The 57,399-nt window shown below is 60.7% G+C and carries 50 protein-coding genes and 1 tRNA gene (2 of these 51 running past the window's edge); 28 read left to right on the top strand and 23 right to left on the bottom strand.

Annotated features, from left to right (window positions below):
* Positions 1–570 carry the 3' portion of a RimK family alpha-L-glutamate ligase gene (locus KUV41_RS17390; RefSeq protein ID WP_222486893.1) on the top strand. It extends 372 nt beyond the left edge of the window, so only the last 570 of its 942 coding nucleotides appear in the window; its start codon lies off the left edge, out of view; it ends in the stop codon at positions 568–570.
* Positions 571–591: 21 nt separating this feature from the next.
* Here KUV41_RS17390 and hpaI read toward each other — a convergent pair whose 3' ends face one another.
* From hpaI to KUV41_RS17375, 3 genes are all read right to left on the bottom strand, one after another.
* Entirely contained in the window at positions 592–1,416 is an 825-nt protein-coding gene (hpaI, locus tag KUV41_RS17385) for a 4-hydroxy-2-oxoheptanedioate aldolase (RefSeq protein ID WP_222486892.1), read from the bottom strand.
* Positions 1,417–1,540: 124 nt separating this feature from the next.
* The gene (locus tag KUV41_RS17380; RefSeq protein ID WP_222486891.1) at positions 1,541–2,815 is read right to left on the bottom strand and encodes an alpha/beta fold hydrolase; all 1,275 of its coding nucleotides are present in this window, start codon (positions 2,813–2,815) and stop codon (positions 1,541–1,543) included.
* A gap of 107 nt (positions 2,816–2,922) precedes the next feature.
* Positions 2,923–4,389, bottom strand: coding sequence for a peptide MFS transporter (locus KUV41_RS17375; RefSeq protein WP_206942002.1), 1,467 nt, complete (start codon positions 4,387–4,389; stop codon positions 2,923–2,925).
* A 278-nt stretch (positions 4,390–4,667) separates the two neighbouring features.
* Between KUV41_RS17375 and KUV41_RS17370 the strand changes: the two genes are divergently transcribed.
* Positions 4,668–5,183 (top strand): TetR/AcrR family transcriptional regulator, encoded by a 516-nt coding sequence (locus KUV41_RS17370; protein ID WP_222162301.1) that lies wholly within the window; start codon positions 4,668–4,670, stop codon positions 5,181–5,183.
* A complete protein-coding gene (locus KUV41_RS17365; protein WP_222162302.1) occupies positions 5,183–6,244 on the top strand; it encodes an alcohol dehydrogenase family protein in 1,062 nt (353 codons plus the stop codon). The genes KUV41_RS17370 and KUV41_RS17365 overlap by 1 nt, the downstream gene beginning before the upstream one ends.
* Before the next feature lie 133 nt (positions 6,245–6,377).
* Here the strand turns inward: KUV41_RS17365 and KUV41_RS17360 are convergent, their stop codons facing one another.
* The 5 genes from KUV41_RS17360 to KUV41_RS17340 all read right to left on the bottom strand — a co-directional run bounded on the left by KUV41_RS17360 (position 6,378) and on the right by KUV41_RS17340 (position 13,207).
* Positions 6,378–7,583, bottom strand: a complete 1,206-nt coding sequence (locus KUV41_RS17360) for a pyridoxal phosphate-dependent aminotransferase (RefSeq protein WP_222486890.1) — start codon at positions 7,581–7,583, stop codon at positions 6,378–6,380.
* Positions 7,584–7,701: 118 nt separating this feature from the next.
* The gene (locus KUV41_RS17355; protein ID WP_222486889.1) at positions 7,702–8,814 is read right to left on the bottom strand and encodes a succinylglutamate desuccinylase/aspartoacylase family protein; all 1,113 of its coding nucleotides are present in this window, start codon (positions 8,812–8,814) and stop codon (positions 7,702–7,704) included.
* Positions 8,807–9,910 (bottom strand): CobW family GTP-binding protein, encoded by a 1,104-nt coding sequence (locus KUV41_RS17350; protein ID WP_222484177.1) that lies wholly within the window; start codon positions 9,908–9,910, stop codon positions 8,807–8,809. Before KUV41_RS17350 ends, KUV41_RS17355 begins: the two co-directional genes overlap by 8 nt.
* A gap of 46 nt (positions 9,911–9,956) precedes the next feature.
* Positions 9,957–11,690 (bottom strand): amidohydrolase, encoded by a 1,734-nt coding sequence (locus KUV41_RS17345; protein WP_222486888.1) that lies wholly within the window; start codon positions 11,688–11,690, stop codon positions 9,957–9,959.
* A gap of 125 nt (positions 11,691–11,815) precedes the next feature.
* A complete protein-coding gene (locus KUV41_RS17340; RefSeq protein WP_222486887.1) occupies positions 11,816–13,207 on the bottom strand; it encodes a YjiH family protein in 1,392 nt (463 codons plus the stop codon).
* Between the two features lie 107 nt (positions 13,208–13,314).
* Between KUV41_RS17340 and KUV41_RS17335 the strand changes: the two genes are divergently transcribed.
* Positions 13,315–14,223, top strand: coding sequence for a LysR substrate-binding domain-containing protein (locus tag KUV41_RS17335; protein WP_222237876.1), 909 nt, complete (start codon positions 13,315–13,317; stop codon positions 14,221–14,223).
* 17 nt (positions 14,224–14,240) lie between these two features.
* Here the strand turns inward: KUV41_RS17335 and KUV41_RS17330 are convergent, their stop codons facing one another.
* Positions 14,241–15,860, bottom strand: coding sequence for a 5-guanidino-2-oxopentanoate decarboxylase (locus KUV41_RS17330; protein ID WP_206941987.1), 1,620 nt, complete (start codon positions 15,858–15,860; stop codon positions 14,241–14,243).
* Between the two features lie 291 nt (positions 15,861–16,151).
* On the opposite strand from KUV41_RS17330, the gene KUV41_RS17325 reads away from it, so the two are divergent.
* The 5 genes from KUV41_RS17325 (at position 16,152) to KUV41_RS17305 (ending at position 20,911) form a co-directional block, all read left to right on the top strand.
* Positions 16,152–17,054 (top strand): allantoinase PuuE, encoded by a 903-nt coding sequence (locus KUV41_RS17325; RefSeq protein WP_222162310.1) that lies wholly within the window; start codon positions 16,152–16,154, stop codon positions 17,052–17,054.
* A gap of 163 nt (positions 17,055–17,217) precedes the next feature.
* On the top strand, positions 17,218–18,024 hold the full coding sequence (locus tag KUV41_RS17320) for a transporter substrate-binding domain-containing protein (RefSeq protein ID WP_206941983.1): 807 nt from the start codon (positions 17,218–17,220) through the stop codon (positions 18,022–18,024).
* A 62-nt stretch (positions 18,025–18,086) separates the two neighbouring features.
* Positions 18,087–18,758 (top strand): amino acid ABC transporter permease, encoded by a 672-nt coding sequence (locus KUV41_RS17315; protein WP_222162311.1) that lies wholly within the window; start codon positions 18,087–18,089, stop codon positions 18,756–18,758.
* Positions 18,759–18,769: 11 nt separating this feature from the next.
* Positions 18,770–19,573: an amino acid ABC transporter ATP-binding protein gene (locus tag KUV41_RS17310; protein WP_222486886.1), complete on the top strand. Its 804-nt coding sequence runs from the start codon at positions 18,770–18,772 to the stop codon at positions 19,571–19,573.
* A gap of 93 nt (positions 19,574–19,666) precedes the next feature.
* Positions 19,667–20,911, top strand: coding sequence for a cysteine desulfurase-like protein (locus KUV41_RS17305; RefSeq protein ID WP_222486885.1), 1,245 nt, complete (start codon positions 19,667–19,669; stop codon positions 20,909–20,911).
* Between the two features lie 94 nt (positions 20,912–21,005).
* On the opposite strand, the gene KUV41_RS17300 is transcribed toward KUV41_RS17305, so the two are convergent.
* From KUV41_RS17300 to KUV41_RS19745, 4 genes are all read right to left on the bottom strand, one after another.
* Positions 21,006–21,722 (bottom strand): GntR family transcriptional regulator, encoded by a 717-nt coding sequence (locus KUV41_RS17300; RefSeq protein ID WP_222237872.1) that lies wholly within the window; start codon positions 21,720–21,722, stop codon positions 21,006–21,008.
* 243 nt (positions 21,723–21,965) lie between these two features.
* Complete coding sequence (locus KUV41_RS17295) at positions 21,966–22,916, bottom strand: D-2-hydroxyacid dehydrogenase family protein (protein ID WP_222486884.1); 951 nt, start codon at positions 22,914–22,916, stop codon at positions 21,966–21,968.
* A gap of 181 nt (positions 22,917–23,097) precedes the next feature.
* Positions 23,098–24,114, bottom strand: a complete 1,017-nt coding sequence (locus KUV41_RS17290; protein WP_222486883.1) for a helix-turn-helix transcriptional regulator — start codon at positions 24,112–24,114, stop codon at positions 23,098–23,100.
* A 61-nt stretch (positions 24,115–24,175) separates the two neighbouring features.
* Complete coding sequence (locus KUV41_RS19745) at positions 24,176–24,850, bottom strand: DUF2201 family putative metallopeptidase (RefSeq protein WP_222486882.1); 675 nt, start codon at positions 24,848–24,850, stop codon at positions 24,176–24,178.
* 361 nt (positions 24,851–25,211) lie between these two features.
* On the opposite strand from KUV41_RS19745, the gene KUV41_RS17280 reads away from it, so the two are divergent.
* Genes KUV41_RS17280 through KUV41_RS17270 form a run of 3 tightly spaced genes read left to right on the top strand, consistent with a single transcriptional unit; the run spans position 25,212 to position 28,561 of the window.
* Positions 25,212–26,909, top strand: coding sequence for a hypothetical protein (locus tag KUV41_RS17280; protein ID WP_222486881.1), 1,698 nt, complete (start codon positions 25,212–25,214; stop codon positions 26,907–26,909).
* Between the two features lie 32 nt (positions 26,910–26,941).
* A complete protein-coding gene (locus KUV41_RS17275; RefSeq protein ID WP_222486880.1) occupies positions 26,942–27,523 on the top strand; it encodes a hypothetical protein in 582 nt (193 codons plus the stop codon).
* A 9-nt stretch (positions 27,524–27,532) separates the two neighbouring features.
* Positions 27,533–28,561 (top strand): hypothetical protein, encoded by a 1,029-nt coding sequence (locus KUV41_RS17270; protein WP_222486879.1) that lies wholly within the window; start codon positions 27,533–27,535, stop codon positions 28,559–28,561.
* 1,278 nt (positions 28,562–29,839) lie between these two features.
* Here the strand turns inward: KUV41_RS17270 and KUV41_RS19740 are convergent.
* A complete protein-coding gene (locus KUV41_RS19740; RefSeq protein WP_409995814.1) occupies positions 29,840–30,121 on the bottom strand; it encodes a hypothetical protein in 282 nt (93 codons plus the stop codon).
* A 462-nt stretch (positions 30,122–30,583) separates the two neighbouring features.
* The gene (locus tag KUV41_RS17260) at positions 30,584–31,447 is read right to left on the bottom strand and encodes a YicC/YloC family endoribonuclease (protein ID WP_222486877.1); all 864 of its coding nucleotides are present in this window, start codon (positions 31,445–31,447) and stop codon (positions 30,584–30,586) included.
* A 240-nt stretch (positions 31,448–31,687) separates the two neighbouring features.
* On the opposite strand from KUV41_RS17260, the gene rph reads away from it, so the two are divergent.
* Positions 31,688–32,425: a ribonuclease PH gene (gene rph / locus KUV41_RS17255; RefSeq protein ID WP_222486876.1), complete on the top strand. Its 738-nt coding sequence runs from the start codon at positions 31,688–31,690 to the stop codon at positions 32,423–32,425.
* Positions 32,426–32,543: 118 nt separating this feature from the next.
* On the opposite strand, the gene KUV41_RS17250 is transcribed toward rph, so the two are convergent.
* Positions 32,544–33,311 carry an exodeoxyribonuclease III gene (locus tag KUV41_RS17250; protein WP_206941952.1) on the bottom strand — a complete coding sequence of 256 codons (768 nt, stop codon included), beginning with the start codon at positions 33,309–33,311 and terminating at the stop codon, positions 32,544–32,546.
* Between the two features lie 109 nt (positions 33,312–33,420).
* On the opposite strand from KUV41_RS17250, the gene pyrE reads away from it, so the two are divergent.
* The 3 genes from pyrE (at position 33,421) to rep (ending at position 36,814) form a co-directional block, all read left to right on the top strand.
* On the top strand, positions 33,421–34,119 hold the full coding sequence (pyrE, locus tag KUV41_RS17245; protein WP_206941950.1) for an orotate phosphoribosyltransferase: 699 nt from the start codon (positions 33,421–33,423) through the stop codon (positions 34,117–34,119).
* A gap of 95 nt (positions 34,120–34,214) precedes the next feature.
* Entirely contained in the window at positions 34,215–34,751 is a 537-nt protein-coding gene (gene trmL, locus KUV41_RS17240; RefSeq protein WP_222484152.1) for a tRNA (uridine(34)/cytosine(34)/5-carboxymethylaminomethyluridine(34)-2'-O)-methyltransferase TrmL, read from the top strand.
* Positions 34,748–36,814, top strand: coding sequence for a DNA helicase Rep (gene rep, locus KUV41_RS17235; RefSeq protein WP_222486875.1), 2,067 nt, complete (start codon positions 34,748–34,750; stop codon positions 36,812–36,814). The genes trmL and rep overlap by 4 nt, the downstream gene beginning before the upstream one ends.
* A gap of 149 nt (positions 36,815–36,963) precedes the next feature.
* On the opposite strand, the gene KUV41_RS17230 is transcribed toward rep, so the two are convergent.
* Positions 36,964–37,839: a c-type cytochrome gene (locus tag KUV41_RS17230; protein ID WP_315900607.1), complete on the bottom strand. Its 876-nt coding sequence runs from the start codon at positions 37,837–37,839 to the stop codon at positions 36,964–36,966.
* A gap of 243 nt (positions 37,840–38,082) precedes the next feature.
* On the opposite strand from KUV41_RS17230, the gene KUV41_RS17225 reads away from it, so the two are divergent.
* Positions 38,083–38,159 (top strand) — tRNA-Arg (locus tag KUV41_RS17225).
* A 209-nt stretch (positions 38,160–38,368) separates the two neighbouring features.
* Here the strand turns inward: KUV41_RS17225 and KUV41_RS17220 are convergent.
* Positions 38,369–40,351, bottom strand: a complete 1,983-nt coding sequence (locus tag KUV41_RS17220; protein WP_222486874.1) for a nitrate- and nitrite sensing domain-containing protein — start codon at positions 40,349–40,351, stop codon at positions 38,369–38,371.
* 436 nt (positions 40,352–40,787) lie between these two features.
* On the opposite strand from KUV41_RS17220, the gene KUV41_RS17215 reads away from it, so the two are divergent.
* The 5 genes from KUV41_RS17215 to KUV41_RS17195 all read left to right on the top strand — a co-directional run bounded on the left by KUV41_RS17215 (position 40,788) and on the right by KUV41_RS17195 (position 46,047).
* Positions 40,788–41,765 carry a DctP family TRAP transporter solute-binding subunit gene (locus tag KUV41_RS17215; RefSeq protein ID WP_206941943.1) on the top strand — a complete coding sequence of 326 codons (978 nt, stop codon included), beginning with the start codon at positions 40,788–40,790 and terminating at the stop codon, positions 41,763–41,765.
* A 5-nt stretch (positions 41,766–41,770) separates the two neighbouring features.
* Positions 41,771–42,259: a TRAP transporter small permease gene (locus KUV41_RS17210; protein ID WP_206941941.1), complete on the top strand. Its 489-nt coding sequence runs from the start codon at positions 41,771–41,773 to the stop codon at positions 42,257–42,259.
* Positions 42,256–43,539, top strand: coding sequence for a TRAP transporter large permease (locus KUV41_RS17205; protein WP_222486873.1), 1,284 nt, complete (start codon positions 42,256–42,258; stop codon positions 43,537–43,539). Before KUV41_RS17210 ends, KUV41_RS17205 begins: the two co-directional genes overlap by 4 nt.
* A 5-nt stretch (positions 43,540–43,544) precedes the next feature.
* Complete coding sequence (locus KUV41_RS17200; protein WP_222486872.1) at positions 43,545–44,288, top strand: HpcH/HpaI aldolase/citrate lyase family protein; 744 nt, start codon at positions 43,545–43,547, stop codon at positions 44,286–44,288.
* A 64-nt stretch (positions 44,289–44,352) separates the two neighbouring features.
* A complete protein-coding gene (locus KUV41_RS17195) occupies positions 44,353–46,047 on the top strand; it encodes a thiamine pyrophosphate-binding protein (RefSeq protein WP_315900606.1) in 1,695 nt (564 codons plus the stop codon).
* A 36-nt stretch (positions 46,048–46,083) separates the two neighbouring features.
* On the opposite strand, the gene KUV41_RS17190 is transcribed toward KUV41_RS17195, so the two are convergent.
* The gene (locus tag KUV41_RS17190; protein WP_222486870.1) at positions 46,084–47,091 is read right to left on the bottom strand and encodes a LysR family transcriptional regulator; all 1,008 of its coding nucleotides are present in this window, start codon (positions 47,089–47,091) and stop codon (positions 46,084–46,086) included.
* 388 nt (positions 47,092–47,479) lie between these two features.
* On the opposite strand from KUV41_RS17190, the gene dctP reads away from it, so the two are divergent.
* From dctP to KUV41_RS17170, 4 genes are all read left to right on the top strand, one after another.
* Entirely contained in the window at positions 47,480–48,493 is a 1,014-nt protein-coding gene (gene dctP / locus KUV41_RS17185) for a TRAP transporter substrate-binding protein DctP (RefSeq protein ID WP_206941931.1), read from the top strand.
* 13 nt (positions 48,494–48,506) lie between these two features.
* A complete protein-coding gene (locus KUV41_RS17180) occupies positions 48,507–49,034 on the top strand; it encodes a TRAP transporter small permease (RefSeq protein ID WP_206941929.1) in 528 nt (175 codons plus the stop codon).
* Between the two features lie 3 nt (positions 49,035–49,037).
* Positions 49,038–50,342, top strand: coding sequence for a TRAP transporter large permease subunit (locus tag KUV41_RS17175; RefSeq protein WP_206942559.1), 1,305 nt, complete (start codon positions 49,038–49,040; stop codon positions 50,340–50,342).
* Positions 50,343–50,436: 94 nt separating this feature from the next.
* Entirely contained in the window at positions 50,437–51,099 is a 663-nt protein-coding gene (locus KUV41_RS17170; protein WP_222486869.1) for an RraA family protein, read from the top strand.
* Positions 51,100–51,305: 206 nt separating this feature from the next.
* Here KUV41_RS17170 and KUV41_RS17165 read toward each other — a convergent pair whose 3' ends face one another.
* The 4 genes from KUV41_RS17165 to KUV41_RS17150 all read right to left on the bottom strand — a co-directional run bounded on the left by KUV41_RS17165 (position 51,306) and on the right by KUV41_RS17150 (position 55,620).
* Positions 51,306–52,370, bottom strand: a complete 1,065-nt coding sequence (locus KUV41_RS17165) for a DctP family TRAP transporter solute-binding subunit (protein WP_222484141.1) — start codon at positions 52,368–52,370, stop codon at positions 51,306–51,308.
* A 120-nt stretch (positions 52,371–52,490) separates the two neighbouring features.
* Positions 52,491–53,777 (bottom strand): TRAP transporter large permease, encoded by a 1,287-nt coding sequence (locus tag KUV41_RS17160; RefSeq protein ID WP_222162325.1) that lies wholly within the window; start codon positions 53,775–53,777, stop codon positions 52,491–52,493.
* Between the two features lie 15 nt (positions 53,778–53,792).
* Positions 53,793–54,305, bottom strand: coding sequence for a TRAP transporter small permease (locus tag KUV41_RS17155; protein WP_222162326.1), 513 nt, complete (start codon positions 54,303–54,305; stop codon positions 53,793–53,795).
* Positions 54,306–54,651: 346 nt separating this feature from the next.
* Positions 54,652–55,620, bottom strand: coding sequence for a MurR/RpiR family transcriptional regulator (locus tag KUV41_RS17150; RefSeq protein WP_222486868.1), 969 nt, complete (start codon positions 55,618–55,620; stop codon positions 54,652–54,654).
* 309 nt (positions 55,621–55,929) lie between these two features.
* Between KUV41_RS17150 and KUV41_RS17145 the strand changes: the two genes are divergently transcribed.
* Both KUV41_RS17145 and KUV41_RS17140 read left to right on the top strand, forming a co-directional pair.
* Positions 55,930–57,171 carry a diaminopropionate ammonia-lyase gene (locus KUV41_RS17145; RefSeq protein WP_222484138.1) on the top strand — a complete coding sequence of 414 codons (1,242 nt, stop codon included), beginning with the start codon at positions 55,930–55,932 and terminating at the stop codon, positions 57,169–57,171.
* Positions 57,161–57,399, top strand: the 5' end (the start) of a protein-coding gene (locus tag KUV41_RS17140) for a Zn-dependent hydrolase (RefSeq protein ID WP_222486867.1). Its footprint extends 997 nt past the window's final position; the window shows 239 of its 1,236 coding nt (coding positions 1–239); it begins with the start codon at positions 57,161–57,163; its stop codon lies off the right edge, out of view. Before KUV41_RS17145 ends, KUV41_RS17140 begins: the two co-directional genes overlap by 11 nt.

Here is a 57,399-nt window from a genome sequence, read left to right as displayed (position 1 = left end):
CAACATCGACTGGCCCACCGGCTGGGGCTGGAGATACCCGATACCCTGATTACCAACCGTCCGGAGGCCGCCGCGGAATTTGTCGGCCGACACCTGGAGGGTGGCGTGGTGCGCAAGGCCTTTCGCAATATCGTCGAGGCCCCGCGAGAGACCTTGAAGGTCGGTGAGGCCGAGATCGCCCAGCTCGATGCTGTGCGCCTGGCCCCGGTGATCTTCCAGGAATATATCCCGCTGGCGCTGGATATTCGGGTCACCGCCGTGGCCGGCGAGATGTTCGCCACCGCCTTTGAAAGCGAACCTCAGTATGAGGTCGACTACCGCAGCGGGGTGGGCAGCGCCAGGGTGTTTGCCTATACCCTGCCCGCTGAGGTGGAGACAGGCCTCAGGGCACTGATGAAGGCCTTCGGCCTGGCCTACGGCGCCATCGACCTAAGGGTCACACCCGAGGGACGTCACGTCTTTCTCGAGGTCAACCCTGCCGGCGAGTACCTGTTCGCCAGCGAGCGCACCGGCCAGCCCATTCCCCAGGCCATCGCTGCCGCCCTGGAGCGTGGCGGCGGCGAGTGGTAGCCGTCAGGACTCCTGCGAACGTCAGTAGGGACCATCGGCGGAAGAGGGGGAAGCGGGGCCGAGCGAAAAATCAGCCGCCCGCTGTCGTACCGCTTGCATCAGCAGGCTGACGTCCAGCCCGACCGCTACAAACTGGGCACCAAGGGCCAGGTAGTGCCTGGCCTGATCCGGGTCACCGGTCAGCACACCGGCAGCTTTGCCGCTGTGCTTGACCCGCGTGATGGCGGTGTCGATGGCTGCTTGCACCTCGGGGTGGGACGCATTGCCGAGATGCCCCATGGAGGCAGCCAGATCAGCGGGACCGATGAATACGCCATCGACACCATCCACGGCACAGATGGCTTCGAGGTTATCCAGCGCTGTTACGCTTTCCGCCTGAACCAGCAGGCAAACCTCGTCATTGGCGTGCTGAAGATAGTCCGTACGGGCGCCCCAGCGGGATGCGCGAACGATGGGTGAGGCTTCTCCGCGGATGCCCTGTGGAGGGTAGCGGGTGGCCGCCACGATGGCGCGGGCTTGCTCCGCCGTGTCGACCATGGGCACCAGCAAGGTCTGTGCACCGATATCCAGTACTTGCTTGATCAATGCCGTTTTGCCCTGCACCACTCTTACCACTGGGTGGCCACCGGCGGCCGTCACCGCCTGCAGTTGGAAAAGCAGTGAACGCAGGTCATTGGGGCCGTGCTCGCCATCTACCAGCAGCCAGTCAAAGCCTGCACTGGCGCACATTTCAGCGCAATACGGGTCGCCCAGCGATAGCCACAGGCCGATGCGATGATGACCCTCGGCCATCGCGACCTTGAAGGGATTACCCGCCGAGGGGGCGTGCCGTGGAGTCGTTGTCATTGTCGGTGTCCTTTCGAGCGTGTGAGCAGCGCTGACGCGATGGCCATTTATCTGTCTCTGTGTGCCGATACTCTTACGCGAATTGCCACGTCATCGCCAGCACACGGTCTAGCGAAGTCATCCCTCATCCCTCAGCCATCGACATCAGGCGGCGCAGCACCGTCGGATCCTGGCGCAGGCCATCGTGTTCGTACTCGTTGGTGATCCAGTAGCGCAGGTGGGGAATGGCCTCGGCGGTGGCCAACGACAGTTCGGCGTCCACGTACATGTCGTCGAAGTAAATCAATGCCATCACCGGGACCTGGTTGGCGGCCAGTTGGTGGCGATCGTAGAAGGGTTGGGACAGGCGGCGCTGTGCCAACCGGTGTACGGCGTCGCGAAACGGCCTAAGGGCCTGGATGTCGTCGAACATCCAGGGGTAGATCATCTCGCCGGTCAAGCTGAGCGGACGCCGCGTTTCGTCGAAGATATCGCCGCGCTGGCGTTCGGCGGACCAGTTGCAGGTGCCCTCGGGGCGGGCGTAGATATTCTCGTGAATGGCGGCAAACAGCGGGTTCTCGTCAAACCCGGTCAGCGTCATCACCTCCACCAGGAAGTGGTGATTGAGGTGGCGACGGTCATCATCGCTGAAGGCTTCTTCCAGCAACCAGTGCAGGCGCTCGGCACCGTCACCCATGCCGAGCATCAGGCCCAGGCTCTGCAAGCGGCGGACGCTGAACGGATCACCATTGGGCAGGCACACATCGTGGTCGAGCAGGTGATCGGCGATGGCATCGAGCTGGTCCTTGTCAGCCGGAAAGCGCGCCAGATAAGCGTCCAGCTTGGCCGCCACCCGCCGATGGGTACGTCGATAGACCTCGTCGGGGTCGGCTTCGATGGCAGGGAGCCCGCCGGTGATATAGCACCTCTCGAGTCCCTGAGGCGCATAGGACAGGTAGGTCAGTGTAAGGAAACCGCCGTAGCTCTGGCCCAGGGTCGCCCAGCGCGCCCCTTGATAGCGAGTCTTGCGCAGGTGCTCGAGATCCGCCACGACCGCGTGGGCATCGAAGCAGGCCAGATAGTCCGCAGCGGTTTCGGCATCGTGGAAGGCGGCCATGATGTCGCCGGTGATACGCGAGCTACGCCCCGTACCCCGCTGATCCGGCAGGATCACCCGGTAGTGCTTCAGCGCCTCGTGCAGCCAGCCAGGCCCATGGGCTGAGGGGCGGGGAGACTTGCCCCCCGGCCCCCCCTGGAGAAACACCAGCAGTGGCAGATCCTCATCCTGACGCTGTGCGGCAGAGACCTCGCGATAGAACAGGCTGAGGGTGTCGCCGTTGTCCGGATGGGACCAGTCAAGGGGCACGGTCAGTCTATGGTCGGTGATATGCAGGCCCTGGATGGCGTGGTCGGTCGGCATGTTGGTTTCCTGCGTCCTTAATCGATGCAACAACCAGGCGGCGATGGCCGCCTGGCACGTCGTGTGCGGAGTGTGTCCCCTGTGGCAGGGGCGGGGCGAGGGCAGACTCAGTCGGCGCCGCGCATCGCCCGGCGGATGAAGGGCAGGCAAAGAGCCAGCAGCAGGGCGCTACCCCCGCCAATCGCCGCCATGGCGATAAAGTAGCCGACTTCGCTGTCCTCGGTATAGAAAGCGCCCAGCTTGCCGCCGGCAGCGAAGCCAAGTGACAACGACAGGAAGAACAGCGCCATCATCTGAGTCTGGAAGGAGCGCGGCGCCAGTTTCGTGGTCACTGACAGGCCAATGGGGGACAGGCACAGTTCAGAGGCGGTGAAGCCCAGCAGTAACAGCACCAGCATGATCAGGGGCATGCTTGAACCGTCCTCACCGAGAAACGGCAGGTACCCCAGGAAGGTCGCACCGATGATGGCCATGGCAATGACGAACTTGCCGGCAGACGAGGGTTGGCGTTTGCCCAGCGTCGTCCACAGCCAGGCAAAGACACCGGAGAACAGAATGATGGTCAGCGCCTGTACCGATACCAGCCAGCCAACGGGAATCTCCCAACCGAACACGACGCGATCCACGCGCTGGTCGAAGAAGGCAGTGATCACGGTATAGGACTGGCTGTAGAGCGCCCAGTAGGCGGCACTGGTCAGAAACAGCGGGATAAAGGCCAAGACTCGGCTGCGCTCTTCGCGGGTGACCTGTGACGAGCGCAGGATGGTGGCGAAGTAGGCGACAGTGGCGACGGCAATGATGGCCAGCATCACTTCGGACAGATTGTTGGCGCGTACCAGCCCGCCCAGGGTGGCTACGACCAGAACGGTGATCGCGATCACCGCCATGACCAGATAGCGTTTGAGGGTCGTGGGCGCGACAGGGTTCGGGGCGACCTTCTGGTCATCCGGCAGGCCCTTGCGACCCGCGGTGTACTGGGCCAGGCCGATGGCCATACCGACCGCTGCGATACCGAAGCCGACATGAAAACCGGCCTTTTGCTGTAGCAGCCCGGTCAGCAGAGGGCCGACGAAGCCACCGATATTGATGCCCAGATAGAAGATCGAGAACCCTGCGTCTCGCTTGGGACTGCCCGCTTCGTAGAGCGCGCCCACCAGCGCCGAGCAGGTGGCCTTGACCCCACCGCTGCCCAAAGCGACTAGCATCAGGCCTGCTGTCACGCCGTAGACCCCTGGCAGGATCGCCAGGGCAATATGGCCGAGCATGACCACGATGCCGGAGTAGAACAGGGTGCGCTCAGCCCCAAAGACCCGGTCGGCTAACCAGCCACCAAGAATGGTCGCCAGATACACCGAGCTTCCGTAAGCGCCGACGATGCCGATGGCCACCGATTGATCCATCGCCAGGCCACCACGGCTGGCCTCGTAGTACAGGTAGATCAGCAGGATCGCCTGCATGCCATAGAAAGAGAAGCGCTCCCACACCTCCATGCCGAACAGGGTGGCCAGTGGCCAGGGATGGCCGAAAAAACGGCGCTCTTTGCCGGAATTCCCGGCAGGGTTGGAGGTTTCCATGGAGTAACTCCCGATGGTTAGCAATATCGAACGGATAATGCGCAATGACGTGGTGAAAACCCTAAGGTTTGTCACGCGTCAGCGCAAAGTTCGTGTCCCTAGACGGCAAAGCTTCGCCGCAAGGTCGCAAATGCTGCCGACGCCGCAACACCGCTGGACGTCAGGCGCTAACGCGATGGGTTGCCTTGGGTAGAAAGAATGTTCTACTCTTCGTGGTAGAACATTCTTTCTACCACGAAGAGTAGGTAGCGCCGCTACCACCTTCTCCAGGACAGTGCATGAATCGAGAACAGATTGCCGAAGGGCTGGAAACCGCCTTTAGTCAGCGTGGCTTCGCCGAGCCCAGCGTGCCGGAGCTCAAGATTGCCTCGGGCGTCAGCTTGAGGACCTTGTATCGGCACTTCCCTTCCAAGGAGGCCATGGTCATCGGCGCGCTGGATCACCGACACGCGCGGTATCTGGCGCTGCTGTCACAGTCGCTGCCCGCTCCGGGGGCGGAAGCAGTCTGTGTGCTGTTTGATCGGCTAGGGAGGTGGATGGCCGACAATGCTCCCCACGGCTGTATGTCGATGAGTGCCTTTGCGGCGTTTCCCGGCAACGTCCACATCACCGACTCGGTCATGCGCCACAAGCGAGAGGTGCGTGAACTGATGGGCAGTGCCAGCGGCAGGCCTGACCTGGCGGCAGAACTGTTTTTGCTCCACGAAGGTGCCTCCAGTGCCTGGCCCACTCAGGGTGATGCTGCCATCCACGCGGCCCAGCGAGCCGCTCGACGACTGTTGGGAGATGTCTGATGAACGATGTCCCATGCCACATGATGAAAGGCGTTCAGCTGCTGGGCCATGGCGGCCCTGAGATGCTGGTATACCGTGAAGACCTTCAGGTGCCTCAGCCTGGCCCTGGAGAGGTGCTGATCAAGGTAGCGGCTGCCGGGGTCAACAACACCGATATTAATACGCGCCTTGCCTGGTACTCCAAGGGTGACGGTGACAGCGAAGATGCCAGCTGGTCTGGTCAGCCTCTGCGGTTCCCGCGTATTCAGGGCGCTGATGTGTGTGGCCGGATCGTCGCGGTAGGTCGTGGTGTCGACGACTCGCGGGTGGGCGAGAGAGTGTTGATTGAACCTTGTGTCCGCGAGAGTGCTGGACAGGAACTGGCGGCTCCTTGGTACTTCGGTTCGGAATGTGATGGCGGTTTTGCAGAGTTCACCAAGGTGGCGTCTCGACATGCCTACCGTATCGAGAGTGCGCTCTCCGACGTTGAGCTGGCGTCCTTCCCTTGTTCCTACTCCACCGCGGAAAACATGTTGACCCGGGCCCAGGTAGTGGAAGGCGACAAGGTCCTGGTGACAGGGGCTTCCGGAGGTGTGGGGTCTGCAGTGGTCCAGCTGGCCAAGGCCCGAGGAGCTGATGTAATCGCCATGACCGGGAAGGGCAAGGCGCAGATCCTGCGTGAGCTGGGTGCCAACCAGATCGTGCTGAGGGATCAGCCGTTGTCTGAGCATGTCGCTGCGAATAGCGTCGACGTAGTGATCGATCTGGTAGCGGGTGAGCAATGGCCTGAGTATTTGAACGTGCTGCGCCCGGGGGGACGTTACGCTGTTGCGGGCGCCATCGCGGGCCCTCTAGTGGAGCTGGACGTTCGCACGCTCTACCTCAAGGACCTCAGCCTGTTGGGCTGTACCGTGTTGGCTGAGGAGGTCTTCGGCAACCTGGTCGAGCGTATCGAGCAGGGGCAGGTTGCCCCCCTGGTGGCAGCAACCTTTGCGCTTGATGATATCGCTTCGGCGCAGCAGCGCTTTCAGGAAAAGCATCACGTGGGGAAGCTGGTGCTGGACGTCGGCAGCCAGCGTTGATGGGGTGATTCCGCGCTAGCGAGGGAGTCCAGAGAAAACCATGAAGGTCTCTGGAGGCCGCCGTCGAGATCATGCTGATCCTGCAATGGCCTCCAGAGCTTGTCGTCATGCCGGAAAGGCAGGTAATGCGACGCTACAGCTGCATTGCGTTAGCTTGGTTTGCGCTCGTCGGCAGTCCATCAACGAAGCGTGCGATGCGCTGGCAGGCGTCTTCAAGCTGCGCCTCGGACACGGCGAAGGATAGCCGCACGAAGCCTTTGGCGCTGCTGCCGAAGGCTTCCGCATCCAGTACCGAGACTCCAGTGCTGCGGAACAGCTGCCAGGCGAAGTCGATGCTCGAAAGCCCCGTCTCGCGGATGTCCACCAGCATGAACATACCCGCCTCGGGCGCCTTGATGCCAAGCCGCGAGCACTGTCCCAGACCCTCCATCACAATCGCCCGGCGGCGCCGGTAGACCTCGCGCGCCTGGTCGACAACGTCGTCGTCCAGCTCGAGCGCGCGCAGAGTGGCCTGCTGAACGAAACCTGGCAGGCCATACAGCATGCTCAGCAGCAGGTTATCCAGATGCCCGATCAGCGCCTTCGGTCCCACCACCCAGCCGGTACGCCAACCGGTCATGGCATGGGATTTCGACAGGCTGTTGATGACAATCGTCCGCTCCTGCATACCCGGCAGGCTGGCAATGCTTTGATGATCGCGGTCGTAGGTCAGCTGACCGTAGACCTCGTCGGAGATCACCCACAGGTCATGGCGCCGCGCGACCTCGGCGATTGCCTCGAGCTCTTCCGGGCGGTAGACGTTGCCGGTGGGATTGTTGGGCGTGGCAAAGGCGATGCCGCGGGTGTTGGGCGTCAGCGCCGCTTCTATCGCCTCTCGGGTCAGCCGGAAGTCGTCATCGGCATGCTGGGCGATGGGCACCATGCGTGCCCCGGACGCCTGCAGGCTGGCGGCATAGGTCAGGTACATGGGTTCGGGGACGAGCACGTCGTCGCCGTGTTCAAACAGACACAGGGCGGTGGCGAACAGCCCATTTTGTGCCCCCGCCACCAGCGTCACCTCATCGGCGGAGACCGGCGTGCCCTGGAGGCGGCGCTGTTTGGCGGCGATGGCATGGCGCACCTCTTCACGCCCGGTCACTGGGGTGTAGTGGGTATCGCCAGCCGCCAGCGCATCCACGGCAGCTTCAATGATGCGGGGGTCGGTGGTGAAGTCGGGGTCGCCGATACTCAGCACAATGACGTCTTCACCCCGTTCGGCGGCGTCACAGGCCGCGAAGTGGATGTCCCAGGCGGTAACGGTCTCGCCGGCGATACGGCCCACCAATGAGGAATATTTCATGCAAAGCTCCTGAGCTATTGAGCCAGGCTTTGGCGAGTGCCTGGCGTAGACGATCTGGTGTCAATGGTCTGGCGTAAATGCTGTGAGGTCATGGGACCCATCGGGTGTCCTGAGCGCGTCAGGCGGATACCTGCCCCCCCTGGTCCAGCGGGGTTTTTCCGGCGATCTTGCACAGTTCTGCTCCGGGGGGCAGATAGCGACAGGATGTGCGCATGTAGACGACGCCCTGACTGGCGCTGACCACCGGCGTCACCTCCGCCGTGAGTGGGTCGACCAGATCCGCCAGCCGCTGGCCGACGTCAACGCGATCCCCGGGGGCCACATGAAAGGCCACCACTCCCGCCACCGGTGCCTTGATGGTCAGGGCGCCCTGGAACGGGGTGGGCTCGGCCTTCAAGGCGGGCGCCGGGGGAATCTCGTCAGCGATGAAGCCTTGCTGGACCAGGTAGCGATACAGGGCAATGGCATCGGCCCGTGCGGTGTCGTGGTCTACGTCCTGCTCTCCGCGCAGTTCCACGGTGGCGGTAACGCAGGCCGCGGGAACCGGGAAGCGATCCTCAAAGTGGTCGGCCAGCCGCCACCAGGGCTGGCCGCAGGCCTCGTCGAAGGAAAAGGATCCGGTGCCTGTCCCCAGCAGCATGGCCTCAGCGCCCAGGTAGCGGGCCAACGGCTCGAGCTGTGGCCAGTAGGGGGCTTCCAGATACAGATGAACAATCGCCTGGGCATCGCAGTGCAGGTCCAGCACCAGGTCGGCGTCATGGGCCAGACGCAGTTGGGCCTGCTTGAGTGACCGGATATCGCTGTCACAGGGCAGCCTGTCGATGGCCCCCGCCAGGGCCTGGCGGATGATCCGGCGGTTGTCCTGGGGGGAAGGGCCGAGTTGCCCTTCCAGCGCCGCCATCAGGGGGGGGGCCAGATCCGGATAGTCACGATTGAAGTTGAGGCCGGTGGTGAAGTCGAAGCGGCCCATGGCATCGTGCATCAGGCGTTGGCCCAGGGCGATGGGGTTGGCCACCGGGACCAGGACGATCTCCCCGCGCAGCAGGTGGCTGTCTTCGGCCTTGGCGATCAACTGGCGCAGGTGGTGGAGCACCAGCATGCCGGGAATTTCATCGCCATGCAGGCTGGCCTGCAGGTAGGCCTTGCGAGCCCCTTCACCAAAGTGAAGGCTGGTCAGGGTTCGTTCCACTCCATGCACCGCTGGCAGCAGCGGGCAGCGCTGTTCACGCATACTCGGTATTCCCGTCCTGATGGGTCGTTGGTGGGGCCATGTCCTGTGTCACGGACGCTTGTGGACGCGCATCGTGGTGGGCCTTTTCTATGTCGGTTGGCCACACCACGCAAGCATCCAGCGTTTCCTGCAGCGTCAGCGGGTCGATGCCTCCTAGCGGGGCGATCATGATCAGGCGGCTGCAGGCGTCTGCCATGGAGGTATCTGCCAAACCACTGTCTCCAAGGGGCGCTATATCGATACGGCTGCCGACCAGGTGCACCGCTACCGCGCGACCGTTCATCTCTTCTGGGTAGCAGATCCCCTTGGCCCGGTAGATGGAAGTAGGCAGTGCGCGCAGCGCTTCTCGCAGCGCCTGCAGCCGGACGGGATAACGGCTGGTCCAGTGGGTGCTGGTGAAACGGGCGGCATGGTCCTCGCCGGCGCCCTGGCGTGGAGCGACCAGGCCACCGGGGGATGATGGCATCGCCCGCAGCGATATGGGGCGCTGACCCACATCGACGCCCAGTACCATCGAGAGCGGCACCTGTCCCCGCTGGGTCTTGTATAGACGAACTCCCGGGTAGAGCCAACGGCGCTCGAAGGCGTCGATCTGCGCATCGCTGGCCAGATCGGTCTTGTTCAGTATCACCATATCGGCCACATCCAGCTGCTCCGTGGCCAGTCTCGCCATATCGCCGTCCAGGCGATCGAACTGTTCGGCGTCGACCACCGTGAGAATACTGTCGATGATGACCCTGTCTCGAAAGATCGGGTAGCGCAGCGTACTGGCGATCTTGGTCGGATTGGAGACACCGCTGGCCTCGATCACGATGTGCTCCGGGCGGCCTGCCTGCATGTTCAGCAGTCCCGTCAGCTGATCGATAAGATCGCCCTCCACCGTGCAGCAGATGCAGCCGTTGGCCAGGCTGACGGTGGTCTGGGTTTCGCTGATGATCAAGTCCTTGTCGATATTGATGGCGCCAAAGTCATTGACCATCACCGCGACGCGCCGACCGCTGGTGGCATGCAGCAGGTGGTTGAGCAGGGTCGTCTTTCCCGCCCCGAGAAACCCGGTGATCAAGGTGACGGGAACGACAGGGAGTGAAGATGCCATGGGCCGTCTCCTGGGCGTTAGGCTTTAGTCATCGCAGCGTGTTGTCTCAGAACGCCGGCGGCGGCTGAGTCCACACGGCTTCGAGCTCGCTCTGCTGGAAGTCACCTGCGGCGTCCCAGGTCGGGCGGCCTTCCAGCAGTGTCCACTCCACCTGGGTGGCATGAATGCCGCCACGGGCGGGCACCTCGAACAGGTTGCGGTCCAGCACGATCAGGTCGGCGGACTTGCCAACCTCGATGGAGCCGGCCTGGTGCTCCATGCCCATGGCGTAGGCGCCATTGAGGGTCGCCACGCGGATGGCCTGCTCCAGGCTGATGGGGGTGCCGTGGAAGGTCTCGTCGTCCTGTGACCAGGGATTGGCGCGAGTGACCATGGCTTCCAGCCCGATCCACGGGTCCGGGTTCGAGACCGGCCAATCGGTGCCCATCACCGCGACACCGCCTGCCTGCAACACGCCGGCAAAGTTGTAGGCGCGCTGCATGCGCTGCTCACCGAACACGGCACGTGCGTAGGCGAACGATGAGGGGAACCAGCCCACCGGCGAGAATTCGGCAATCGCATCCAGCTCGGCGAAGCGCGGCAGATTGGCGTCGAGCAGGGTGGTGCTGTGGGCGCACTGGTGGCGCATGCGCAGGCCGCCATTACGACGCTTGGCCTCGGCGATGGCATTGAGAAAAATGTCCGAGGCGCCATCGCCGGTGCAGTGGGCGATGACTCGAATGCCTCGGCGATCCATGTCGGCGATCATGTCGCAGACGTGCTCGGGGGTCAGGTTCAGATGCCCTTGCCAGTCCTTCTCGCCGGGCCATGGGCTCGACAGATAGGACGAACGGGATTCATGGGTGCCGTCGAAGTGAAACTTGACCGCGTTGGCGTTGAGTCGGGCGCTGCGATAGAAGTGACGCTCACCGGCCAGCAGCTCCCAGCGACGCTTGACCGGGAAGATGTCATCCTGCCAGCTGATGGCGGCTTCGACCCGTGCGGTCAGGCGGCCTTCCTGATCCAGACGCTTGAGTGCATCCAGCCGATGCTCGCAGACGTGCACGTACTTGGTGCCGACCACCCCGCGTGAGCTTTGGAAATGCACCCCATCGCGGTAGGCGCGGTAGAGCGCCTGGGCCGGTGTCGGCGGCATGGCGGCATGGATCATGGCGTAGGCGCCGTCGACCAGAATACCGGTGGGTTCTCCGCTGATGCTGTCGCGCTCGATGTAGCCATGGCGGGGGTCGCTGGTGTCCGCCGTGATGCCCGCCAGTTCCAGCGCCTTGGAGTTGGCCAGCATGCAACCCCATGAGCGATCGAGAATGGCCACCGGCCTGTCGGCAATAACACTGTCGAGCCAGTGGCGGTCCGCCGTCAGCCCGGCCTGCTTGAAGGTGTAGCGGACGAAATAGGCGCCGTAGATCCAGCCTTCGGGCGTCTGCTCGGCATAGTCGAGGATCGCCTGCCGGACCTGGGCGGGCGTCGGGTCCTCGATGCCCACATCCAGATAGCCGGCATAGTCAGGGGCCAGCGCAAGATCCGGATGGGTATGCATGTCATACAGGCCAGGCATGGCAAAGCGACCCTTCAGGTCCACCACCCGGGTGTGGGGGCCAATCGTTGCGGCAACGTCGGTGTCATCACCCACCACGAGGAAGCGCCCATTGGCAATGGCGACTGCCTGGGCCCAGGGCTGGGCCTCATTGACGGTATAGATACGGCCGTTGGTAAGGACCAGGTCAGCCTGTGGAAGCTCGCTGCCCATGTGAGGGGCGGAAAGTGGTGTGGCATTCGCCATGACATCGATTTCCTGAAGGTAATCATCGACAAGGGGCCGTGAGGCCCCTGACGTTCACAAGTACCGACGCGTGCAGTGACAGCGTGGAGATGGGCACGGTGCTGGGGGCCACCGTGCCGTTTTCGTCAACCGAGCAGCAGGTGGCCGAGCAGTGACAGCACCGGCAAGGACACCAGCACTCGCAGCAGGTAGATCCACACCAGGTCCAGAAGGCTCAGGCCGATGTTGGCTCTGACGAGCACGATGGCCACTTCGGTGAAGAACACGATCTGATTGACGGCGACACCGGCCAGGACAAAGCGGGTGACTTCACTTTCGATGCCAGCGCCCAGCAGTGATGGCATGATGCTGTCGATCAGGCCCGCCAGCAGCGCGGGCGCTGCCTGTTCAGCTTCCGGCAGCGCCAGCAGGTCGAGCAGCGGTACCAGCGGCAGCGAGAGGATGTGGACGATATCGGTGAACTGCACCAGCGCAAGCCCGGTACAGCCGATGACCATCATCGCCGGGTATATCGTGATAATGATGTCGCCGCCGACATGCAGGCCACGCTTGACCAGCTCCAGCGGGGAAGCTGCGTGCTCGGCGCGCTCCACCGCGCGACGCACGCCCAGGGCCAACAGGCTTTCTCCTGTCTGGCGGTCTTGCACCTGTTGCTGGCCTTCTGGTGGAAAGTAGGAGTGAGGCTTGCGTGACAAGGGAGGCAGGCGCGGAATGATCAGGGCGCAGACGAAGCCCGTGACGGCAACGCTGGCGTACCAGATCAGGAAATGCTGCTCGAGACCGATCAGCTTGATCAGCAGGTACGCGTAGGCCAGGGAGACGTTCGAGAAGTTGGTCGAGATGATGCAGGCTTCACGCATGGAGTAGAAGCCGTTGCGGTACTGTTGCGTCGTCAGAATGATGCCGACACTCGATGAGGACAGCCAGGACGCCAGGCTATCCACCGCGGAGCGGCCGGGAAGGCCGAACAGGCGCTCGAACGCACGGCTCAGCAGGCTGCCGACGAACTCCATCAGCCCGTAGTCGGTCAGCAGCGGCAACAGCACCGAAGACAGCAGGCAGATCGCCACCACCACGGGGCCCACGTCGTACAGCAGCACGCCTCCGGTGTCGCGGTGCCAGATCCACTCAGGGCCCCACTGGAAGTACACCATGACCATCAGAATGGCGCCGGTAACGCGTACCAGCGTCCACACCGGGCCAGGATTGAACAGCTGGATGAACCTGTTCTGGTTGTGCTTCAGCGTCGTCAGGCTGACCACCACGGTGGCGATGGTGGGGATGACGGTGACCAGTACCGTACCTTCCACCATGATGGGTTTGATCACGGCGTTGATGATGTCGACGATGAAGGCAATCATCACCGTGATGCGGCCATCGACAAAGACGGGAGTCAGAAACAGCAGAATACCGAGGAGGGTCGGCAGAAGGAACTTTAGCAGTTGGGAGCGACGATACTGACGTAATATCTGAAAAAGTCCACCGGAATGCGCTTTTATTTCGGGGATATCGTGCATGTGGTTACCAGTTTATTCGTTGTTGTCGAGTATCAGTCTAGGAAGCTTGGCGGGAACCGAATAACGATTTATTCTTCACATGTCATGCGCAAATGGAATGAACTTTCGTGGCCCGTCAACTGCCCACCATGGTGTCTCTCGCCTGCTTCGAGGCAACCGCACGTCATCTCAGCATGACCCGGGCGGCGGAAGAGATGAGTCTGACCCAAAGCGCGGTCAGTCGTCAGATCCGAAATCTCGAGGAGATGCTCGGTTGCGAGCTGTTTCGGCGGGTGCGTCAACGGCTAGAGCTGACCAGTGAAGGTGCCGATTACTTGCGTGAAATTTCACCTTCCATGGAGCAGATCGAAGCCGCTACAGCAAAGCTGCTGGCGCGCTGGTCGGGGCAGTGCCACGTGGGAGCAGAGCCCTCCTTCGCCATGCGCTGGCTGTTGCCACGGTTGCCGGCGTTTCAGCAGCGCCATCCGGACATTCAGATCGAAATCATGAATGACTTGAGGCGGCTCTATGAACGCCGAGATGGCTTCGACGTGGCGATTCTCTATGGGGATGGGCAGTGGCCCGATCTGGAGTGCCGACTGCTGATGCCGTGCTCGCTGGTGGCGGTATGCACGCCCACGCTGCGCGACCGCTATGGCGTGATCGATCACACCGAAGAGTTGCTCCGCTACCCGCTGATTCACCACACCTGCGTCAGCTCGGCACGGCTATCGTCGACCTTTCTCTGGCTGGAGGCGGCTGGGCTCAGTGGGGAGCAGATCGAAGCGCTGCCGGGGCAGCGCTTCGAGCACTTTCGCTTTGTGCTGGATGCCGCGTTGCACGGGGTGGGAGCCACCGTGCTACCTGACTACTTTGTGGACCAGGAGCTGGCCGATGGGCGGCTGGTGGCGGCGTCCACGACACCCCTGATGATCGGCAACTACTACGTGGTGACGCCACGCGGACGACATCCCGATCATCGTATCGAGGCCTTTAGCCACTGGCTGCTGTCTTCCATCCAACAGGCTGATGGTTAGCCTGCAAGAGCGGATGATCAGGCAAAGTCGCCCTCTTCACGCACCTCGATCAACCACGGGCCGTCGGCCTCTTTGGCCTGTTGCAGCAGACGCTCAAGGTGGTCAAGGCCGGTCGCGGTATGGGCCTCGCAGCCGTAGCCCCGCGCGATGGCCACCAGGTCGGGCGTATAGATATCCACCCCTATTGTGGGAATTTCCCGCTCCTGCATATAGCGCTTGATCTCGCCGTAGCCCTGGTTGTTCCACAGCAGGATGACGATGGGCGTCTTGGTTTCCACCGCCGAGGCCAGTTCCGGCAGGGTGAACTGGATGCCCCCATCACCGATCAGCGATACGACGGGGCGATGGGGAGCGGCCAGCTTGGCGCCGATGGCGGCGGGAAGGCCGTAGCCCAAGGTGCCGTAGCCGGTTGATGAATTGAACCAGCTGCGCGGCGACTCGGCCTCGTAGAGGAAGTTGCCCGAGTAGACCGGCTGGGTCGAATCCCCCACGACGATAGCGCCTGGCAGCGTGCGCTGGACCAGCTCGAGCACGCGTAGCTGGGTGCGCCAGGCAGGCGGCCACTCGGGGGCGAGCTGACGCTGGATGTCCGCCACCCGCTGCTGTCCTGGCGTCGGCGTCGCGGCGGCTGATGGGGTGGCCGATGGGATAGAAAGACGCTCGAGCAGCGCCTGCATAAAGCGCCCGGCGTCGCTGACGATGGCAAGGTGCGCAAGGTGGTTACGTTGCAGCTGCTCGGCATCGATGTCGACGCGAATCAAGCGACCGTCGATCCTGAAGTTACCGTCGAAGACCGCGTCATAGTCGGTCTCGCCAAGCTCTGTGCCGATGGCCAGTACCACGTCCGCCTCTCGTACCAGCTTGCGCACAGGGTCCAGGGACTGGGTGGAGCCCAGCGCCAGTGGATGACCCTTCGGCAGTAGACCCTTGGCATTGACAGTGCAGGTGGTGGGGGCATCCAGCGCCTCGACCAGCGCACGGGCAGCCTCTGCATGGTCGGCAGCGCCGCCCCCAAGCAGGACGACCGGCTGCTGGGCCGCTGCCAGCAGCTCGGCGGCGGCGTCCACCAGCGCCGCATCCGGTGCGGGAGGGGCTGGCAGTGCGGCAGCCTCCAGCATCAGGTGATCGGCGGGGGCGGTGATGACATCAATCGGAATTTCGATATGCACGGGTCTTGGGCGAGCCCCGCGGAACACCGCAAAGGCTCTGGCCAGTACCCGTGGCAGCTCGTCGGGCTGCTGCAGGGTATGGCTGAAAGCACTGACCCCAGCGACCATGTTGCGCTGGGAAGGCAGCTCGTGCAGACGGCCCTCGCCAAGGCCAAGCTGCTCGCGTCGGTTGACGCTTGAAATCACCAGCATGGGCACGGAATCCGCGTAAGCCTGGCCCATGGCGGTCAGTATATTCGTCATTCCTGGACCAGAAATGATGAAACAGGTGCCTGGTTTTCCTGTTACACGTGCATAGCCATCGGCCATAAAGCCAGCACCCTGCTCGTGACGTGGTGTCACATGAGTGATCCGGGTGGCAGGCAGTCCTCGGTAAAGTTCTACCGTGTGGACGCCGGGAATGCCGAAGACGGTATCAACACCATAAGCCTCAAGTAGCTGAACCAATGCTTCGCCACAGGTCAACATGTCGCCTTTCCTTCTTGTTGGAGTCGGGCACCGGAGATTAGCGCCTGGTGACAGGTTTGCGCTACAAAAAAACCCGTGTTTTGAAAAGAAAGGGGCGCGCTGAATGGCGAAGCACAGTAGAGATATCGTTCAGTGACCGGGAAAATGCATTGTTCATTTTTCAGCAATATGCTTTATTGACCCTATCGCACGCAAAATTGCGTGCAATCCTGATCCGGCCTATATTGGTCACATAACAACACTAACAATCACGGCCTCGGTGCAGCATGGCGAGGCCTCAGGAGAGACAGGATGTTGCCGCAGCGCGACCTCATCGGCTATGCCGATACTCCCCCCGGCGGGCGTTGGCCCAACGGCGCCCGTCTGGCGATCAACGTCGTCGTCAACTACGAGGAGGGCTCCGAGCGCTCCTTCGCCATGGGCGATGATGACCAGGAATCGATGACCGAGTGGGGCAGCTACGTGACCCCCGCCGGCACCCGTAACCTGGCCATGGAATCGATGTACGAGTACGGCTCCCGGGTCGGCATCTGGCGAATTCTCGATATCCTGCGCGAGGCCGGGGTGCGCTCGACCTTCTTTGCCTGTGCCGTGGCCCTTGAGCAAAACCCCCGCGTCGCTCGGGTGGCGAGTGCTGATGGCCATGAATTCTGCAGCCACGGCTATCGCTGGGAAGAGGTCTTTCGCTTGAGCGAAGACGAAGAGCGTGAGCATATTCGACTGGCCATCGACTCCATCACCGCCACCACCGGCAAGCGTCCGGTTGGCTGGTACTGCCGCTACGGACCCAGCGTGCATACTCGGCGCCTGCTGTTGGAAGAAGGCGGTTTCCTGTATGACGCCGACGCCTACAACGACGACGTGCCCTACTTCACCGAGGTGGAGGGCAAGCGTCAGTTGGTGGTGCCCTATACCACGGACATGAACGACTTCCGCTTCTGGCTCTCGCCAGGACTGACCTCCGGTCGCGAATTTCTCGACAACCTCAAGGAAGGCTTCGACGTGCTGTTCGAAGAGTCAGCGAGGGGGCCGCGAATGATGTCCGTGGGGCTGCATCCGCGGATGGTCGGGCGGCCCGGAAAGATCCGCGCGCTCAAGGATTTTATCGCCTACGCCCAGGCTCACGAGGGGGTCTGGTTCGCGACCCGGGAAGAGATCGCCAGAGCCTGGCTGGAGCGTGAATCAGGCGCGTGACGCTTGATCCAATCGCTGGCCTGAACAGCAGCATCGCTACGACAGTGCCTGGTCTCGGCACCCGGTCCCAGGACCGGCACAGAGACAACCGCGCTTCCGCCGCTTGGGGGCGCACAAAAAATAGCCACTCCCGCAACAATGACAACAAGCAGAGGAACGTCCCATGACCCTTTTTTCCAAGACGCCACGCGTAGTGACCCTGGCCGCCGCCCTGGGCCTGAGCCTTGCCGCTGGCAGCGCCATGGCCGAGACCCTCAAGGTCGGCGCCAACATCGGCAACCTGCCCTGGGAATTCCAGGACGATAGCGGTGACTACGTCGGCTTCGAGATCGACCTGGTCAACGAGGTCGGCAGCCGCCTGGGCTACGACGAGGTCGAGATCAGCAACATTCCCTTCAACGGCCTGTTCTCGGCGGTACAGTCCGGGCGTATCGACGTGGCGGTGTCCTCCATCACCATCACCGATGAGCGTCTCGAGTCGGTGTCCTTTGCCCAGCCCTACTACGACAGTGACCAGTCTCTGGCGACTCACACCAGCAAGGGCATCACTGGGCTCGAGGACCTGGACGGCAAGGTGGTTGGCGTAGACACCGGTTCCACCGGCGACATCTGGACCAGCGAGAATCAGGAGCAGTACGGCATCAAGGAGATCCGCCGCTACGAGGGCCTGCAGCCGGCTATGCTTGACCTGTCCAGCGGCCGCCTCGACGCCTACATTTCCGACATTCCGGCGGTGCAGTACTACGTGCGCGACAAGCCCAACTTGGAAGTGGTCAGCCGCATTCCCAGCGGTGAGCAGTACTCGATGATGTTTGCCAAGGATGCCGAGCTTGCCGCCAAGGCCAGTGAGGTGATCACCGAGCTCAAGCAGGAAGGCTTTATCGCCGAACTGCACGAGACCTGGTTCGGCGCCGCGCCGGATGCCGGCACCAGCACCGTCGACGTGCGTGATATGCCAAGCGCCAAGTGATGTCGGGGCCGTGGCGCCCGCGCGCCACGGCCCACCCACCCTCGGCCGTGGAGGCTGGTTGAATGGACCTGGTCCAGACATTCTTTAACTGGGAGGTGCTGGTACGCACCTTCCCGATGCTCGTCCAAGGGCTCGGCATGACAATCGCGCTGGGCTTCTTGAGCATCCTGCTGGGGCTGATCGGCGGGCTGGGGCTGGCGCTGTTGCGCCTCTACGGCCCCAAGCCACTGCGCTTTCTGACCATTGCCTACATCGATGTGTTTCGCTCGCTGCCGGTGCTGGTGTGGCTGGTCATCGTCTACTACGCACTGCCGTTCGTCGGCATCACCCTGTCACCGTTTGCTGCAGCCTGTACCGCCCTGACCATGATCTCCAGCGCCTACGCCGCGGAGATCTATCGCGCCGGCATCGAGGCGGTGCCTCGGGGCCAGTTCGAGGCCGCCCAGTCGATCGGCCTGAGTCAGTATCGGGTGATGTGCGACGTGGTCCTGCCCCAGGCGATCCGCCTGATCATTCCGCCGCTGACCAGCAACTGCATCAACGTGATGAAGGACACCGCCCTGGCCTCGGTGGTGGCGATGCCCGACCTGCTCAAGCAGGCGACCCAGGCTCAGGCCCTGGCGGCCAATCCCACCCCGCTGATTGGTGCGGCGCTGCTGTATCTGGTGGTGCTGTTGCCGCTGGTGAGGCTGGTCGGCTTGCTCGAAAAACGCTTCGCCCAAGGCCGAGCCTGAAGGAGATTGTCATGATTGAACCGACCCAGCCGGTGTCGCAGGCCCCTTCCGCTGCGTTTGACCGCCAAGCCGCCGCCGCCCGCAGAACCCTCATCTCGCTCAAGGGCGTGAACAAGCACTACGGTGATTTCCATGCGTTGAAGAATATCAACCTGGAGGTGGCGGAAGGCGAGGTGGTGGCGATTCTCGGCCCTTCCGGATCAGGCAAGTCGACCCTGATTCGCTGCATCAATCATCTGGAGGCCTACAGCGCCGGCGACATCTACGTCGATGGTACCCGGGTCCAGCCCGGCCCCGAGCTGATCGAGGTGCGCAAGGGCGTGGGCATGGTGTTCCAGAGCTTCAACCTGTTTCCCAACATGACGGTGCTGGAGAACGTCACCCTGGGGCCGATCCGGGTACGTGGCATGAGCCCAGGGGCTGCCCAGGCCAGAGCCAAGGAATTGCTGGAGAAGGTTGGCATCGCCGAGCAGATGTACAAGTACCCGAGCGCCCTGTCCGGCGGCCAGCAGCAGCGGGTCGGCATTGCCCGGGCGCTGGCCAATGAGCCGCGGGTGCTGCTGTTCGATGAGCCGACGTCGGCGCTGGACCCCGAGATGGTCGGCGAGGTGCTAGACGTCATCAAGACCCTGGCTGGTACCGGTGTGACCATGCTGCTGGTGACCCACGAGATGGGCTTCGCCCGCCATGTGGCGGACCGGGTGATCTTTATGGAGGCCGGACAGATCGTCGAGGAAGGCGCTCCCGAACAGATCTTCTCTGCGCCGCAGGAAGATCGAACCCGCGCCTTTTTCCAATCGGTGCTGGCGCACTGAGGCGTGGCCTCGACCCTGTTTCTCTTAACCCAGCTTCTCTCGACCCAGCTTCTCTTAACCCAGTTTCTCTCGACCCAGCTTCAAGGATTCCCCATGGCTTTCGAATCACATTCCGCCCCCCCGCTTGATCTGGAAAGCGTCAGAGCCCAGTTTCCCTCCCTTGCCAGTGACTGGGTGTTTATGGATAACGCCGGTGGTGCTCAGGTGCCGCGTGTCGTGGTGGATCGCATCAGCGACTATCTGCTGGGCGACAATGTTCAGCTAGGGGCCAGCTACGCCCCCAGCCAGCACTCCAAGGCCAAGGTCGACGCCGGTCGCCGGGCGGTGGCGACGCTGGTCAATGCGCAGCATGTGGAAGAGCTGGTGTTCGGGCCGAGCTCCACCATTCAGTTCCGGCTGCTGGCGGACGCCATGGCGAGCCAGTTCGCCCCGGGCGATGAAATCATCGTGACCAATACCGACCATGAAAGTCACATCGGTCCCTGGCGACGTCTGCAAGCGCGAGGCGTCAAGCTGCGCTTCTGGAACTGCCATCCCGAGACCCTGGAACTGGAGCTCGACAGCCTGGCCGAACTGCTCAACGAGCGAACCAAGCTGGTCTGCGTGACCCATGTCTCCAACCTGCTCGGCACCATCAATCCGATCAAAAAGATCGCCGCCATGGCTCACGACGCCGGTGCTCGCATCTGCGTCGATGGCGTGGCCTTCGCGCCCCACCGTGCCATCGATGTCCAGGACTGGGATGTCGACTACTACGGTTTCAGTCTCTACAAGGTCTTTGGGCCGCATCACGCCGTGCTTTACGTCAAGAAAGAGTGCCTGCTGGAGCTGGACAGCATCTATCACCATTTCTTTACCAAGGACCAGATACCGGGAAAAGTGGAGCCGGGAAATCCCAACTATGAGCTGACCTACAGCGCTACAGGAATCCTCGAATATCTGACATCGCTTTCCCCTAAAGACGACGGCGTATCCTTGCGCAATAGGCTGGAAGATGCCTTCGACAGGATCGCGACACATGAGGCGAAAATCGGCAAGAAACTGATCGACTATCTCAATCAGAAAGAGCGCGTCCGTATCATCGGAAGAGCGGATGCTGACATCGATAAACGTGTCGCGACGATCAGTTTTATTGTGGAAGGAAGTCAGTCTGACGATATCGTCAGGCGCATCGATGACGCGAAGGTCGGTATTCGCTACGGAGACTTCTATGCACGTCAGCTGGCCGAGGACCTCGGACTGATGGAGATCCAGGGTGTCGTGCGGGTCTCGATGGTGCACTACAACACCGAAGACGAGGTGGACCGGTTGATCCAGGCCCTGGACGCGGTGCTGTAGTAGACGATCGCAATAGACAGAAGCGAGGCCTGGTGACAGGGGCCTATGGCCGACGAAAACGCCCACCATCGCTGACAAGGCCCATCAGGCCTGGTCAGTGATGGCGGGTGTCGGTGGCGATATCGTAGATGTTGGCCTCGGCGCGTCGCTGCTCGGACAGTTCCAGGCTGTAAAAGATATGCCGGCAGTGTTCCATCATCGACTGGGCGGCGCCCTCGGCGTCGCCGGCCTCGATCATGTCGACCAGGGACTGGTGCTCATGGGTCAGGCATAGCACCCCGCTGGGGCGTTCGTAGAGTGACTGGATAATACAGAAGCGACGGATGATGGGGCGCACGATGGCGATCAGCTCTTCATTGCCGGTCAGCTCCGCCAACAGCAGGTGAAAGTCGCCGGAGATGCGGTTGACGCTGGGCTTGCGTTCCTCGAACACCTGATGCTCCAGGGCCAGATGCTGACGCAGGGTGGCAATGCCGCTGGCATCGATGCGCTCGCAGGCGATGCGTGCCACCGCCGCTTCGATGTGCAGCCTCGTCTCGAAGATATCGTAGGCTTCCTTGACGGACGGCAGTGAGACAAAGGCGCCCCGATGCATCTCGAAGCGTACCAGCCGCTCCGCCGTCAGTCGGTTCAGCGCACGCCGAACGCGGCTTCTTGGCGTGTTGAACGCCGTGGCAAGCTTCGCCTCATTGAGTCGCTCGCCGGGACGAAGGCGCTTGTCGATCAGCGCATCAACGATGCGGTCATAGACAAGCTCTTCAGCCAGCGCTTCGGGCTTTTCATGTGGGGATGAAGGTGCGTCTGTCGACATGGCTGCGTCTCGCCATCCCTTTCTCCTTGGTGCTGGCTCCCAGATGCGGGAAAGCCTGTCCAGGCAAGGTGAAAAGTGGAATAAGAAAAAGACAAACCAGCATATGACGCTGGTCTATTTCTTTCCAGAGACTACCATGACCATGGCCGCCACGTCATACCGCTTCTACCAAAGAATGTCTCCCTGTCATCACCTGCTGTGTGACAGCCTAGAGTCTTCAATAGCGAGGCAAATAACGATTGGCTATTGGGCGGCGAGATCGTCGATTTTCTGCCCCTCAATAAAGGCGATAAGGTTGCTGAAGGCATCGCCAAAGTACAGCTCATAGCCATCTTTTTCCACGTAGCCAAGGTGGGGCGTTGCCAGCACATTTGGCAGGTGCAGAAGAGGGTCTTCGACCACCGGTTCCTGCTCGAACACATCCACCGCCGCCATGCCGGGACGTCCGGCGCGCAGCGCCGACTCCAGGGCGCCAGAGGCGATCAGCTCAGCGCGACTGGTATTGACCAGCAGCGCACTGGATTTCATCGCCGCCAGGTCATCGTCACCGACGATACCGCGAGTCGCCTCGTTCAGACGCAGGTGCAGGCTAAGCACGTCGCTGCGCTCGAACAGCTCGCGTTGGCTGGCGACGACCTCGATGCCGGCCTGGCGGGCACGCTCACGGGAGCCCTCTCGCCCCCATGCCAGCACTTTCATGTCGAAGGCTTGGCCGTAGCGAGCGACACGGGCACCGATCTTGCCGTAGCCCAGGATACCGAGGGTTCTGCCTTCCAGGGCGGTGCCCAGCGTACGCTGCCAGCGACCCGCCTTGAGGTTCGCGACTTCCTCGGGGATATGCCGCATGGCGGCCAGCACCAGTGCCCAGGTCAGTTCCGCGGCGGCGGTGGGCGAGCCGCGGCCTGCCAGCACCGTTACACCATGCTCGCGACAGGCCTCGAGATCGATATGGGCCACGCCACCACCGGTCTGGCTGATGACCCGGAGCTTCGGCAGGCGTTCGAGCAGTGCACGGGTGATCCGCGTGCGCTCGCGGATCAACACGAGTGCCTCCGCGTGGTGAAAGCGCTCAACCTGGGCATCCAGCGACGTCAAGGTGTCGTTGAACAGCGTGACCTGGTGGCCGGACAGACGATCAAAGGCCGACAGCTGGCGAACGACATCCTGGTAGTCATCGGGAATCACGATGTTCATGGCGGGCTCCGGGGTGAGGCGCAGCGTGAGCAGGGTGGGGACATATCAGGTCTCCTGTGCTGATAGATCAAGCCCGGGGAGGACTAACCTCACAGGAGTGATAGGTTTCAAATTCCTTGAATTAGAGCAAAATGACGCAAAGGTCCTCTCACATCTTAAGCAGTACGAAAATTATTTCCGCTCAGGTGTTTTGAACTAGGCGTGAGAGGATCTCTCTAGCGGTGGCCAGGATGTCATTTTTCCAAGCAAGTGGCTCCAGCACTTCAACATTCGTACCTAGTCCTTTCAACCACCACAGCGTTTGTTGGTCATTCGGTACAATGGCCTCAAGACGCTGCCACTCGCTAGCTTTCAGTGGCGTGAGGGTCTGTTGATCAGACAGGGGCGTTTCCATCAGCAGCCAAGCTAATTGAGGTGCCACATTTGCGACTAAGGTAATGTTATCACTTCCTTGCAGATAACCAAATGCGCCGTTAAAGATGTAGTCATCCAGATCAAACTCTACTGCTCCTCGCCATGGGGTACTGCTAAGTACCGCATTCTCGATGCGGTGCAGTGCGAACTGGCGAATATCTTCATAGTCTTTCACTGTAGCCAGCAGGTAGGTCACGCTGTGGCGACTCACCAAACCTTGGGGATGCAGAGTGTACTGCCTCTGTTGCTCAACACTGCGTGATAGGTAGGTTACGTCCAAGGCTCGGTTTTCCAGCAAGGCCTGAGAAACAGCCTGCCAAATCTCTGCCTTGAATGGGGCCGGTATCAAGGCCTTGCCATTGGGAATTGCCCGAACCCGCTTGGCCCACTGGCTGAGTCCGTTACCTTCCAGTCTATCAAGTAACTGCCTTGCGTCTCGAAACTGAGGAGCCAATTGGCCGATCACGACCGGTGGAAGCAGACCCTTCAGGTATTCCTCGGTTAGCACAAGAGTCAGGGCGCTGGGCACATCAAGAGCTGGCAGGTTGCAGTGAAAATCACGATCAAAGTACCAGCGATAGGGCTTGCTGCGGTCGTCACAGGCTAGCGGAAAGTGCAGGGCCAGCTTGTCGCGCAGGTCGCGCTGCAGTGAGCGAGTGTCGATCTGGAAACCGCGCTCGTTAAGTTTTTCCAGCAGCACTGGGGTACTGATTCGGCCAGGGCTACGCGGGATCAGCTGTAGCATGGTCAGGTAGCGGAAAAGCGTCTCGCGGATCTCGGACATGAGCGAACCTTGTCGTGAGGGACTGAACTGGCTTCTAGCCTGACGGCGTCGATGAGCTTCATTACTCAGACCAGCGGTTGGTCATCCAAGAAGCCATCAAAGGGCGTAAGTATGGCGTATCAAGGTAGCTATGTACCACTTCGCAGGCTTGGCGCTGCCAGTGCTGGGAAAGTGATGCCGCAGCGAGTGCAGTCGTCTCATCCTCATCATGTCCAATGCCGGTAGCCTGCCATGGCGGAGTGTCTAGGCTGGACTCCTCTTCGAGTAAGGGGTAATCGGCTAGCCAAGCATATACAGCGTGTAGTGATTTTCCGATGCAGGCGGGAAACAGCACTGTCTGAGGCGGCAAGACAAATCCCAGCATCAGCAGTAGGACGTTGACCTCATGGTCACAGGCTAAGTGCCAGCGGTGGCTGTCTTGGACTATGGGGGGACAGAAGTGCCCTGCCACACAATGCCAAATGAGATGTGCTTGCGTGAACCGGCGAGTCGCTCCATCCAGGCTTGCGCTCCAGTATGGATTCACATAGATACGCCTGCCGTCGGTAGTGGCTGAAACCACGTCTGATGCGGGCACGCTAACAATAGGAAGCTTTTCGGCCAAGAAAGCAGTAGCAGGCTGATCGTTTTTCCACACTTCGCGGTCCGCCTGCCATAGACAGTCTGGATCGCTGATAGTGCCATCTTCGCGTGTAGCGCTATGGTGCGGTTGATTTCGAAAGGTTTTCAATCCCATGGCGATGCCTCCAGTTAATGCCCTTAAGCATCAGTCTCAGGCTTAGTAGCGACATCATATGTCGCACCTTGACCATGATTGTATGCGACATGATTTGTCGCACGGGCCGGATAATCTGCGATTAATCCTTCAGAACAGGCTGGGGCAAGCCCGTCGAATGGCAGTGCAAGCTTGCTACCCGCTAGGTACTACAGAATTTTGGTAATAGAGCCTAAAGTTTCAGCAGGGCGAACCGATACTAAGTATGGATAGGTGTTTTTTGGCTGCTATGGTGCGTTTGGCACCGTCATTAGAAGGGCTTCACTAGCAAAAGGCCATAACTGCAGAGAGGAATCCAATGGCTGCTAACGAGACGGATACCATGAGAGAGAAGGATGAGCCGCAGCAGGAAGTCTACCGCGATGTCTTCCGTGCGGCTGGAGCATTAGGACTTCATGAGACGGTGCAGCGTTTCGGCAGCGCGAACGCGGAATACATAAAGGGGTACCGTGGCTTTGACCATGAAACAGGAACGCTTTTCGCTAAAGGCTTGGCCGAAATATCAAAGCACAAAGTAAGCGATGATCCTCGCTGGTCTGCACAAAATATCAAGCAACAGGCTGGATATAGCGCAGAGGTGGCCACAACGAGCCGTGACAACGCCGAGGCTATCATCAGAAAGTCGAAAGTAAGGACATCGCGTACTGATGATCTACCCGAATATGGAAAGAACCACAACGTAGTTGATCGAGTGAAACTGGTAGATGGAAAAATCGTTGATGGCTCCCAGGCTCAAATGAAATTTGTAGGAGACCGCAATCAGCTCCTCGAGGACATTGCACGGGAAGACGGAAAATTCTCACGGTACCGTGGCGCAAAGATTGAATTGCCAAGTGAGCAATTTGAAGGGAACCGAACCTACGCGTTAGAAGAAGCTAAAAAGCTGAGGGTTCGAGCTGAAAAAGCATCAACTGATCCCGGCAAGGCTGAACAAGCCCAGAAGTTGCGGCTTGAGGCTGAAAAGCTAGAAGACCGTGCGGCCTCAACTGATTTTCTGCCAGAGTCAGCTGCTGATCATTGCCGGAAGAAAGCCCAGCAGCGACGCTTTAATGCTGATAAAGCGGATGCCAGGGGTAACTCAGAAGTAGCAGATAAGCTTCGCCGTGAGGCGGATAATTATGACAAGCTGGCAGAAAAAGTCAGTGATGGTGGTCTTACTACTGAGGAGGCGATTTTTTATCGAGAATGCCCCCGTGCTGCGACCTTGATAGATATTGGTCGTACCTCCCATAGAGCAGGTGTCCAAGGTGCCAAGTACGGCGCAATCATTGGTGGCAGCATTTCAATTTTAGTTAACTGCTTTGATGCCGCTCAAGGAGAGAAAGAGGCGTCAGAAATTTGCTCTGAAGTCGCCGCTGATACCTTAAAAGCAGGTGCACTTGGCTATGGTACGGCTTTTGCGGGTTCAGCCATAAAGGGTGCTATGCAGCAGTCGGGAAATCAGTACGTACGACATCTTGCCTGCACTAGCGCTCCGACATTAGCACTAAATATTTGCCTTTCTCTAGGTGGCTCCGTAAAACGTTTCGTATCAGGTGAGATCACCGAGGCTCAGCTCCTCACAGAGGTGGGGGAAAAAGGTACTGGTATGCTCTCGAGCGGTATGATGGCGGCAGTTGGCCAGGCGGCAATTCCAATCCCGTTTGTAGGCGCTGCTATCGGTGGTCTGATTGGCTACACGCTTTCGTCCATGTTTTACCAGAGTGCCTTGGATGCTGCTCATGGTGCGCAGATTTCTCGTGAACAGATTCTTAAGGTGCGAGAGATTGAAGCCGCTGCGAGAGAAAGTATTGCCTTTGAAAAGGAACAGTTTGAGGGCTTTGTAAGCCGAGAGGCCCCTCAGCTGCGATTGGAAACTCAAAAAATATTGTCAATGCTTGGAAGTTACGAGCTGCAGAGTCTAGATACGGTTTTAGATAGCATCAATCATTATGCGGAATTGCTGGGTAAGACACTTCAGTTTAAGTCTCTTGATGAATTCGATTCGTTCATGTCGACAGATAACCCTCTTTATCTATAGCTTAAATATGCCAACTAAAGGATGGGTTTTGTATGCTGATTAAAATGCTTCCAAAAGATGATAGAGTTCATCTTCTTGAATTGGCAAGCTTGCTGTCCATTTCTGACAAACCCTTACTTTGGGATGGAAAGCCCTATGAGGAAATAACTGCGGAAAATAGTCTAGATCAGATCTCCATAAGGGTGGGGGAAGAGGAGAACGAGCTAATAGACGAGCTGAGGAGATCTGCTGATCTCAGCTGTGCGGATGAGCTCAGATTTTTTACAAACGATGACATGCTAAGCCGAATTTCAGAGCGGCTTGTCAAGTTATTGAAAAACTCTCCTTTGGTCAAGATGGCGGATCCTGGTACGCGTGTGTGGGCAGGCACAACCGTATTGTTAGAGATGCTGGCAGGGAAGAAATATGATCTTCCATCTACTCCAAAAATTATTCTTTATGAATTGTTTCTAGTTTCTTTGCGTGACGGGCATATATCGGGTATCGAATGGGCCTTACTCAAGGAGTTTCAAAGATTTTATAATTTAGAAGATTTTATCTTCGATGATCTATTGGGGCGTGCAGAAACGCTCAATAAAGAAATTACCAAGACCATTGCGATCATTCTTGAATAAGGAAAAACTATGCCTATCCCATTGATTATTGGTGCGGCTGCAGCCGCAGCTGGGATTTATGGTGCTGTGAAAGGTGTAAGCGGAGCGATAGACCAAAGTACAGCCAAGGATATTAACAACAGTGCCCGATCATCTGTTGAACGTGCTAATCAGGAACTTGATGAGTTACGTAGTGTTACGAATGAGACCCTAGAGGATTACGGTCAGCGCAAACTACGTGCTTTCAACGGAGTCATTTCAGATTTTATCGAAACTTTTCAGCAGATCAAGAACGTAGATCTCAAACAAAGTCCTGAACTTGACAAACTCAACGCTGGTGATTTTTCGAGCACGACCCTCCTAAGTTTGAGGCAAGACTATCAAGCTCTCAAGGATGCGGGCCTAGGCTTGGGTGCTGGCATTGGTGGGGGAGCTGCACTGGCATTCGGCGCATACAATGGCACCATGCTACTGGCAACTGCCAGCACAGGAACAGCGATTTCATCACTGGGTGGTGTTGCTGCAACCAACGCCACTCTCGCCTGGCTAGGTGGTGGCTCACTCGCCGCCGGTGGATATGGCGTAGCTGGCGGCATGATGGTACTGGGGGGGATCGTTGCTGGTCCTGCTCTTGCTATTTTTGGGCATGTACTAGGCAATAAAGGTGAGGAAGCCTTGAACAAGGCTAACGCCAATCGGGAACAGGCCCACACCATCTGTGAGCAAGCAAGTCTCATGGGTGAAAAACTCAAGGCTATTACAGAGGTCACCGTATTGGCAAATACTACTTTTTCAAATGTCAGTTCGCGCTTGCGTCACGCTGTCTCTGATATAAAGAAGGTGATCGATAGTGAGGGATTAGACTTTAGTGGCTATACCGAGAAAGGCAAAGCAGCGATATTCAGTGCCGTGAAATTTGCTCAACTTCTGAAGGCCATGATCGATACCCCGATCCTTGACCAAGAAGGTAACCTTGTTTTGTCTACTCAGAAACGTGTTCTTGATGTCAACGAGGTGACAAAAGGTCAAAAGGCCTCGCTTGATAGCATAGCTAATTGAATAACGAGGCTCGCGACTTACGAGGCGCGAGCCTGCCAAGTGAGATCATGTGTAGTGTGTCAATCGACTAAGCCATCCAAAGAATTTCCTTGCAACCGGTGTGGCCTTTGCTGTCAAAAGGTCCACCTCGCGGCCGAGACACGTTTTCTTGATCGCGGTGACGGAGTCTGTCGAAATTATGATCAACTTGGCAAGGTATGTAGTGTTTATGAACAACGGCCTGATATTTGCCGTGTGAATCTACAGTTCGAGCGGACCTACGCCCAGCAGTATAGCTGGGAAGAATTCATTGAGGCTAACTTGATCGTTTGCGAGTTGTTGCAGGCACAGGCTTCACAGCAAGAATCATGACGCCGCGCTCTATGTGGCTTGGCACTACTGCCGGAGTTCGCTCTCAGGTATTTCTCCACATTCTGGCTTAGGCATTCGGGCCATCAGGGGGTTCTACAATGCTCTTGGATGGGTACCCATAAGTTCTTTTCGGCTCACCTATGCTTTGCGGTGCATCCCTCATCTGCTTTAGGCTGCGCCAATGGCAGGCTCAATAAGCGCAGCTACTTTGGTCAAGGCCTCTTTCCGCTCGTCGAAGTAGTCGTAGCGGTCGTAAATGCCTTCTATGCCTTTCAACTTGTGATCAGGCAGCGCTCAGCAACATGGCCGGGCACTCCGACAGCGGCCAGCAAGCTGCGGCAGGTGCGTCGCAAGTCGTGCACGGTGAACTTGGCAATATCACCCATTTTGTTCTCTTGTTGCGGCTTCCGGCCTGGCTCCCGGCCGAACAGCTTGGCAATGGCGCGAGTCAGAGTGTCCTTACCCATGTGGGGCCGTTTGCCGCTGCGGGGCTGGGAAAGACGTAGGGAGGGCCGCAGGCGCGGATCTTGAGCTCTTCTAGCCACCCTACGGTCTGCGGGGGAATGACGATTCCGGCGCCTGTCGTGCTGTGCTCACCGTATAGCTTCCATCGCCCCCTTCTTCAGGTTGAAACTTGTCAACTTGGCTGCGGTTAGTTTGGTCTTGCGCACCCCCAGGACGAGTAGAAGCGCACAGGCGAGCTAATTGTCGCGACTGAAGCTGTCGCTGTTTTCCCTGAAGACTCGGAAGACATGGCGAATCTCCTCGAGGCTCAACGCCCGGTCGCGGCTTTTCTCGTTGCCCTTGCGTCGTTGACGTTGAAAGCTGATACCGGGTTGTAGGTGAGCAATCCCAGCTTGATTGCGTGACTAAAAAGCTGCTTCAGCAACCTTTCTGACAATGGTCCGCACGTCCATGGGGGTGACGCTATCCAGCGTGAGATGCCGGATGGAGGGAGCGATCTCTTCTCGAGGATCCGCTTCGGGATGTTAAGGGGTGAGGCGCCTCTCCAGGTCTTGGCACTAGGCGCTGAACAGCTTTTTGACGGTGCGGATGGCGACCTGCTCTGCACGCTTGCGCTCTTCGACCGGATCGACGCAGTTGCAGATAGTTCCTCTCAGCCTGCTCCCCGGCTTTGGCCAAGGAAAGGTTCGCGCACTTTTCCAGCGTCAGCTCACGGCGCTTTCCTGAACGCGTGTACCGGTGCATCCAGTAGGGGACGCCTCTTTTGGGAGTCATCAAGTACAGACCATTGCCATCACTGTAGCGGCCGGGGAGCCGTCCTTGATCAGAGCCTAGACCTTCTTGGCGATGAAGCTCCCCATAACTCCCTCCCAAGGATATGCTAAAGAAATTAAAACGTCTGTTTTAATTTGTCTCGGCTAGTTAAGGGCGTGGCTCATCAAGTGCATGTTTACGCGGCCTATGATGCCAAGCTGGTAGGAGCGGGTGTCCTTGGACAGGATAACTGGGTCCAGGGGGAAGCGTTTGAAGTGTGGAGTGCCCTAAGGAAAAGCGCGCTTCCTAGTGGGGAGTACAATGGGTTGCTCTCCATTGTACTCCCCGCTTGGCGAAGGCCTAAGCGAGACTTTCGTAAACAGCCATAGACAGCGATTTAATAGTTTTCTTTGGAAACAAATGTATGTATGCGTAGATGGCTGCCCGTGGACATCACTCAATATTCTGAATTTGCTCGCGCATCTGCTCGATCAACACCTTCAATTCCACCGCGCAGCGGGTGGTGTCGGCGACTACGGACTTGGATGACAGGGTGTTGGCTTCGCGGTTCAGTTCCTGCATCAGGAAGTCCAGGCGGCGGCCGATGGGGCCTTTCTGGCGGAGCTGGCGGCCTACCTCGGTGACGTGGGTGTCGAGCCGGTCCAGCTCTTCAGCGACGTCGGCCTTCTGTGCCATCAGCACCACTTCGGCTTCCAGTCGCTGGGGGTCCAGCTCGACCTGTAGGCTGGCGAGCTTGTCTTCCAGCTGGGTGCGCTGACGTTCGAGTATGTCGGGCATTTTTTCCCGGACTTCCGCCACCAGGTCGTGGATTGCGCTCAGCCGCTCCTCGATCAGGGTCTTGAGCTGCTCGCCTTCACGGGCGCGACCTTCCACCAGGTCATTCAGCGCCTGCTGGAACATCTGCTGGGCGGCGGACTTGACCGCCTCGATATCCAGGCCGCTGCTTTCCAGCACCCCCGGATGGCCGAGCATGGCCAGTGCATCAGGCATATGCACTTCAGGAATGACGGTACGCACTTCGCCCAGCGCGGATGACAGTGCTCCCAGGCGTTCGCGGTTGACGCTCAGGCTTGCCCCGGACTCGCTTGCCTCGAAGCGCAGCGTGCATTCGATCTTGCCCCGGGCCAGGCGCTTGCGCAGGGCGTCGCGAAAGCCGGGTTCCAGGTCTCGCAGGGCTTCCGGCAGGCGAAAGTGCGGTTCCAGGTAGCGCTGGTTCACGCTGCGCAACTCGAGCTGCAGGCTACCCCAGTCGGCTTCCAGGTCCTGGCGCGAGAAGGCGGTCATGCTGTGAACCATGGTGATCTCCTGATTGGGCGGCTGCGGCAGTGGTGGCAACGGGGACGGACACCAGGACAGGGCGCGGCTCATGCCTTTGGCTGATGGCGGTTGTCTGGTGGTTCTCGGCAGTGTACCCGATTCGTCGGCCAAGGCGTGTAGAATGGTCGGCCCTGTTTTCATTCCATGATCGGTGTCGTCGCCCCGGTCAGGTCGCGTTGTCTACCTGGCCCAGGCGTGATGTCGACCAAGAGAGGTGCCATGTCCTCCGACATTCGTCGTCCCAGCGGACGCGCTTTTGATCAGACCCGCGAGATTCGCCTGACCCGTGACTATACCCGCCATGCCGAGGGCTCGGTATTGGTGGAATTCGGCGATACCAAGGTGCTGTGCAACGCCAGCGTCGAGGCCGGTGTGCCCCGTTGGCTGCGAGGCAAGAAGCAGGGCTGGGTGACGGCCGAATACGGCATGCTGCCCCGGGCCACCCACTCACGCAGCGGACGCGAGGCGTCACGCGGCAAGCAGGGCGGTCGCACCCTGGAAATCCAGCGCCTGATCGGACGCTCTTTGCGCGCCTCGGTCAATCTCAAGAAGCTTGGCGAGTTCACCATTACCGTGGACTGCGACGTGATCCAGGCCGATGGCGGCACTCGCACCGCTTCCATCACCGGTGGCTGTGTGGCACTGATCGACGCGGTTCGCTACCTGCAGCGTGAAAAGCTGATCAAGACCGATCCCTTCGAGCAGCTGGTCAGCTCGGTGTCGGTGGGGCTCTACCGCGGTCAGCCGGTGGTGGATCTCGATTACCCGGAAGACTCCAGTGCCGATACCGACATGAACGTGGTACTGAGCGAAGCGGGTGAGCTGATCGAAGTACAGGGCACGGCCGAGTCAGGCACCTTCTCCCGCGCTCAGCTCAACGCCATGCTCGACCTGGCCGAGAAAGCCGGTCATGAGCTGTTCGAGTATCAGCGCGAGGCACTGGGCAACCGTAGCTGAGTGCCGACCATCCAGCGGTGGCGCCACCCAAACGATGACGCCGGCCCCCCATCTTCACAGGGGGCCGGCGTTTTCGTGCCAGGCCCCGGACCAGGGCCTGACGGCGACGTAGGGAGGCTTACAGCTGCAGATCGTACTCGACGATCAACGGTGCGAATTCAGAGAAGGTCGCATCGTAGTCGATCCAGGCATCGGTGATATGCCGGCGGAAGTTCGGCCCGACGATCTGGTAGTCCAGGCGCCAGCCCTCCTGGCGGGAGCGCGGCTGATCCTGATCCAGCGCCGGCCACCAGGTGTATTCATCACCATCGCGGTTGATCTCGCGGAAGGTATCGATGAAGCCGGTGGGGCCGAACACCTGGTCCATCCAGGCGCGCTCTTCGGCCTTGAAGCCTGGCGTCGTCTGGTTGTCGGACCAGTTGGCCAGATCGATGGTCTTGTGGGCGATGTGCCAGGTGCCGCAGATGATGTACTCGCGACGTTTGCGAGCCATCTTGGACAGATATTCCTGGTACTGCGCCATGAATGCCTGCTTGGCGGCGGGGTCGCTGCCATCAGGCATCAGGAAACTGGCGATCGAGAAGCGATCGTAGTCGGCCTGCAAGAAGCGGCCTTCGTGGTCGCACTGGGGAAAGCCCAGGCCGTACATGATGGCCTTGGGGATTTTGCGGCAGTAAAGGCCGACCCCTGCAAAACCGTCCTGCTCGGCGTCGAGGAAGTAGCCCTCGTAGCCCTCAGGGTAAAGAATGCTGTCGTCCAGCTCGAAGCTTTTGGCCTTGATGTTCTGGACGCAGACAACGTCGGCGTCCTGGTTGGCAAGCCAGTCGAGAAAGCCTCGACCGACGGCCTCGCGGATGCCGTTCACATTGATAGTGGCGATTTTCATACGTGGTCCCTTTTGCGTCGCGCGTGTATGATACCCGACGTTTCGACGTTTGGGTAAATGGCCGTTCGAGAAAAACGTGATAAGGCCAGGCAATTGGACAGGAGGCCTCGTGGCTGACAAGGCACCACAACAGCCAGGCGCGGCGCGCCTTCACCCCTACCAGCGGGAATTCATCGAATTCGCCATCGGCGAGGGCGTACTCAGCTTTGGCGAGTTCACCCTGAAGTCCGGGCGGGTGAGCCCGTACTTCTTCAATGCCGGCCTGTTCAAGACCGGGCGTGCTCTGGCCAGTCTCGGCCGCTTCTATGCCAAGGCCATCGAGCACAGCGGTATCGACGCCGACGTCCTGTTTGGCCCCGCTTACAAAGGCATCTCCCTGGCTGCCACCACGGCAGTGGCATTGGCCGATCATCATGACCGCGACATGCCCTTTGCGTTCAATCGCAAGGAGGCCAAGGATCATGGTGAGGGCGGTAACATCGTGGGGGCCGCGCTGTCTGGCCGCATCATGATCATCGATGATGTGATCACCGCGGGTACCGCGATTCGCGAGGTGATGGGCCTGATCGACGGCGCCGGTGCTCAGGCGGCGGGCGTGGTGGTCGCGCTGGATCGTCAGGAGCGCGCCAGCGACGACACCGACAAGAGCGCTATTCAGCAGGTCAAGGCCGAGTTTGGCATCCCGGTGGTCAGCATCGTGGGGCTCGACCAGGTATTGGCCTACCTCGAAGAAACCGGGGGCGATACCCTCCAGGTTCACGCCGACGCCATTCGCGCCTATCGCGAACGCTATGGGGTCAGCGCCTGACGCTTGTTCGCATCCCTGCGCCGAGGCCTGTGTCCACCGAGGGCCTCGGTGATCTCCCTGCCTCACATCGTCCTCCGCCATCCTGGTGATGTCTCATGCTCGACGTGGTGCTGTATCAACCCGAAATTCCGCCGAATACCGGCAATCTGATTCGGCTGTGCGCCAATACCGGATTTCGTCTGCACCTTATTGAGCCGCTAGGTTTCACCCTAGACGATAAGCGGCTCAAGCGCGCGGGCCTGGACTACCATGAATGGGCTAGGGTCAGGGTGCACGCCGACTGGGATGCCTTCGTCGGTGAGGTGGCGCCAGAGCGCATCTTTGCCGTCTCCACCCGTGGACGTCGCGGCTACCACGAGCCCGACTATCGCGCTGGTGACGCCCTGGTATTCGGCCCCGAGACCCGTGGCCTGCCACAGGCCATGCTCGATGCGCTGCCCGCGTCTCAGCGCCTGCGCATCCCGATGCTCGAGGATAGTCGTAGTCTGAACCTGTCCAATGCCTGTGCGGTGCTGGTGTTTGAAGCCTGGCGACAGCTCGACTTTGCCGGTGCGCTGCAGCTGGACCCGGTAGCCGAAGCGCCGCAGGCGGTCAATGCAGGTGCCCATGGCGGCGCCCAGGAAGACGCATGAACGCTCCCGTGAAGACCATCCGTGAACGTATCCGGGGCCTCAACCCGCGTCAGCGTGAGGCCGTCCACTACATCGATGGGCCTTGTCTGGTCTTGGCCGGCGCCGGTTCCGGTAAAACCAGCGTGATCACCACCAAGATCGCTTACCTGATCCAGGAATGCGGCATGAGCGCCCGCCGTATTGCCGCGGTGACCTTTACCAACAAGGCAGCCCGGGAAATGAAGGAGCGGGTCAGCTCGATGCTGCAGGGTCGCGAGGGCCACGGCCTTACCGTCTCCACCTTTCATACCCTTGGCCTCAATATCATCCGCGGTGAGCTCAAGGCGCTGGGCTACAAGCCGGGCTTTTCGCTGTTCGACCCGGAAGATGCCAAGGCGCTGCTGCGCGACCTGATGAACAAGGATGCCCAGGTCGACGCCGACCAGATCAATCAGGTCCAGGCGGTGATCTCCAACTGGAAGAATGACCTGGTGCTGCCGGGGCAGGCGCTGTCCCATGCCGCCACGGAAGACGAACAGTATGCGGCGCGGGTCTATGAGGCCTATGTGCGTCACCTCAAGGCGTACAACGCGGTGGACTTCGATGACCTGATCCTGCTGCCGGTGGTGCTGCTGCGTGACGATCCTGAGGCGCTGGCGCGCTGGCGGCGCAAGATTCACTACATGCTGGTAGATGAATATCAGGACACCAACGTCAGCCAGTACATGCTGGTGCGCATGCTGATGTCCGAGCGCCAGACCTTTACCGTGGTTGGCGATGACGACCAGTCCATCTACGCCTGGCGCGGCGCTAGGCCGGAAAACCTGGTCACCCTGGGGGAGGATTTTCCGCGGCTTAACGTCATCAAGCTGGAGCAGAACTATCGCTCCACCGGCATCATCCTGCGCGCCGCCAACACGCTGATCGCCAACAACCCCCACGTCTACGACAAGACCCTGTGGTCGGACATGGGCCAGGGCGATCCCATTCGTGTGGTGGTAACCCGCCATGAAGAGGCGGAGACGGAGCGCGTGGCCAGCGAGATCCTGACCCGGCGAATCAAGGAGCGCGCCGAATGGCGGGACTTCGCCGTGCTTTACCGCGGCAATTTCCAGGCGCGCCTGCTGGAGTTGAAGCTGCAGCACTACCAGATTCCGTACAAGCTGTCCGGCGGCACCTCGTTTTTCTCCCGTGGCGAGATCAAAGACGCCATGGCCTACCTGCGGCTGCTGATCAATCCAGCAGACGACAATGCGTTCCTGCGAATCGTCAACGTGCCGCGCCGCGAGATCGGCCCGACGACACTTGAGAAGCTCGCCAACTACGCCACCGAGCGGGGCGTATCGCTGTTTGCCGCCTGCCATGAGCTGGGGCTTGCCGAACAGTTGCCGGCCCGCGCGGTGGAGCGCCTGACACGCTTTACCCACTTCATCGACGGCGTACGTCGACGAATGGACGAGGGCGACGCCATCGCGGCCATTCGCGAGATGATGCGCGAGATGGACTACGAGGCCTGGCTCTATCAGAACGCCAGTGCTCCCACCATTGCCGAGCGGCGCATGGCCAACGTGTGGATCCTGATCGACCAGCTGGAAAAGTCGATGCAGTCTGACCCTGAGGAAAACACCGCCAGCACCGATACCGAGACGGACGACGTGGAGTCAGCCATTTCGCGCCTGGTGCTGCGTGACATCCTCGAACAGCAGGCCGAAGAGGATGACTCGGACAGGGTGCAGCTATTGACCATGCACGCGTCAAAAGGCCTCGAGTTTCCCCACGTCTACCTGATGGGGTTGGAGGAGGAGCTGCTGCCCCACCGAAACTCCATCGAAGCCGGCACGGTGGAAGAAGAGCGCCGCCTCGCGTATGTGGGCATCACCCGCGCCCGACGTACCCTGACCATGACCCTGGCCCGCCAGCGCAAGGCCTACGGTGAGCTGATGGACTGTGTGCCCAGTCGCTTCCTGGATGAACTGCCGCCGGATGACCTGGAGTGGGAAGGGCGCGCCGATCGGGAGGACCCGGATCGCAAGCAGGAGCGCGGCAAGAGCGCAATTGCGGGGCTTCGCTCGCTACTGGATTAACGTTATCCACACCCCTTTTTCGTGGTAGGTGGTGTGGATAAATGGTTGCGGTGAAGGGTAGCGCCAACGACGGCGGGGCGCCCTTGGGCGCCCCGCCGCATCTCGTGATGAGATAGCCAGTCATGAGCTGGCCAGTGATGAGTCAGCCCTTACTGAACCATGTAGTGAACCGCGGCCTTGATCTCATCGTCGGACAGGCTCGGATTGCCTCCCTTGGGCGGCATGGCATTGAAGCCGTTGATGGCGTGGTCGTACAGGGTCTCGAAGCCCTGGGCCAGACGCGGCTCCCAGGCGGCAGCATCACCGCGCACCGGGGCGCCAGCGATACCCGCCTCATGGCAGGCCATGCAGATACCACCATAGACCGCAGCGCCGTCAATGGCGGCAACAGCGGGATCCATCTCCACTGCAGCGCCGTCAGCTGCCGCTTCGTCGTTTGCTGTCTGGTCGTCCGCTGCCTGGTCTTCCGCTGCAGGATCGCTGGCGGCGGTGTCAGCGGCAGCCGTGTCCTCAGCCGCCGTCTCTTCTGACGCGGTAGCGTCTGCTGAGGCATCTTCGGTGGCAGCGGCGTCGGCTGCCGGCACGTCCATCACCGGTTCCACCAGGTAGGCCACCGCTGCATGGACTTCCTCGTCGGACAGGTTGGGGTTGCCGCCGCGGGCAGGCATGGCATTGAAGCCATTCAGCGCATGATCCAACAGCGTTTCGAAGCCTTTGGTGGTGCGCTCGGCCCAGGCGGCTTCGTCGCCGCGCTTGGGCGCGCCGGCGACGCCGGTATCATGGCAGGCCATGCAGATGCTGCCATAGACGGCTTCGCCGTCGGCGCCACCCGATGCACCTCCGCCGTCGCCCCCTGCTGCCGCCATGGCCGCGCTGCCGCAGTCCTGGCCCTCGAGGCAGAGCGATCCCACCGGTGCCAGGCGCTCGGCCATGGCGTCCCGTGCGGCGTCGTCCTGCGCCATTGCCTGGCTTGTGGCCAGGCCCAGGGTGATCAGGCACCCCAAGATCAGCTTGCTGGATTTCACTCTCACCACCTCTAGTGACGGTCTACTGAATCACAGTTTTTGTATCGGTGGCGCCGAGCTCTTGATACCCCCTCGCCGGGCGTCACGCTGTGCCGGCAGTATAGCGACAACGCTGAAAGCGGGAAAATGCCCCACCCTGGCGCAAAGGCGCGCGATAGCCCGTAGCGTGCGCCATCGGGTGGACACTGAGTGGCGCCCGATGTAGGATATGGCTCGCCGTGTGGCAGCTGTCCACGGCATCGCGCGCCCTTAGCTCAGCTGGATAGAGCGTTGCCCTCCGGAGGCAAAGGTCAAAGGTTCGAATCCTTTAGGGCGCGCCATAGAATTCAAAGGCTTACGACACGTTCGTAAGCCTTTTTTCGTTTCGGGAGAAGGGGCGTTTCAGGCTTGCTGGCGGTCCTTCTGAGCTGTGCAGAGCAAGGCTTTCATACGCGTCCCATCTGCTTGAAACAGCGGGTTTTCTGATCGAAAGAGCACGTTTTGCTCGATGTTTGACCTGACCGAGAGTCAGCGCTTTCGATGATCCAGGTCATGTTTGTAGTGACGAAGACGACGCATCTGTCAGCAGTGAGGCGCTGTCCGTCCTCAAGTGGCTGGCCGAGTCGTCTACCTTGAAGCGCCCCACCAATGCGGCCATCTCACGGGCGCGTTGATCCAGCGCCTGGCCTGCCGCCGCCACCCTTACCACAAGGTTGGCGTTTTGCTGGGTCACGTCTTCCAGCTGTGCCAGTGCCTGGTTGACCTGCTCAATGCCCAGAGACTGCTCGCTAGCGGCGATCGATATTTCGGAGACCAGCGTCGCCGTGCGTTGGGCATGCTCCGAAATGGTGTCCAGGGCCTCGCTGGTAGATACCACCAGCTGCTCCCCCCGATTGACTCGCTGCGTGTTCGTGTTGATCAACTGGCGGATGAGGGTGGCCTCTTCGGCACAACGACTGGCGAGCTTCTGGACCTCCGAGGCCACCACGGAAAATCCTCGTCCTTGATCACCGGCACGTGCCGCTTCGACAGAGGCGTTAAGGGCAAGGATATTGGTCTGGAAGGCAATATCGTCTATCGCTTCCACGATCTTGGTGACCTCCTTGTTGGCGTCACGTATGTCTGCCATGGCCTTACGGGTCTGGGCGGCATTGTGGCTGACGTTGCTGGCTCGACTGGCCACCTCTCGGGTCATTGCCTGGGCCTGCTGAGCGGAGTCCGAGGTCTGTTTCACGGTCGCCGTGATCTGTTCCATGCTGGAAGCGGTCTCGACCAGTGAGGCGGCCTGCTGTTCCGTTCTGCTGGCCAGGTCCTGATTGTCCCGGGCAATCTCGCCACTCACCGCCTCGACGGCACTGGAGCCGTGCTTCAGGTTGATCACCAGGCTCGCCATGTTGCTCAAGGCGCCGTTGAAGGCCCGATACAGTGTCGACAGTTCATCGGCGCCAGCCACCTCCAGGCGCTTGGTCAGGTCATCTTTCTGCTTGCTGATCTCCGCCACCGCGGTCGACAGTGTCCGCACCACGCTGCGTGCCGTGATGAGCGAAAAGGTCAGGGTGATGATCACCACCGCCAGCATGGCAAGCCCTTGGTAGATCAGTTGCTCGAGGGCTTGTTGCTGAAGGTGTTCGGTCGTCTCGTAGAGTGTCTGCTCGGTGTTCATGGCAACGTCTTTCAGGCCATCGATAAAGGCTGTCTGGGCGTCGAACCAGGTGTGGGGATCGATACCGAAGCCACCATTGGTCGACTTGTCGAAGACCACCTCGCGCATGGTGGCGAGCTCTGTGCCCAGAGGACTGTCGAGCAACTCCTGCAGCGCGAGCTGGCTGTTCTGGGGCGACAGCTCAAGGAAGTTCTTCCTGTGGACGTCGGATTTCACGATCAGCGCGAGGAGCTTTCTGAACATGCTGGTCGACAGGGAGTCGGCGCTGAAGGCAGCGGCCAGCACCGCACGCTCGATCCCGGCAAGCTCCTTGATGTTCAGCAGATCGTAGTAGGCAGTCAATTGCCGCGAGACGTCGCCCTGATCAATGCCGAAGGTCTCCTTGGCGACGATGTCGATCAGCGCCTCGTTGATCGCGCTGTAAGCATCCGTGACGTCCTCGGCACTTGCCGCGAGGTTGTCTGCACGCTGGCGCAGCTGGTCCGTCTCTTGGAGCAGGCCCAGTGCATGCTTGACCTGCGCCTCAACCCTGGCGTCGTGCTGAGAAAAGTCGATCGCAGCGACATGGTCGTTAAAGGCATCTGCTTCGACGCTGGTTGCCTGCCGCTGTCCAGGCAGCTCCGTGCGGTAGTTGATGCCATGGCTGCTGACAAACGCAGCGGTCATGCCCCGCTCACGCTGAAGCTGATGCACCAGGTTGCCCGCATATCTGCTGAGAGTGGCCATCTCCTGCAGATCCTCCATCTCGGCAACGACTGCCTTGCGGTCCATGACCGTCGTGATGGTGATCCATGTGATGGCTAACAAGGGAATAGACAGCACGAGGAGGAATTTACCTCCCATGCTCAGGCGATTGAGAAGTGATGTCATGGGTACGGGCTCGCGATGAAAGAGTGCTATCGCCTGCCGCAGGGAGGAAGAGGCGAGTGCTCACTTCCCCCATGACGGCTGCGAGTAGCGGTGATGCGAGGGTTATCGACCTGTGATGAAGCAAGGTTGAGGAGCTTGTGCCATTGCCGCTGGGGGGCGTGATCTGAGTCAGCGGAACGGGCTTTTTACACCGAAGAGGTAGTGCGTTTTCTTCACCGGTAGCGTTAGCCGTCGCCGTGTCGCAGCGCGTTGTCCTGGCCGTGGAGCAGCGGGTGGCCGACATGCAGTGACGGTCTTGAATAAGCCATGCTTATTCAAAGAATAAAATCTCGAAAATTGTCTTATACATCCCCCTGTCCGACTCTCTTGTGATGCCGGTAGGCCTGCGTCCTGCTGGTCCCGTTTCCCACAATCACAACATCACTCGGGCAGACTCATGAACTCAAGAACACTTGGTGTGCTGGCGCTTGGCGCCTTTGCCGGACTGTCTTCTTCCGCTCACGCTCTCGATATCAAGCTGGGCCACGTGCTGGCACCCACCCATAGCTGGCATATCGCCGCGGAAGGCTTCGCCGACGACGTGCGCGAGGCGACCGAAGGGCGCGTCAATTTCCAAGTCTTTCCCAGTGGCCAGCTCGGCAACGAGAAGACCATGGTGGAAGGCATGCAGATTGGCAGCGTTCCGGCCGGAGTCATCGGGTGCGGCTCCTTCCAGCCGCTTGATGCACGCTTTGGCATCGTCGAGCTGCCCTATTCCTGGGCGGACCGCGAAGACGCCTATGCCGCCTACGACGGTGACCTGGGTAGCGCGCTGGAAGAGATCGCCGCGGGCTACAACATGAAGATTCTGTCCTGGTGGGAAAACGGTTTCCGCCACGTCACCAACAACCGCGCCCCGGTGGAAACGCCCGAGGACCTGGCCGGCCTCAAGATTCGGGTGACTCCGGACAAGATGCGCCTGGACACCTTCACCGCCCTTGGCGCGAGCCCCGCTCCCCTGTCCTTTGGTGAACTCTACTCAGCACTCCAGCAAGGCGTGTTCGACGCTCAGGAGAATCCGCTGTCCATCATCCACTCCTCGTCGTTCTTCGAGGTGCAGGACTATGTCTCGTTGACCGGACATGTCTGGGCGCCCGCCTGCCTGACCGTTGCCAATACGGTATGGCAGCGACTGTCCGAGGAGGATCAGACGGTCGTCCAGACGCTGGCGAACCAGTGGCGGGATGAGCAGCGTCGCATGACCCAGGAAGATGACTCGCGCCTGGTGGCCGAGCTCGAAGCAGAAGGCATGAGCGTCAACCAGGTCGATACCGCGCCCTTCAATGCGGCGGTACAGGGTGTCTGGTCAGACTACGAAGACGTGTTCGGCAGCGAGCTGATGGGTCTGGTCAAGCGCTATCGTGAAGGTCAATGAGCCCCATGGGACTCGCGACCCTCGCTCGTTTCGTCTCGCGCCTGAGCCTGGCGCTTGCCGGTATCGGTGCCGCCATGCTGGCGGCACTGGTGGCCTACTCGGTGTTCATGCGCTGGGTGGTAGGGGCACCGCCACACTGGGCAGAAGAGCTGCCCCAGCTGGTACTGGTTTGGACGGCTCTGCTGGCCGGAATCGCCTGTACCCACAAGCGCAGCCATCTGAATGCCGGTCTGCTGCCGCTGTTGGTCACTGCCCCTTCACTACGCCGCGTGATCACGCGCATGACCGACCTGTTGCTGTTGGTCATGCTGCTGATACTGGCCAAGGCCGGGTGGGACCTGGCCTGGTTGACCATGTCCCAGACCACCACCGCGCTGCAGCTGCCGGCCGGGCTGGTCTACCTGTCGGTCCCGGTCTGCTGTGGGGCGATGGCGTTGATGCAGTGTGGCCACGTGCTGGCCCCAGCGCCGGTGACTGAGGAGCGTGCATCATGACCCTGGGAGCCCTGACCCTGGTGGGCGTTTTCGCCCTGGCCATCCTGATCGACATTCCGATTGCCTTCGGCCTGATCCTGGCGGTGCTGTCGTACCTGCTGATGTTCGGTGCCGCGCCAATGATGGTATCGGCCCAGCAGTTCGTGGCCGGCATGGAAAGCTTCACCCTGCTCGCCATTCCGCTGTTCGTGCTGGCCGCCCAGCTGATGAACCATGCAGGTCTGACCCAGCGCCTGGTGCGCCTGTGCATGGCTCTGGTGGGCGATATCAAGGGCGGACTGGCGGTAGTGGCGGTGCTGGCGTGCATGATGTTCGGTGCGCTGTCTGGCTCCGGCGTGGCTGACGTCATTGCCATCGGCAGCATGCTGCTGCCGGCGATGCAGCGCAGCGGCTATCACCGTGGCTTCAGCAGTGCCCTGGTCGGTACTGCCAGCTCCATCGGTACGGTCATACCGCCCAGCATCGTCATGATTGTCTACGGTACGACCTCCAACACCTCCGTCGGCAAACTGTTCATGGGCGGCGTGATCCCCGGAATGCTGCTGACCCTGGCCCTGGTAGGCGTGGCCATCTACGTCTCTCGGCGCAACGGCTGGAGTGGCGGCACCCGGCCCGAGCCAGGCGAGCGTCGCCGGGCATTCATTGCCGCCTTGCCGGCCCTGCTGGTACCTGTGCTGATTATCGGAGGCATTCGGTTTGGCGTCTTCACGCCTACCGAGGCGGCTGCCTCGGCCATCGTCTACGCGCTGATCGTCGGCACCCTGATCTACCGCAGCCTGAGTCTCAAGGACATCGTCGACAGTGTCATCGCCACCGCCGAGACCTCCGGGGCGATCCTGATCATCATCGGGGCGGCCGGCATGTTTGCCTGGGGTTTGACCTACGAGCAGGTGCCCCAGGCCATCGCCGCGCTGATTGGTGACATCACCGACAGCCGCTACGGCGTATTGCTGCTGCTGACCGCCGTGTTGCTGGTGCTCGGCTCCTTCATGGAGAGCATCGCGATCATCATCATTGTCACCCCTATCGTGATGCCGCTGCTCGGTCAATATGGCATTGACCCGGTCCACTTCGGGGTGCTGCTGACGGTGAATCTGGCGATTGGTGCGAATACTCCGCCACTGGGTGTCGACCTGATGGCTGCCTGCCGTATTGCCGGTATCAGTGTCATGGAGTCGCTGCGCTATCTGGGACTGATGCTGGGGGCCATGGTGGCGGTGCTGCTGCTGATCACCTTCGTGCCGGACATCGTCCTGTTCCTGCCCAACTTGATGGAGTGACCGTCATGAGTGCCACGACGTCGATCAGCGCTCCTCTCAGCGACTGCCGTAGCTGGCTGTTCGTGCCAGGACATGACCCGCAGCGTCTGGAAGAGGCGCTGGCAAGTGGCGCTGAGGCGATCATTGTCGACCTGGAGGAGTTCACCCCCGCGCCGCAGCGGTCCCGTGCCTGCATCGACTTTGCGTCCTTTGCCGAGCGTTGCCGTCAGCGGGGGCGCCTGCCCATGGCGCGCATCAACCCGCTGGCGCAAGGCGGTGATGGCGAACTGGCGGTGCTGATGCGTGGGCTGCCGGCCGCCATCTTTCTGCCCCAGGTCGAGTCGTCCATGGACGTCGTGCTGCTGGCGATGGCCATGGCACGGGAAGAGCGCCGCGGCCGCCTGGAGCAGGGGGCGACGGCGCTGATTCCGACATTGGAGAGCCGCGTTGGCGTGCAAGCCGCCCAGCACATCCTCAAGGCCAGCCCAAGAGTCACGGCGGCGCTGCTGGGTACCGGCGACCTGTCTCGGGACCTGGGGGTGGCCGCCGACGCCGACGTGAGTCACCGCGTCCAGGTGCTGGCCCCCTGGCGCGAGCGCTTCTTCGCCGCCTGTGCCGAGGCCCAGTGCCTGGCCATCGATGGCCCATGGCCCTATCCGCAGGGCATCGACGACGATCTCGCCTGGGCCAGGTCCCGTGGCATTCGCGCGCGCTGTGTGGTGCTGCCAGACCAGGTGGCCACCGTTCATCGCGTCCTCGGTGACGCCTGAATTGCCTTTTCATACCAACAACGATATCGAGAACTCTGACATGAGCCAGCCAGCGACAACTGCCGTGACTTCTGCCTCTCAACCACGCCGCAACGGTGGTCAGATCCTGATGGATCAACTGCGGTTACACGGCGCGCGCCGAGTCTTTCTGGTGCCTGGTGAAAGCTATCTACCGTGCATTGATGCCTTGAACGAGCACCGTGGTGCCATCGACCCCATCGTCTGTCGACAGGAAAGCGGCGCGGCCTATATGGCCGAGGCCTACGGCAAGCTGACCAACGAGCCCGGCATCTGCTTCGTCACACGAGGACCCGGAGCCACCAACGCGTCCATCGGCGTGCATACCGCTTACCAGGACTCCACGCCGATGATTCTGTTCGTCGGCCAGGTGGGGAACGATTTCGTGGAGCGTGAGGCCTTCCAGGAGATCGACTACCGTCGCATGTTTGGCCCCATGGCCAAGTGGGTGGCGCAGATTGATGCCACCGATCGCATCCCCGAGTACATTGCCCGAGCCTACCGTGTGGCCACCAGCGGTCGACCGGGGCCGGTGGTGCTGGCGCTGCCCGAAGACACCCTGTGGGGCGAAGCGGAGGTTGCTGACGCCCGGCCCATGGCAGCCTTGCATAGCTATCCCTCACGCGATCAGTTGGCTGAACTGAAGGCACGCCTGGCCGAGGCCGAGCGTCCCTTCCTGTTGATTGGCGGCAGCGGCTGGACGAGCGAGGCCCAGGCGCAAATGGTCGCCTTTGCCGAGCGCTTCGACTTGCCGGTGGGTGTCGCCTGGCGCCGGCTGGAATGCTATGACCAGCACGATGAACGGTTCGCTGGACATGTCGGCTTTGCCATGGATGATGCCCTGCGCGAGCGCCTGAAACACAGCGACCTGCTGATCGCTGTCGGCACTCGCATGGGGGAGGCGACCAGCGAAGGCTACTCCTGGATTCAGTCGCCGAGTCCCCGCCAGACGCTGGTGCATGTCTATCCGGACCCGGAGGAGTTGGGCCGGGTCTATCATGCTGACCTTGCGATCAACGCTGACGTGGTCGGATTTGCCAGCGGCCTGGACGCGCTGACCCCTGATGCGCCGCCACGTTGGGCCGAGCAGACCCGTGCCGCCCGTGCCGATTATCTGGCCACCCTTGAGCCGCAGCCCGCGCCGGGACCGCTGAGCCTCGACCGTGTCGCTTGTAGCGTGGACCGTCGGCTGCAGGGACAGGGCTGCGTCACGGTGGGGGCAGGCAACTACGCGCTTTATGCCCACCGCTACGTGCGCTTTTCCGGCCTCGGCAGTTCACTGGCGCCGACCGTAGGGTCAATGGGCTACGGGCTGCCGGCCGCGATCTCATACAAGCTTGAATACCCTGATCGTCCTGCCGTGTGCTTCGCCGGCGACGGCTGCTTCCAGATGAACCTGCAGGAGCTGGGTGTCGCACTGCAGTATGGCGTGGGTATCGTGGTGCTGGTGTTCAACAACGGCATGTGGGGCACCATTCGCGCCCATCAGGAAAATGACTTTCCGGGACGTGAGATTGCGCTGACCTTTACCAACCCGGCGTTTACCACCCTGGTGGAGTCCTACGGTGGCCTGGGCGAAGTCGTTGACCGTGACGAGGACTTCGACGGCGCCTTTGAGCGTGCTTTGGCCTACGCCGAGCGTGAGCGGCGCCCAGCCCTGATCGAGCTGCGCTACGAAACCGACGGCATCGCCCCCGGTAAACGTCTAAGCGCGATTCGCGAGGCGGCCCTGAGCCGGTGATAGCCCTGCTTATCGCCCCGCTTATCGCGCAGATGGCTAGCCTGGGTCGTCGGGGGTGAGCGAGGCGGCGAGCGGAGTCAAAGCGGCATCGGCCATGTCGATACCGGTCGTCAGCCGAGCTTCCATCGGCACCTTGGCCATGCAGGTCTGAAAGAACTCGATGAAGGTCGTCTCGGCAACACTGGCGCGACCTTCACGATGCCACATCACGTGCAGGTCGATGTCGGCCACGCCGGCGTAGGGCGGCAATGGCCACAGGTCGCCGTCCGCGACCTCTCGGGCGACCAGGTGTTCCGGCAGACAGCCGATGCCCCATCCCGCCATGACCATGCGCTCGATTTCCTGCAGGCGACTGGACTGGCCTACCACCGGGCCCTTGAGACCGTGCTGGGCGCGAAACACGGCCAGCGGCGACAGCACTCCGTCGAGCTGTTCGCTACCGAAGGACACGTAGGCCTCACGCTGGAGTTCGTCCATCGGCAGGTTGTCCCTGCCGAACAGCCGATGGCTGCGGCCACAGAACAGGCGATAGCGCTGACGGGCCAGAATCTGGCTGTCGAGATTATCCGGGCAGCCCTGGGCCAGACAGATGCCCAGGGCGCTCTGGCGCTGGGACAGCACATGCTGCACCTCCTGACTGGACATGTCCTCGATCTCGAAGGTGATCTGCGGATAGCGACGATGGAAGGCGGCCAGCACGCTGTCGAGAAAGCGACATTGAATGCCGGTGATAAACGCCAGTGAGACGTGGCCGGCGACCTCGGGATCCGCCTCTCCCACCGATGCCGCCAGGCGCGCTACGTTGGCGTAGATATCCACCGCCTCGCGATAGACCAGCTGGCCCGCCTGGGTCACCCGAAAGCGATGGCTGTCGCGCTCGATCAGCTTTTGCCCGAGCCGCTCCTCCAGGCGTTTCAGCGACAGGCTGACCGCCGGCTGCGACAGATACAGGCGCACGGCGGCCTTGCTGACGCTTTCTTCCTGCACGATGACGATGAAGGTACGTAGCAGATTCCAGTCCAGAGTATCGTGAATCGGCCGCATCGCTGGCTCCTTTCGCTATGGTGGGCGTTGTTGTTGATATTGGGCTTGTCATCGCTGCTGGCATCGCTGTTGTTGCTGTTGTGAGCGATGCCGAGGGCACGGACACCAGACGTGGCATGACGCCCTGGCGCATCGGTTGCACCTTTTTGGTGATTTTTCCGCTGTGGCTCAGCTTAAAATGCGCCGTTACTTCTAGCGAGTTTATGTGTGTATTTTTTTGCATAAATCACATAAATTCTAAGTATTAAAAATCGAAAAACTCCGTGGCCTGATAGTCGTTGACCCTGGCGTCGTGCCCTGACTAGATTGAAAAGGTATCCAGGAACCTTTTGCCAGGCACCTCCCGCCTCGGCCACGGATGATAACAACCATAATCGCGAGGAAACCCATGAACCGCTCCCTGTCCCGACTCTCCCGCTCTCTGCTGACCGTGTCAGCGCTGTCGCTTTCAAGCCTGACCCTGTCCGCCGTTTCGACGCCTGCCGAGGCGACCGACCTGCGTATGCTGTCGAGTTATGATCTGACGTCGGCCTACACCCGTGAAGTCGCCCAGCGCTACATCGACAAGGTCCAGAGTGCCAGCGATGGCGACGTCAACATTGCCCTCAATGGACCCGATGTGGTGCCGCCCTTCGAACAGCTGCAGCCGGTCTCGGCAGGGGTGTTCGACCTGCTCTACACCCATGGCGCCTACCACACGAACACCACTGGCGTCGGTGCCGCCATGGACGGTGTCTTCGTCGACCCTGCCAAGACTCGTGAATCCGGGCTGTGGGACTTTATCGACAGTGAATACAACGCGCTGGGCCTGAAGCTGCTGGCCATTCCCCCGCTGGGCTCCAGTGGCTTCCAGTACATCCTCAAGGATCCCATCGATGGCACGCCTGGACTGGAAGGGCGACGCCTGCGCGGCAGCCCCACCTACACCAACGTGACCCAGGGCCTGGGGGGCACCCCGGTACTGATGTCCAGTGGTGACGTCTATTCCTCCCTGGACCGTAACGTCATCGACGGTGCTGCCTGGGGTCTCAACGGCGTCGAGGACCTGGGCTGGCATGAAGTGGCGGGGTATTTCTCCAAGCCGACCTTCGGCCAGACCTACACCTACCTGCTGATGAACCTCGATACCTTCAACGGACTCGACGACGCTGAGCAAAGCGTTCTGCTGGCCCAGGGCGAAGCGCTCGAGGCTGAGATCGCCGGAATCCTCGATCAGCTGGCCGTGGAAGAGTGGGAGCGCCTGAAGGAGCTGGGCATGCAGGAAACCGAGTTTGCGCCGGAAGACGCCGAGCGGCTCGACGCCCTGGTGACCGAAGGCATCTGGCAGCTCGGACTCGACAAGTCCCCCGAAGCGGTCGCCAAGATGCGTGAGATCGCTGAAAGCAACGACATGACCCCCTAAGCGGATGGCACCCATGCTGGCTACCCTTGCCCGTTGGCACGATGGCCTCACGCGATTCGGCTTTTACCTCGGCGGTGCCACCTTGTGTGGCATCGTCGTGTGCTTCTGGATCGAAGTGGTGGCCCGCTACTTTTTCAATGCTCCGACCCTGTGGTCGAGTTCCATCGTCGCCTACTGCCTGTGTCTTTCCGCCAGCCTGGCCATGCCTGAGCTAGCTCGCACTCGCGGTCATATCGCGATCAGCGTCGTTCAGGACAGCCTGCCGGCGGCGCGCCAGCAGGGCTTCGAGCGCGTGACGGCGCTGCTGACCGCTGCGGTCTGTGGACTGGCGGCGTGGATGCTGATCAGCGAAAGCGCCCGCCAGCTGGCGAGTGGCACCACCACGGCCATGGGGCTCGACATCCCCAAGGTCTGGGTATCGAGCTTTATCGGCTACGGCTTCACCAACACGGCGCTGCATTTTCTGCGACGCGCGGTGTTTCCCGCCACCGTCGAGTGGCCCAGCGACACCCACGGCGACAGCCCACAGCAGGAGAGCTAGGTGATGGAGTGGTATGTGACCCTGGGCGTGGCCATCGCCCTGCTGATGGGATTGTTTGCCTTGGGCGTGCCGGTCTTCGTGGCGTTTCTGGCGATCAATGTGGCCGGCACGTTCTGGCTGATGGGCAGCGCCGGCTTCGGCATGTTCGCCAACAGTGTGTACGACACCGTCACCTCGGAGACGCTGACGACCATCGCACTGTTTGTGTTGATGGGGGAGCTGCTGTTTCGTTCAGGCTCCATAGACGTCATCTTTGACTCCCTGGACACCCTGATGGGGCGCATCAAGGGACGTCTCTATTTCTTTGTCGTGGCACTATCCACCTTGTTTGGTGCCCTGTCGGGGTCGGCCCTGGCGGTGACGGCCATGCTCAGCCGTTCAGCGCTGCCGACGATGCAGCAGCGCGGCTATGACGACCGCCTGTCGATCGGCCTGATACTAGGAGGGGCCGGCCTTGCACCGATCATTCCGCCGAGCCTGCTGGTCATCATCATTGGCTCCATGGTCGATGTTTCCATCGCGCGTCTGCTGATCGCTGGCATCATCCCGGGGATGCTGCTGGCCGGGCTGTTCGTCACCTATGTGGTCGTGCGCATGCTGCTGGATCCGTCGCGGGCCCCCGCGGTGGATGACTCCGGTGGCGGTAACTGGCGACAGCGAGGGCGTGCCCTGGCCAACATGGCGCCGTTCTCGATCATCATCTTCTCGGTGCTGGGGCTGATGATGCTGGGGGTGGCGACACCTTCTGAGTCCGCTGCCACGGGGGTGCTCGGTGCCATTGTGGTGGCCATCTACTACCGCAAGTTCAGTCTCAAGATGGCAGGCCAGGCGTTGCTGTCGTCGTTGTCCATCAGCGCCATGATCATCACGATCCTGGCCTGCTCCAAGCTGTTCAGTCAGCTTTTGTCCTTTACCGGGGCAACCTCGGGACTTGTCGCCGCGGCGACCGCCATGGACCTGAATGCCGGACTGATGCTGCTGCTGTTGATGCTGATCCCGTTGATTGCCTGCATGTTCATCGACCAGATCGCCTTCATGATGGTGGTGATTCCCATCTATGCACCGCTGGTCAAGGCCTATGGCTTCGATCCGGTATGGTTCTGGACGCTGTTCTTGATCAATCTGGCGGTGGGCAGCCTGACACCACCCTTTGGCTACAACCTGTTTGCGGTCAAGGGCGGGGCGCCGTCGGTGTCGATGCCGACCATCTATGCTGCTGCCTGGCCCATCGTGCTGTGCTTCCTGCTGGGCATGTTGCTGCTCTATTGGGTGCCGGCGTTGATCACCTGGCTACCCAGCTTGATCTGATCCTGGCGTTACCTACTCAACCGGCCTCAGCGGCCCTCAATCATCATTGCAAGCCGTTATTGTGGTAGTTACGTAATGGCATTACGGGAGTTACATGTACACCATTGCTGATCTTCCTGCCCCACTGGAGGGAGCCCGTCACGAGCGCCTGCTGATGTGCGAGACCGCCACCATCGGCCATTTCCGCGAGAGCGGCTTTATCGATCCCGAGATACGCTGTCAGCTCGATGAGGTGCGTATTGCCGGCGTGGCCGTCACCCTGTCACTGCCACCAGGGGATGGCACCCTGCTCAACCATGCGATGCGTCTGCTGCGCCCGGGAGACGTCCTGGTGATTGACCGTCAGGGCGACCGACATCACGCCTGCTGGGGTGGCGTACTGACCGAAGTTGGCTCTCGTCTGGGACTGGCCGGGGTGATCATCGATGGCACCGCCACGGACCTTGCGACCATAAGGGCCAAGCGCTTTCCGGTGTGGAGTCGCGGTGTTTCGTCGTTGACCACCAAGCTTGCCAACCAGGGCGGCGCGATGAATCTGCCGGTCAGCGTCGGCGGTGTAGTGGTGTCAGCGGGAGATGTGGTACTGGCCGACGAGAATGGCGTGGTGGTCATCCCCCCCTCGGAGGTCGATGCAGTGATCGATCACACCCTGGAGTTACAGCGGCAGGAAGAGATCATCCTGGAACGTCTGGCCGCTGGCGAGTGCCTGCCAGATATCAGCGGTGCTTCTGCCCTGGTGAACGCCGCCACGGTGTGATGGGCTTCAACGCCAGCTAGCCCTGTAGCGTGGTCGATGAAATCGGCACCAACACAGCCAGGAACACGGGTAGGAACATAGCCAGGAAAATAGCCAGGAACATAAGCAGGAAGTGAAAGTACGGCGTCTAGACCCTTCAGGCCGCTTCCGTCAGGAAGCGGCCTGAAGGCTTTTTGCGGCGAGAGGCTGACTCGCCGCTGTCGTGGTCAGGGCGTGCTGGCGCTGTCGATGGCATCGAGCATGCTGGCCAGCAGCGCTTCGCCCTCGCTGCCGTAGCGTTCGGCGATGACCTGACGCACCGCTGGCTGAGCCATCTCGACAAAGGCCTGGCGGGCTTCTGGGGTGATGGCGTTCACTTCCATTCCCTCGGCCAGCTTGGGCAGTCCGTTGTCCGAGGCCTCGATAATGCGTGACATCGAACGGCCAGCATCAACCGCGACATCGGCGGCCCAGTCAACGACCGTTTGCTGTTCGGCGCTGAGCCCATTGTAGAAGTCTTCGTTGATCAGCCAGACGTAGGGAGTGATCAGGTGGTTGCTGACCGTCAGGTAGGACTGGACTTCGTCAAAGTTGGCAAACGACGTCTGCTGGATAGGGTTCATCTGACCATCGGCTACTCCAGTCTGCAGCGCGGTATACACCTCAGACCAGGCCAGGGGCGTCGCTTCCGCGCCCAGTGCATTGATCATGGCCTCATGGGTGGGCAGCGTCATGGTGCGGATGCGCAGACCCTCCATGTCCGCGGTGGTCTCGATGGGACGCTGCGAATTGGTGAATTGGAAGAATCCGCCGCTGTCCAGCAGACCTAGCACCTTGAGTCCGTCGGTCTCGGCCTCGAGGTCATCTGCCAGGGCCTGACCGAAGTCACTCTCGAGATCGATGACTTCGGTCGCCACCGCGATATTGGGGAAGGCGAAGGGGATATCGAAGATGCCGATGCGGGGATAGTGCTCCGCCACCCCGCCGGCGGAGGAAATGGTGGACTGGACGATGCCCTGACCCACCTGGTTGATGACGTTGGCGTCTTCGCCAAGTTGGCCGGCGGGGAAGACCTCGACCTTGATCTCGCCATTGGTAGCCGTTTCTACCAGTTGCTTGAAGACGGCGGTCATCGCACCGGAGTTGCTGGCCGTAGGGTCCGGCGGATTGAGGTGGGCAATACGCATGGTGGTGGCCGCCAGCGTTGTGCTACTGGCCACCAGGGTGGCCGTCATCACGGCGCCAACGAGAAGGTGGCGCTTGAGCGTCAAGGTGGGAGTCGATAGGGACATGTGTCACTCCTTGCTGTTGTTATTCACTATGGCTTTTTACGTTCGCTTTTTACGTTGGTTGCTGCGGTGGTTTTGGTTGTTGTTGTGCTGTTGTCGTGATGGTTGAGGTGGCTGGCCTGGTCAGTCGGCAAGCCCCAGCATGCGAGGAATCGCCAGGCTGATAGGTGCCCAGTAGGCGGTTGCCAGTAGAACCAGTAGCTCGACCAGGATGAAGGGCCATAGCGAGCGAGTGATCGACTCGATGCGCTCTCCAGTGACGGATGCCAGGACAAACAGGCAGGCACCGACCGGAGGCGTCATCAACGAGATGGTGAGCGATAAAATGATGATCATGCCGGCATGCACCGGCTCCAGGCCGATGGTGGCGGCTAGTGGCGCGAGTACCGGAGCCAGAATGATAAGTGCCGCGTTGATGTCCATGAACAGGCCGATGAACAGCAGCAGTGCGACGATCATGGTCACCACGACCACCGGTGACTGCGACACTGACAGGAAGGCGTCGGCGATCAGCTGGGGAATTTGATTGAAGGTCATCCACCAGCCCAGGATCGACGCCGAAGCGATGATCAGAAAGATGACGCCGGTAATCAGTGCCGTCCTGGCCAGCATGTCATAGAGGTCCCGCCAGCCGATGTTGCGATAGCACACACAGCCAACGAACAGGGCGTAGAACACCGCCAGGGCAGCCGCTTCGGTGGGGGTGGTGATGCCTGTCAGGATGGCACCCAGAATGAACACTGGCAGGATGAGCGCCAGCAAGCTCAGGCGAAATTCCTTGAGAATGCGAGCCAGGCTAGGGCCCTGCTGGTCCTTGGGCAGGTTGAGGCGACGCGCTGTGGCAGCGATCAGGCACATGCAGACAAGGCACAGCAGCAGTCCTGGGATGATACCGGCAGCAAACAGACCTGCGATGGAGACACCCATCAGCGACCCGTAGATGATGGCCAGGGTGGAAGGCGGAATGATGGGGCCGATGATCGATCCTGCGGCGGTCACGGCGCAGGCGTAGGGGCCGCTGTAGCCCGCCTTTTTCATGGCCGGCACCAGGGTGTTGCCGAAAGCGGCAGCATCGGCAGTGGCAGAGCCGGTCAGCCCCGCGAACAGGACCGAAGCCAGCATGTTGGAATGTGCCATGCCTCCACGCAGCCAACCGACCAGGGACTGGGCGAAGTTGACCAGGTTCAGGGTCAGTCCCGAGCGATTCATGATTTCGCCGGCCAGGATGAAGAATGGCATCGCCAGGAAGGGAAAGAGATTGAGGCCTGAGAAGAACTTGTCCGGCACCATGGCCAGAAAGGTGCCGCCGCCCATGTCGATCAGACCGATCAGCCCAGCGACGCCTAGAACGATACCCACCGGCATGCCAATTACCAGCAGCAGCAGAAACGCAGATGCAACAATAACCATGTTCGTGACTCCTGCTCAGCTACGGTCCAGGGCGGGTTGCGGGGCGCTGCGCTGGAGGTCGCGAATGGCGGCCAGGGCGAGCTGCAGGCAGGCCACTCCGGATGCGATCGGAATGATCAGGTAGGGGTAGCCCTTGGCCACCCCGAAAATCATGGTGGATTGACTGAACCCTCTTTCCACGTAGGTCAGGCTGTAGACGAACATCACCGCAAAGAAGGCAATACCGACCAGGTCAAAGGCCAGGGCGAGAAAGCGCTTGGCGGACAAGGGGAGACGGTCGAAGAGCACCAGCATGCCGACATGTTGTCGCCGACAGATGCCGATGGAAATTGCCAGTAAAGCGACCCAGATCATCAGGTAACGCGCCAGTTCCTCGGTGAAGGTCAGGTTCCAGGGCAGTACGTAGCGTGCCAGGATGCCGACCCAGACGGTGATGACCAGCGCCGCCAGTAGAATGACGCAGCAGCGTTCTACCCAACGGTCCAGGGTATGGCTCCATCTCGACGCCAGGCTGTCGTGTGGTGACATGATGCGCGGCTCCCATCGTGGTGTGTCATTGTTGTTTACATCTTTGGTGCCATTTCTCGATGTCTTCTTCTAAATCATGCAGTTGTGTTAATCCTGGGGGAAAAGAATGGCCACCTTCAAATCCCCCGAGCTCTCTCTTGGTGCACCACCTTTTTCAGGTTGGTGCATGGCGCCATTTGATGACGCGTTGTCTTTTGCCAACGGCGGCGTTAGCTAGTTGGGTCATCTCATCCAAATAGGTCGATCGCTCGCCTGGTGTTGCAGTGAAATATCACCATGCAAGGAAAAGGATCCATCCTTATTGCCAGAAACTCTGTGCAGTTTATTAACGTATTTTTATTTAGAATCAATAACCTGTGAGTTCTGAAAGATCTTCATGAAGATCTTCTACTCGGCGAAGTCGCTCCTGGCAGGCGCCCATGTTTTCACGGTAGTAGGTCGTGCATATTGCTTGAATAAGGCTCAAGCATGAGGTGTAGCTGTCAAAGGGGGAGGATGACGCGACGCGTGCTTCAATGCGCCAGGTGCTGGTCAGTGACATGGGGCAGGATGGGTCCGTGACCAAAAGGCTTTTTGCCCCCTTTTGGTGACAGGCTGTCAGTACCGCCTGTTCCATGCCGGTGCGCCGTCTGAGTGCTACCAGAATCAGCATGTCCCCCTCGCCGATATCGACCAGGTCTTCCCCCAACGTCTGGCCTGCCTTGGGCAACAGCTGGACGTCGGCTCGCAATAGCTGCAGCTGGCGCTGGAATAGGCTGGCCAGCATCTGACTATTGCGAAACCCCACCACGTGGATGCGGTGGGCGGCGCTCAGCCCGGTAACGACCGCCGACAATGCGCCAGTGTCGAGTTCTGTCAGGCTGCGAGCAAGATTGTCCTGCTCCTGGGCCAGATGTGCGGCCAGCTCGACATTGTCGGGTTGGGCAAGGTCGGGTTGGGCAAGGCCAGCTTGGGCAAGGTCAGCTTGGGTCAGCGCAGCGGTGGCGTGCTCCTGGCCAACGTCCCCGGTTTGGCCTGCCGTCTCTCGCAGGACGGCGCCGCTGCTGGAGAGATACAGCGGTGACCCCCAGCGCTGGGCATCGCGAACCTGTTGCCTGGCCTCGTTGAAGTCACGATAGCCGAGCCGTCGAAACAGACGGGATGCCGCTGCACGTGAGGTGCCCGCAGCATCGGCCAACTCCCCTGCGCCGTAGCGAGAAATATCCCCTGGAAAGTTGAGCAGCAGCTCAGCCAGCCGCCGTTCAGCGGGAGGCAGCTGTTGCTGATGTGCCCTCAGCCGGGCTTCGAGGCTTGGTGACTTGGTCGTATCGTTCATGGAAAGAGTATGGCACCTCATCCAACGTTGTAAAAAACATTTTTCATCAATTGACAAAATGAAAATGTAATTTCAGATTAAGAAGGCCATCGCACCGGGTCTTCGGCGTGTCGGCTGGGTCAGACGCTGACAATGCCTTCAGCAAGGTCATTAGCGAGGCCTCTGGTCAGGCCCCTGATCTTGCCCCTGATCTTGCCCCTGATTTAGCCCCCTGGTGCGGCACGCGACACCGTGACGGTGTGGGCAGGACGGATCTTTGGTAGCGGCCTGCTGTTGCTCGTCATCCATTCTCGATGCCCAGGAGGCTTCATGTCTTCGCTGATCCACCAGACGCGTTGGCGTCACGTTGCCAACCCTCGCAGGACGACCGACACGCTGATCGGTGAGCGCCAGCGGGCCGTGCTCAACCCGCAAGCCCTTCATATGGCGCAAACGGAAATTCGCCGTTGGCCAGGTTATGCGCCGACTCCATTGGTCGGGCTTGATGGCCTGGCCAAGGCCTGCGGCGTGGCCGTGATCGACTACAAGGATGAAGCCGAACGGTTTTCGCTCAAGAGCTTCAAGGCCCTCGGCGGAGCCTACGCGGTGTTGCGGCTGATCAAGCGCCGCCTGGGAGAGGCGGTCACTAGCGACGCCCTGATGCGCGGAGAGTATCGCACAGCGCTGGAAGGGCTGACGGTCTGCTGTGCCACCGATGGAAATCACGGACGGTCGGTCGCCTGGGGGGCTAGTCAGTTCGGCGTGCGTTGCGTGATCTATCTTCACGCCACCGTGTCCGAGGGCCGGGAGCAGGCGATTGCAGACTTTGGCGCGGAAATACGGCGGGTGCCAGGCAACTATGATGATTCGGTGCGCCAGGCCGCCGAGGATGCTGCTGAATATGGCTGGTGTGTGGTCTCGGATACGTCCTACCCCGGATACATGGATGTGCCGCGTGACGTGATGCAGGGGTACAGCGTGATGGTCGACGAGGCGGTGGCCCAGATGCGTCAGCCGCCGACGCACTGCTTTGTGCAGGGTGGCGTCGGTGGACTGGCGGCAGCGACCCTGGCGCAACTATGGGAGGCTTATGGCGCCGAGCGGCCGCGACTGGTCGTGGTCGAGCCGGAGCGAGCGGCCTGCCTGCTGGCAAGCGCCGAGGCCGGACGGCCGGTCGCGGTCGAGGGCGAACTCGACACCCTGATGGCAGGACTTGCCTGCGGTGAGGTCTCTCTGCTGGCGTGGGAAGTGCTCGATGAAGGGGTGGATGATTACGTCGCGGTATCCGACGAGGCCGCGGTGGAGGTCATGCAACTGCTGGCAGCAGGTGTGGCGGGCGACTCGCCGCTGGTAGCGGGAGAAAGCGCCGTAGCGGGACTGGCGGGCCTGCTGATCGCCCAGCAGGATCCCGAGCTGGGAGCACGCCTTGGGCTGACGGCGGAGAGCCGTGTGCTGTTGATTGGCAGCGAAGGTGCCACTGACGACGATGTCTATCGAGAGCTGGTCGGAAGCAGTGCCGACGAGGTCCGCAGTGGGCAGTTCAGGGCCCGGGAGGTCGGTCATGTCAGCTGAACTGAGGGTCGATGGCGAGCGGCTGTGGCAGCGCCTCCAGACCCTGGGGGAGGTCGGCGGCCTGCCCGGAGGAGGTGTCTGTCGACTGGCGCTGACGGAAGAGGATCGGCTAGGGCGCGACAAGGTGATGAGCCGGATGCATGAGCTTGGCCTCGAGGTGCACCAGGATGCCATCGGCAATGTGTTTGGCCTGCGTGCCGGCCGTGAAGCGGGGGCACCGGTGATGAC

The sequence above is a fragment of the Halomonas sp. DP8Y7-1 genome, from assembly GCF_019801685.1.
Lineage (GTDB): Bacteria > Pseudomonadota > Gammaproteobacteria > Pseudomonadales > Halomonadaceae > Halomonas > Halomonas litopenaei_A.
Note: the sequence above shows the minus strand (reverse complement) of the source record. Positions and strands in the feature narration are given on the sequence as shown.

Coding starts and splice junctions, on each gene's coding strand:
- hpaI (WP_222486892.1), bottom strand. CDS start 1,416: ATGACAACGACTCCACGGCACGCCCCCTCGGCGGGTAATCCCTTCAAG.
- KUV41_RS17380 (WP_222486891.1), bottom strand. CDS start 2,815: ATGCCGACCGACCACGCCATCCAGGGCCTGCATATCACCGACCATAGA.
- KUV41_RS17375 (WP_206942002.1), bottom strand. CDS start 4,389: ATGGAAACCTCCAACCCTGCCGGGAATTCCGGCAAAGAGCGCCGTTTT.
- KUV41_RS17370 (WP_222162301.1), top strand. CDS start 4,668: ATGAATCGAGAACAGATTGCCGAAGGGCTGGAAACCGCCTTTAGTCAG.
- KUV41_RS17365 (WP_222162302.1), top strand. CDS start 5,183: ATGAACGATGTCCCATGCCACATGATGAAAGGCGTTCAGCTGCTGGGC.
- KUV41_RS17360 (WP_222486890.1), bottom strand. CDS start 7,583: ATGAAATATTCCTCATTGGTGGGCCGTATCGCCGGCGAGACCGTTACC.
- KUV41_RS17355 (WP_222486889.1), bottom strand. CDS start 8,814: ATGCGTGAACAGCGCTGCCCGCTGCTGCCAGCGGTGCATGGAGTGGAA.
- KUV41_RS17350 (WP_222484177.1), bottom strand. CDS start 9,910: ATGGCATCTTCACTCCCTGTCGTTCCCGTCACCTTGATCACCGGGTTT.
- KUV41_RS17345 (WP_222486888.1), bottom strand. CDS start 11,690: ATGGCGAATGCCACACCACTTTCCGCCCCTCACATGGGCAGCGAGCTT.
- KUV41_RS17340 (WP_222486887.1), bottom strand. CDS start 13,207: ATGCACGATATCCCCGAAATAAAAGCGCATTCCGGTGGACTTTTTCAG.
- KUV41_RS17330 (WP_206941987.1), bottom strand. CDS start 15,860: ATGTTGACCTGTGGCGAAGCATTGGTTCAGCTACTTGAGGCTTATGGT.
- KUV41_RS17325 (WP_222162310.1), top strand. CDS start 16,152: ATGTTGCCGCAGCGCGACCTCATCGGCTATGCCGATACTCCCCCCGGC.
- KUV41_RS17320 (WP_206941983.1), top strand. CDS start 17,218: ATGACCCTTTTTTCCAAGACGCCACGCGTAGTGACCCTGGCCGCCGCC.
- KUV41_RS17315 (WP_222162311.1), top strand. CDS start 18,087: ATGGACCTGGTCCAGACATTCTTTAACTGGGAGGTGCTGGTACGCACC.
- KUV41_RS17310 (WP_222486886.1), top strand. CDS start 18,770: ATGATTGAACCGACCCAGCCGGTGTCGCAGGCCCCTTCCGCTGCGTTT.
- KUV41_RS17305 (WP_222486885.1), top strand. CDS start 19,667: ATGGCTTTCGAATCACATTCCGCCCCCCCGCTTGATCTGGAAAGCGTC.
- KUV41_RS17300 (WP_222237872.1), bottom strand. CDS start 21,722: ATGTCGACAGACGCACCTTCATCCCCACATGAAAAGCCCGAAGCGCTG.
- KUV41_RS17295 (WP_222486884.1), bottom strand. CDS start 22,916: ATGAACATCGTGATTCCCGATGACTACCAGGATGTCGTTCGCCAGCTG.
- KUV41_RS17290 (WP_222486883.1), bottom strand. CDS start 24,114: ATGTCCGAGATCCGCGAGACGCTTTTCCGCTACCTGACCATGCTACAG.
- KUV41_RS19745 (WP_222486882.1), bottom strand. CDS start 24,850: ATGGGATTGAAAACCTTTCGAAATCAACCGCACCATAGCGCTACACGC.
- KUV41_RS17280 (WP_222486881.1), top strand. CDS start 25,212: ATGAGAGAGAAGGATGAGCCGCAGCAGGAAGTCTACCGCGATGTCTTC.
- KUV41_RS17275 (WP_222486880.1), top strand. CDS start 26,942: ATGCTGATTAAAATGCTTCCAAAAGATGATAGAGTTCATCTTCTTGAA.
- KUV41_RS17270 (WP_222486879.1), top strand. CDS start 27,533: ATGCCTATCCCATTGATTATTGGTGCGGCTGCAGCCGCAGCTGGGATT.
- KUV41_RS19740 (WP_409995814.1), bottom strand. CDS start 30,121: ATGCACCGGTACACGCGTTCAGGAAAGCGCCGTGAGCTGACGCTGGAA.
- KUV41_RS17260 (WP_222486877.1), bottom strand. CDS start 31,447: ATGGTTCACAGCATGACCGCCTTCTCGCGCCAGGACCTGGAAGCCGAC.
- rph (WP_222486876.1), top strand. CDS start 31,688: ATGTCCTCCGACATTCGTCGTCCCAGCGGACGCGCTTTTGATCAGACC.
- KUV41_RS17250 (WP_206941952.1), bottom strand. CDS start 33,311: ATGAAAATCGCCACTATCAATGTGAACGGCATCCGCGAGGCCGTCGGT.
- trmL (WP_222484152.1), top strand. CDS start 34,215: ATGCTCGACGTGGTGCTGTATCAACCCGAAATTCCGCCGAATACCGGC.
- rep (WP_222486875.1), top strand. CDS start 34,748: ATGAACGCTCCCGTGAAGACCATCCGTGAACGTATCCGGGGCCTCAAC.
- KUV41_RS17220 (WP_222486874.1), bottom strand. CDS start 40,351: ATGACATCACTTCTCAATCGCCTGAGCATGGGAGGTAAATTCCTCCTC.
- KUV41_RS17215 (WP_206941943.1), top strand. CDS start 40,788: ATGAACTCAAGAACACTTGGTGTGCTGGCGCTTGGCGCCTTTGCCGGA.
- KUV41_RS17210 (WP_206941941.1), top strand. CDS start 41,771: ATGGGACTCGCGACCCTCGCTCGTTTCGTCTCGCGCCTGAGCCTGGCG.
- KUV41_RS17205 (WP_222486873.1), top strand. CDS start 42,256: ATGACCCTGGGAGCCCTGACCCTGGTGGGCGTTTTCGCCCTGGCCATC.
- KUV41_RS17200 (WP_222486872.1), top strand. CDS start 43,545: ATGAGTGCCACGACGTCGATCAGCGCTCCTCTCAGCGACTGCCGTAGC.
- KUV41_RS17190 (WP_222486870.1), bottom strand. CDS start 47,091: ATGCGGCCGATTCACGATACTCTGGACTGGAATCTGCTACGTACCTTC.
- dctP (WP_206941931.1), top strand. CDS start 47,480: ATGAACCGCTCCCTGTCCCGACTCTCCCGCTCTCTGCTGACCGTGTCA.
- KUV41_RS17180 (WP_206941929.1), top strand. CDS start 48,507: ATGCTGGCTACCCTTGCCCGTTGGCACGATGGCCTCACGCGATTCGGC.
- KUV41_RS17175 (WP_206942559.1), top strand. CDS start 49,038: ATGGAGTGGTATGTGACCCTGGGCGTGGCCATCGCCCTGCTGATGGGA.
- KUV41_RS17170 (WP_222486869.1), top strand. CDS start 50,437: ATGTACACCATTGCTGATCTTCCTGCCCCACTGGAGGGAGCCCGTCAC.
- KUV41_RS17165 (WP_222484141.1), bottom strand. CDS start 52,370: ATGTCCCTATCGACTCCCACCTTGACGCTCAAGCGCCACCTTCTCGTT.
- KUV41_RS17160 (WP_222162325.1), bottom strand. CDS start 53,777: ATGGTTATTGTTGCATCTGCGTTTCTGCTGCTGCTGGTAATTGGCATG.
- KUV41_RS17155 (WP_222162326.1), bottom strand. CDS start 54,305: ATGTCACCACACGACAGCCTGGCGTCGAGATGGAGCCATACCCTGGAC.
- KUV41_RS17150 (WP_222486868.1), bottom strand. CDS start 55,620: ATGAACGATACGACCAAGTCACCAAGCCTCGAAGCCCGGCTGAGGGCA.
- KUV41_RS17145 (WP_222484138.1), top strand. CDS start 55,930: ATGTCTTCGCTGATCCACCAGACGCGTTGGCGTCACGTTGCCAACCCT.